Origin of the sequence: Streptomyces sp. NPDC051555, from assembly GCF_044454405.1 — a bacterium.
GTDB lineage: Bacteria > Actinomycetota > Actinomycetes > Streptomycetales > Streptomycetaceae > Streptomyces.
Map to the genome: position 1 here is coordinate 285,145 of NZ_JBITDP010000006.1, position 56,176 is coordinate 341,320.

Genomic DNA, 56,176 nt, shown 5'->3' on the forward strand with positions numbered 1-56,176 from the left:
CGACAGCGCGCGCGGCACCCTCAAGGTCCTGTGGCAACACCGGCGCCAGGCGGGGCTGGTCATGGCGCTCACCCTGGGCGGGACCGTCGCCTACTACACCTACACCACCTACCTCACCAAGTACCTCGTCGGCAGCGCCGGGATGCCGAAGACGACGGCCACGCTGGTCAGTTTCACCGCGCTGGCGCTCTTCGCCGTGCTGCAGCCCTTCGCCGGGATGCTGTCCGACCGGATCGGGCGGCGGCCCCTGCTGATCACCTTCGCCGTGGGCTGCACCGTCGGCACGTACCCGATCATGACGGCCCTCGGGTCCGCGTCCTCGTACTGGTCCGCGTTGGGCCTGTCCCTGCTCGCCCTGGTGATCGTCACCGGCTACACCTCGATCAATGCGGCCGTCAAGGCGGAGCTGTTCCCGACCCGGGTGCGGGCCCTGGGTGTGGCGCTGCCGTACGCGATCGCCAACGCGCTCTTCGGCGGCACGGCCGAGTACGTCGCCCTGTGGTTCAAGAGCGGCGGTCACGAAAGCCTGTTCTTCTGGTACGTCTCCGGGTGCGCGCTGATCTCCCTCGTGACGTACGTCCTGATGCCCGACACCCGCCATGCCGTGCTCAGCCGCGCCGAGGCCGAGGCCGATGGCGGGACCAACGGCGAGACAGGCGGCGGGGGCCGGCAGCCGGAACCGGGGCGGCCGACGACGTCCGCCGAGGCCGTGCCTGAAGGCGGCGCCGGTGACCAGGGGCGGGCCCTCGCGTAAGCTGCTGGTCCGGGATCGGGGTCAGGACTGTCTATGCACGCGCTACTCGTCGAGGACGATGACCGCATGGCCCAGGCCCTCGGCACCGCGCTCGCCCAGCGCGGCCACACCGTCCGTCGTGTCGGCCGGGCGCTGGACGCCCTGTTGCACCTGCGTGAGGCCGAGTTCGTCCTCCTCGACCTGGGCCTGCCCGACCTGGACGGGCTCGAACTGCTGCGGAGGCTGCGCACGGTCTGCGACGTGCCGCTGATCGTGGTGACCGCGCGGTGCGAGGAGCGCGACGTCCTGCAGGGGCTGCGGGCGGGCGCCGACGACTACGTCGTCAAACCGTTCCGGATGGCCGAGCTGATGGCCCGCATCGACACGGTACGCCGCCGCGCGGGGGCGCGCTCCGGCCGCCCCGACGAGGATGCCGTGCGCGCCGATGGCAGGGTCGTGCGCACCGGGGACGTGGAGGTGGACCCGGCGGGCCGGACCGTGACCGTCGCTGGCGTCGAAGTCCAGCTCACCCGGCGGGAGTTCGACGTACTCGCCTTCCTCGCCGCGCGCCCGGACGAGGTGCACTCCCGCGAGGAGATCCTCGACCGGATCTGGGGTGACGCCTTCCTCGGCACCTCCCGCTCGCTGGATGTGCACGTGGCCGGTGTCCGCGCCAAGACCGGGCGCTCCCAACTGGTGCGCACGGTCCGGGGGTTCGGCTACCAGCTCGGTTGCCCCACCGCCGCGGACCCGGCGCCGTGAGGCGCAGGCTGCTGGCCGTGCTGCTGGTGCTCATGGGCGCCGCGACGCTGCTGCTCTGCCTGCCGCTGGCGGACGCCTACGCACGCGGACGGACCGAGCACATGCTGCTGCAACGCCGCTCGGAGGCCGTACGGTTCGCCGACCTCGCCGAGCGGATGCGCACCGGGGCCGACCGCTCCGAACTCTCCGCCGAGATCGGCCGGTACGCGCAGCTGTACGGAGCCGCGGTGGCCGTGGTCGACACCTCGGGCCGGACGGTGGCCCTGGCCGGAACGCCCGGATCCCTGGGGGAGGGGGCGGCCCCGGAGTCCTCCGGCGCGGTGGCGGAAGCCCGGGGCCGGGCCCTCACCGGCCGTTCCACCGACCGGTTGCCGACCATTCGGCCCTGGGGTCCGGATTCCGTGGTGCTGGCCGAACCGGTGGGCCGTGACGAGCGGGTGAGCGGGGCCGTGCTGATGGCCCTGCCGACCGCGGCGGCCCGCCGGGACGTCACGGCACGGTGGTCGCTGATCGCCGCCGGGGCGCTCGCCGCCTTCGCGGCGGCCGCACTGGTCGCGGCCGGGATCGCACGCTGGCTGCTGCGCCCGGTCAGGGACCTGGACCGGGCGGTGGAGGGTCTGACCGCGGGCAGTCTCCAGGCGCGGGCCGTCTCCGACACGGGACCGCCCGAACTGCGCCACCTGCGACGCCATTTCAACATCATGGCGCAGGCCGTCGCCGACTCCCTCGTCCGTCAGCGCGACTTCGTCGCCGACGCCTCCCACCAACTGCGCAATCCGCTGGCCACGTTGGTGCTGCGGATGGAGAACGTCGAGCCGTACGTCGCTGTCGGGTCCGGCCTGGCCGAGCACGGCCGCGCCCTGGACGAGGCGGCACGGCTGGAGGAACTGCTCGACGGGCTGCTGGAGCTGGCGCGGGTGGAGTCCGGTACGGCGGAGCTGAGGGACCAGGACGCCGCGCGGGCGGTACAGGACCGGATGGCGGCCTGGAGCCCGGTGTTCGACGACGCCGGGCTGCGTCTGGGTCCGGGGCCGGGGCCAGGGCCGGGGCCGGTGGCGGGGAGGACGGCCGACGGTCCTGCCGGGAGCCTGCTGGTCCGGGCCCTGCCGGACGCGGTGGGCCGGGTCCTGGACGCGCTCCTCGACAACGCCGTGAAGTTCGTTCCGCCCGGCGGCAGTGTCGAGGTGAGCGTCTCGCGCGCCGCCGACGGGGATGTCGTGGTGCGGGTCGGCGACGACGGCCCCGGCGTGCCCGATGACCAACTGCCGCTGCTGCTGCGGCGCTTCGCGCGGTCCCCGGAGCACCAGAACGTCAGAGGCAGCGGGCTGGGGCTCGCCATCGCCGAGGAGATCGCGCGGATCAGTGGTGGGGGTCTCCGGGCCGCCGGGAACACGCCGCACGGACTGGTCCTCGAACTGCGGCTGCCCGCCGCGTGAGGGCTCAGCCGTACACCGAGCGGTAGTAGGCCACCGCGCCGGGGTGCAGCGGAACGCTGCCGGTCGATATCGCGAACCGGGGTTCGAGCCGGACCCCCGCCGTGACCTCGTGCAGCAGGTCCCGCCACCGGTCGAACACCACTCGCAGCAAGGGTTCGACGGCGCTCCGCGGGAGGTCGTCGCGGGCCAGGAGGTAGTTGCCGACGCCGATGGTCCCCACGGGCTCGTTGAGTCCGTACACGCCCGCCGGAAGGGTGACGGCCGAGTAGACGGGCCCGTAGCGCTCCCGTAGGGGGCCCACGTGGCTGTCCAACGGCAGGAATCGCAGCGGCAGTTCGCGGGCCAGGCCGGTGAGCGCCGGCGTGGGAACGCCACCGGACCAGAACAATGCGTCGACCCGTCCCGCGCGCAGCGCGTCCACCGACGCGGCGAGGCCCAGGGGGCGCTCGTCCGGCGGGGCGGCGTCGCTGCCCCGCCCGGTGGCCCGCAGTACCCTGCCCGCGATCACCTGTACCCCCGAACCGGCGGCGCCGGCCGCGACCGGACGGCCCGCGAGAGCGCCTGCCTCGCGCACGGGGCCGTCGGCCGGGACGAGGAGGTGCGTGTAGTTCACGTAGACCCGGGCCAGCGCGCTCACGCGCGTCGCGGGGCGGGCGAAGGACTCCCGCCCCAGGGCCGCGTCCTCGGCGGTGTCGGCCATCGCGAGGGCCAGCTCGACGGTCCCCTCGTCCAGCTGCCGCAGGTTGTCCACGCTGGCCGCGGTGCTGACGGGGACGATCTCCGGGCCGCGCCCGTCGGCGGCGAGGGCCTGCGCCAAAGCCTTCCCGAAGGCGTTGTACGGACCCCCCTCCGGCCCGGTGGCGAGCCGCAGCCGCCGCACCGGAGCGGGCTCGCCCGAACACCCCGCGAGCCCCGCCGCGGCCGCGCCGAGCCCGGCGCCCATGATCCACCGACGGCTCGGCGCTGCGCTGGTCATGGCGACAGCCTAGCCAGGGCGGGCGAAGCACCGGCCCTGGGCCCGGCGCCCAGCACGCTTGGTCACGTAGCGTAACCGCCTGCCAGATCCGCCGCCCGGCCCGCCACCCCGGCCCACCGCTCGACGCCGGCCGGGTCCGGAGCGACGATGGGTAAGGGCCCCCGCGTCGAAGGGATGATCATGTTCGAAGGCAGCGGCAAGCCGTTCAGCGGGTTCTCCGTCGATGACCTCGGCAAGGCGAGGGAGTTCTACGGACAGACGCTCGGCCTGCGCGTTTCCGAGGACGAGGGCATGCTCTTCCTGCACCTCACCGACGACACCGCAGTGCTTGTCTACCCGAAGGACAACCACGAGCCCGCGAGCTTCACGGTCCTCAATTTCCCGGTGCCCGACGTCGAGCACGTGGTCGACGAGCTCACGGCGGCCGGGGTCGTCATGGAGCGCTACCCGGAGTTCACGGCGGACGAGAAGGGCATCGTGCGCGAGGAGGGCGGCCCGGTCGTCGCCTGGTTCAAGGACCCGGCCGGCAACGTCCTCTCGGTGGTCGAACCGATGTGACCAACCGCCTCACGCGCCGGGGCCAGCGGTCTTTGAACCCTTCTACGGCATCTCGGAGCACCTCGCCGGCCGCGTCGCCGCCGGAGTGCCCCGAGTCCTCGTTCGAGCAAGAGCGCCTACGAGTTCTGGCCGGTGAAACGGGGTTGTCGCGCCGAAAGCCGTCCTCGTCGGACTGGTCTCCGGAGCGGATCGTGCCGGTCAGGAAGCCAGCGCCCGAGCGGGGAGACGGCACGAGGCCGATATGCAGCTCGCGCCGCACCGGCAGGACCCGCTCCTCCACGCCCCTGGTCCACAGGGAGCACTCCGACTGCACCGCGTTCGCCGTCTGGACGGCGTGGGCACGGCGGATGGTCTCCGGGCCCGCCTCGGACAGCTGATCCCCCGAGGCTGCGGGTTCAGGCCAGGGTGGTGATGCAGAAGGGGTGGCCCGCCGGGTCCAGCAGGACACGCCACCGCTCGGGTTCCGGCTGGACGGCGGGCGCTTCGGCCCCCAGGGCGAGCAGTCTGGCCTGGGCGGCATCCAGGTCATCGACGCCGAGTTCGAGATGGGCCTGCTTCTCCTGGGAGGGCTCCGGCCAGGTGGGGCGTCGGTAGCCGGCGAGCCGGTTGAACCCCAGCCCGGGAGAGCCCTCCTGACCGAGCATGACGAAGTCATCGCTCGAGTAGGTGACGGGAAGGCCGAGGGCCTCGCCGTAGAAGCGGGACAGCTCGGCCGGGTCCGGGCAGTCGAACGTGACAGCCGAGAAGCGGATCGCGGGTGCGGAGACGTTTCCAGTGCTCATGAGGAAGACGCTACGACGCGCTGGATCTGCCGGAGAACGGGATCCTCGCAGCAGGCCGCCGACCGCAGCGTGGACACGGGCGGCGGTCGTCGGGTCGTCCGCACCCGAGACGAGCCCGGACAGGCGTCGCGGCGCCGTTGGCCGATGTCGGGACGGAGCGGGGCCCTTGGTGCGTGGGTGGCGGCCGGGCGGGCTGGTTGGTTCGGATGAGTCTTCTTTTCGGATGAGTCTTCTTGATGATGTGGCCGAGCGTGACAGCTGACTGTGCCGGGTGTGGGACGAGCCGGTCGGCAGGGAACGATCAATGCCGCGCGGGCGCGGGCGGCGTACCGGGCCCGGGGCGGGCACGGTCGGGGCCCTCGACCGGATCGCTGGTGGTCGACGTGCCTGGTTTCGGACGGGTCGTCCCGGTACTCCCGGTACTCCCGTTATTCCCGGTGGTCCTGGGCTTCCCGATCGCCGGTCCGGTCACCTGCAGTTCCCCGCCGGTGAACACGCCCTCGAAACCGCTCCCGTGGAACCGGGGCGACGTCTGGTGGTAGCGCAGGTTCCCCGCGCTGATGTCCTCCAGGCGGTCGCAGTACTCGTCCGCCTCTGGCGTGAGGGCCCAGCGCGAGCGCAGGGCCACGTACTGCCGTTCCGTCTCCTCTATCGTCTCGACGAGCTTGTTCAGGGCTTCCTGAAGGCCCAGGACGTACACGTGTTGCAGCACCGAAACGGCCTGGACGTGTGCCTTCTTCCCCTTCCTGTCGTTCCACTCCTTCCGGAACGAGTACAGGTCGTTGACGAGGCAGCAGTGATGCGCCGTCAGCCGGTCGAGCTGCCCCCGCTCGGCCGACTCCCATTCCTCCGCGGAAAGGTTTCGCTCCAGCAGCGCGGGAAGGCTGGCGGTGAACAGCGGGACACCGAAGTTGACGTGCCGGTACTCCAGGTACTCGCCCCACCCCATGCGGGGTGACCGGATCGCATGGTCTTCCCGGTACTGCGCCTGCGCCATGTACGCGATGCGCCGCAGGAAGTACCGGGCCAGCGACTCCGGGAGCCGCTCGGCGATCGCCATGGCCGCCGTCAGGTTGTGCCGGGGCAGTCCGTCGCCCCAGTCGCCGGCGGAGAAGACGTCGTCGGCGTGGGACTGCTGGAAAAGCAGCGTGACCGTGCGTTCCCACAGCCGTTCCGCGCTACCGGCGCCGCTCGTCTCGTACAGGGCCTCCCGCTTGTTCTCCATGACCGTGTACAGCGCGTTGAAACGGCACCACCTGGTCAGCAGGTCGGCGTCCACGTCGGGGAAGCACAGCGCGGCCCACATCGTGTAGTTGTCGGCATGCACCGGCGCCGGCACCCGCGGGTCGTCGCTGAACAGCCCGAACGCCCAGGCGTTCGCGTCGGCGTCCATCTCGGGGGAGTGGTGGGGGTTGATGCGCCAGCGAAAGCCGCTCCGCACCGGGGGAATGGTGAACGTCCGGGTTCTCATGGCCTTCTTTCTCGACGCCGACCTACACAAGAAACTTCCCTACGGGGCGCACGGCACACCCGTGACCCGCTGAAGAAGCCCCGGGCCCGGGGGTGCCTCCCAGGTGCCTCCCGGCGTGCCTCGCGGTGGGCGGTCTTCGGGGGCGGGAGTGGTGAACTTGCCTTCGAGTCCACTCGAGGGTGTTGCCTGGGGGAGACACCTCGTCGTGCTGACCGTACGAACGACGAATTCCCTTGAGGAGCACACCATGACGCAGAAGATCTGGTTCATCACCGGTGCCTCGCGCGGCTTCGGCAGGGAGTGGGCCGTCGCCGCCCTCGAACGCGGTGATTCGGTGGCCGCGACCGCGCGCGACCTCTCCACGCTGGGCGACCTCCGCGAGAAGTTCGGAGAGCGACTCCTGCCCCTGCGTCTCGACGTGACGGACCGTGACGCCGGCTTCGCCGCCGTGCAGCAGGCGCACGAGCGGTTCGGGCGCCTCGACGTGGTGGTCAACAACGCCGGTTACGGCCACTTCGGCATGATCGAGGAACTCACCGAGGCCGAGGCGCGCGCGCAACTGGAGACCAACCTGCTCGGCGCCCTGTGGATCACGCAGGCGGCCCTGCCGTTGCTGCGCGAGCAGGGCAGCGGCCACATTCTCCAGGTCTCGTCCATCGGAGGCATCAGCGCCTTCCCGCTGGTCGGGATCTACCACGCGTCGAAGTGGGCGCTCGAGGGCATGAGCCAGGCGCTGGCCCAGGAAGTGGCGCCGTTCGGCATCAAGGTCACGCTCATCGAGCCCGGTGGGTTCGCCACGGACTGGGCGGGTTCCTCGTCGAGCGCGTCCGAGCCGTTGCCCGCCTACGCAGACTTCCACAAGGCGGTGCAGGAGCAGCGCCGCAAGCGCGTCGGCACGCCGGGCGATCCGACCGCGTCGGCCGCGGCCGTGATGAAGATCGTCGACGCCGACGAGCCGCCGCTGCGCTGCTTCTTCGGTGCGGCGCCGCTGGGCATCGCCAAGGCGGACTACGAGCAGCGTCTCGCGGTGTGGGAGAAGTGGCAGCCCGTGGCAGAGCTGGCGCAGGGCTAAGCCGGGGAGCCGGGGAGCCGGGCCGGGGGTCCGGTGCCACGGAGTAAATCGAGCGTCGCGGCGGGGTGTGGCCGCTCCCGGGATCACACCCGGGTGCGGTCCGCTCCCGGCAGAAGCACAGCCGCGCGGGATGGATCGCCGGCCCGTGCGTAAAAGGTCCGGAAACGCCGTTGAAGCCCCACCCGGGGTACCGGACAATTCCTACCGCTGCCCGCCCATGCGGGCTGATGGTCGCGAGTGACGTCGGATCGGTCCGCGTCGCCGTACGAGCCCAGGATCAGTGGGGCCATTGGTGTTACGCATTCATTTCACTGCGGAGGATCTCGCCCGGACCCGCGTGGCCACCACGATCGGGGCGGCGGCGGAGACCTACTACAGCCTCGAAATGCTGAGCAGACGCTCCCTCGCGGTGCCCTTCCTGCCCTGGCGTACGCAGGTGGCCGGTCGATTGCCGCAGGACGCCAAGCCACTGACCGTGCTCGTGCCGGACCACGGCCCCGGCCTCGACCTGCTGACCCTGGCCGGGGATTCGCCCGACATCGATCAGGCCGTCGACACCCTGCTGCGGGCTCCGCGCGCCCGCGTACGCCGGGAGCTGGAGGTGGTCGCCTTCGACCCCGCCCACTCCTCCTGGGCCCGGACCGTTGCCGAGGGCGACGGCGAAGCCCGCCGGCAACTGGCGACGGCCTTGGCGGCCTGCCACCGCGTGACCGTCGGGCCGTTCTGGCCGGCCGCCCGGTCGCACCTCGAAGCGGTGCGCGCGCAGTACGCCCGTACGTTCCTGGAGACCGGCGTGGAGGGTCTGCTGGCCACGTTGTGCCCGCCGCTGGTGCGCTGGAGCCCACCCGTGCTGGAGGTGCGCCACCCCCGCCGGGTCGATGTCCACCTGGGTGGCCGGGGGCTCGTCCTCGCGCCGACGGTCTTCTCCTGGCGCGAGCTCAGCCTGTTGTACGACCCCTACGACGAGGAGTCGGTGCCCCGGCTGACCGTGCCGGCGGTGACCGACCCGGCGTACGGCTCCGCCCTGTGGCACGGCGGCAACGGCACGGCCGACGACGAAGCCCTGGGCGCCGTGCTCGGCCGTACCCGGGCGGCCGTGCTGCACCTCCTCGCGTACGGCTGCGGCACCACGGAACTCGCCGGGCGGCTCGGCATCACCCCGGCTGCGGCGAGTCAGCACACCAAGGCCCTGCGCGGCGCGGGCCTCATCACCACGAGCCGTCGGGGCGGTTCCGTGCTGCACGTCACGACGGCCCTGGGACGTGAGCTGCTCGGAGCGACGGGCGAGCGAGCGAGAGTCGGCCGCTCCTTTTAAGCGGTGGCTTAAGACCGTGGCGGGCGGAACCCGGCCGTCGGCAGGATGCGTGACGGCGCCGGCCCGCTGGGGTCCAACGGCACCGCATCCGTACATCGCCACATCCGCAACCGAGGTGGGAGCACGCGCATGACAGATGCAACGAGTTCACGGAGTACGAAGTCCCGCCGGCGCCGGACGGGGGAGCGGGCCGCGCTTCTCGTGGGCGCCGCGCTGATCGCCTTCGCGACGGCTCAGGCACCCGCGTCGGCGAGTCCGGGCCAGTGCGCCGACAACCGCCTGTGTGCCTGGTCCAACGCGGACTACGGCGGCATTTTCACCGCCTACACGGCCTCCGCGCCGGTGCTCGGCGGCGACAACGACCGGTTCGACTCCGTGTGGAACCGCAACAGCGTCTCCTGGTACGTCTACGTCGACCCGTACTACCGGGGCGCCAAGTACTGTGTTCGGCCCGGCTATTCGGTGTCGAACCTGGGCGACTGGTTCGGTCTCCACGACCAGATCTCGGCCGTACAGAAGCTGGGCGGGACATCCTGCGGGACCGCGACTCCGATCGGCTCCTACAAGGGCTCGTAGCCGACGCCCCGAGCGCTGCCGTCCCCCGGTCACGGGGGAACCGGGGGACGGTGGTTTCGCCGCGGCACCGCCGAAGAGCAGCCTTTCGACCTATCCGCCCCGTCCGACCAGCCGACCGGCCCCGCTCCGCAGCGGGCCGCCGGCCGTGCACCCGAAGGTCCGCGATGAACTCGCGGCCGCCGCGGACCGGGTCGACGACGCGGTCATGGTCATGGAGGGCGTTGCCCACATGGTCAGCACGCTGTCGAGTGATCAGCGGCAGGAGCCGAACGAGCTGGTCGGGGAGATGGCCGCCGTCGAGCACAACCAGGCTCGCCGCGGTTTCTTGGAAGAGTTCCCGGAGGAGTTCGAAGCCGGCACGGCCGAACATCTGGTGCTTCAGCGCCACCCCAGAAGCCGCCAGGCCGACGATGCCGCACCACCGCAACGACGCCGTCCCGTTGGGAAGGACCAGTGACCGCCCCGGCTGGCCCTTACCGGTCTCCAGGGCCGAAAGCTGACGCCGACGTGGAGCCCGGAAAGTGCGGGTGCAGGGCGACCACGCACTCATATCGGCCGCAGCAGAATCGGTGAGCGCCCTGAATGTCAGTCCTGAGCGAGCCATCTCGCGACGCTCTCTGCCTCATCGGCCGAGAGTTTGTGCTCCCGCAGCATGAACTCGGTGAACTTCCTTATCGCAGAAGCCCGGTGCGGGCTCGGCACCGCCAGGACCGACATATAGTCCTGATAGGTCGATCCCTCGATGATGACGGTCCCCGTCGGTGACATGGTGATGAGCCCGTCGAGTGACGGCCCATTGATGGTGCTGCTGTTGGAGCCGGCAACGGTCCACTTCTCCTGCAGTCGCACACGGGCCCAATATGAATCACTGTCATACGGGTCGTCGTGCAGGTTGACCAGGAGCAGGAACTCGCCCTCAGCTCCGAACAGGTCGAACTGGCAAGCCAGTCGCCACCATGCCTCGTCGACCGCCTGGAGGGGATCTGGGCTGTCGAACTCAACGACCTCGTCGACCCGACCGTCCCACGGTCCGCAAGCCGTCGTTTGTGAGGCCGCGTCGGGCGGGCATGACGTCACTGTCTCGTCGATGCCGAGCAAAGTGATTCCAGACAGGGCGAGCGTTGTGGCCAGATCCTCAAAGGTCTTCAGGACTTCCTCCATCAAGAGCACCAGGAACGAACTGGACGAGCCTCCCACTGGGACACCCTCCGCGGTCGTGAGTATCGCCATCACTGTCGAACCCAGACGAACGGAACCTTCGGGCCCTCGGCCGGTGCATCCTCGCCTGACCGGCCACGCAGGGTTCAGCCGCACACACTCAGCCGTGCGCGCGGGACGTTGCGCTGCTCCCGGTGGCGCGCCCTGTGGTGGATTGGCGGGCGGTGCGCGCGGCTCGTGCGGGGAGTCGTTCCCCGCTCGCGTGCCTGACCCCGGTGGTCTCGGGACGGGACTGGGCGCCGTTGGGCGAGGTCGCGCGGATGGCCCGGGTCGGTCGGGTCGCGGCGGCTTGGCGCCGCTGCCACGCCGACCTCCCCGCCCCGGCCGGTGGCACGGAGCTGCGCCCGTTCTTCGATTGACCGCACCCGGGACGTCGCCGCTGGCGGTGCTGGGCCGGGTGCGGCTGGTGGAGCGGTACCGGTCGGGAGCGGGCGGCCTGCGGATCACGCTGGCCCGGCCGACGAGCATGCGGGGTGCTGTTGCTCGGGTTGGGGGAGTGGTGCACCACGTGGATCTGCCTGCGGGAGCCGGGGCGGGCGCGGAGTGTGGGTGCGCCCGGCACGCGTGCGGGGGCGTCACTCCGCGGTGGGGGTGCCTGGGACCACGGCCCGGCGGGCCGGGTGACGGAGGATCACATCGAGGGCGGGGCGAACTGCACGGACCGCGCCCGCGCTCTGGCCGCCGGGACGTCGGCCTGAGCCGTGCCCGTGCGATCCGGTCGGTGACCAGGCTCGCGAGCAGGACCAGGGCGGCTGTGACATGGCAGATCAGGAGCACGTTGGCGAGGGTCATGGCCTGTGCTCTTCTCGGGTGGGGGTCGTTCGCGGACCCTCGGACGTACGGGGCCGCGCACGGCCCGCGCCGCACTGTCGCCAGTGCGGCGCGGGCCGGGGCCTGCAGAGGGGCTGCGCGGTGTTCAGGACAGTTCGCGGACACCGAGCTGCTGTACGAACAGCAGGCTGTCGGCGTTGGCCCAGTACTCGGCGAGCATGCCGTCCTTGACCAGCAGGGTGTCGGTGCCGGTGAAGTGGACGCGGTTGCCCACAGCGTCCTCGGACGCGCCCGGGAAGCCTCCTGCGTAGGTGCCTTCGGCTGCCCAGCGGACCACCAGGTAGTCGTCGGTCGCGATCGGGCCGACCGTGATCTCGAAACTGAGGTCGCGCAGGACGCTGTGGATGCCCGCCACCCACCCGTTCAGGCCCTCACGGCCATGCACGGTGTCGTCGCCCGAGCCGGTGATGGGGGCGGCGTGCGCGACGAAGTCAGGGGCGATGATCTCGTCGGTCAGGGACAGGTCGTTGTTCCACAGGGCCTTCCACGGCTCGGCGAGCAGGGCGTTGGCGGAAGCGGACATGGCAGTTCTCCTTGGTGAGGGGGATTCTTGGAGGGACATGTGGCGCGCGGCCCATTGCCGTTCGCCACAGCTCTGGGGTGTGGTGCCGCCACTGGTGTGGCGTCAGCTGCGCCCATCGGCGCGGCGGGTGAGGACCGTGTCGATCCAGTCGTAGGCGTGCGGGGCCAGGCTCGAGGCCCCGGCCGCCCCGGTGATCGGTGGATGACGCGATGCCGCCGTCCACCGATCACAGATCGGACAGTGGTCAGGCCCCGGTGTCCAGGTCGGTGTCCGGGACCCAGGAGCCGTGGATCCCGGCGGTCACCCGTCGGGGCAGGTGGACCGCGGCGATCTGCTCGAGGCCGGAGGCATCGAGGACCAGGAGCTGCGAGGCGTCCTGCTTGAGGTCGGAGACCACGGTCAGGAGGTAGCCGTCGTCCTCGCGGGTGCCACCGGCCGCCGGCACGAACACGGCCTCGCTGGGCAGCCGGGCGTCGCCGGCCTGGTGGATGCGGCGGGCGCCGGTGGTGCGGTCGTACTTGACGATGCCGTAGCCGCCGAAGCCCTGCTCGTCGGGGAAGGAGACGGCGTACTGGTAGCGGTTCTCGGCGCCCAGGTAGGCCTCGTTGAGGGTCGGGAACTCCACCGCGAGGTCGTCGATGATCTGCTCGTTCACGGTGCCGGCGGCCATGTCGATGAGCCAACGGCGGGTGTAGGAGCGAGTGTTGGGCTCGGTGCCGCGCCCGGGGGCGCCGACCCACCAGTTCCAGGAGAGCCGGAAGCCCTCGCGGTCCACGGTGGGGCCCTCCAACACGATGCGGCCCCGGCCGTCCTCGTACGCGTTGGAGACGTGCAGCATGCTGCCCGGCTCGATGGAGAACCAACGGACGTGGTGGGCACCGTCGGCTCCCCGCGGCATGACACCGATGCGGGAGGGCTGCTGGTCACTCCAGCTGTAGGGGATCCCGGAGTGCTCGGTCGGGTCGAAGGTGACACTGCCCTCGACGAAGACCACGTGGTGGCGGGTGATGGCGAAGTCGTGCTTGAGGGAGGCACTCGCTCCCGGAACCTCGGCGCTGTGGCTGATCTCGCCCTTGGCATCCGAGACGTAGTACGTCAGGAAGGGCGCGAAGGGCGAGGACCCGAAGAAGTGCAGCTCCCCCGTGGTCGGATCCTCCTTGGGATGCGCGGTCATCATGCCGCGCAGCCTGCCGTCGAAGTCGAAGGCGCCGACCGTCTCCAGCTCAGGGGTGAGTTCGAAGGGGAAGTTCGCCTCGCACAGCGCGAGGAGGCGTCCGGCGTGCTCGATGATGTGGGTGCCGGCGGTGCTGGCGGTCAGGTCGGGGCCCTTCTCGGTCAGGTAGGGGGCGCCCTCCAGGGCGGGAGTGTGCACCCAGCGGTTGCGGTACCACTCGGCGCGCCCGTCCCGCAGGCGGATGCCGTGGACCATGCCGCTGCCCTTGAACCAGTGGGTCGGGGTGACGCCCGGCTTGGGGTTGTGGCCGTTGCGCAGTAGGCGGCCGGTCAGCTCGGGGGGCAGGGTGCCCTCGACGGTAAGTCCGGTGGCGGTGATCTCGTCGGCGACGGGGGTGTAGTGGCCGGTCAGGTACGGCTTCTGCTCAGCGGGCATGGTGGGCATTCCTCTTCTCTGCGCGGATCTGCGGTGTGTGGTGAGGCGTGCAGTCCTGTGTCGTTGTGTCAGGTGTCGTTGTGTCGGGCGAGTTGTCCGGCACGGGTGGTTGGGCGGGGTGAGCCGTTTCGCCCGCGAGGCGTTCAGGGTTTTGTCGGGGTCGTCGTGCGCGGCCTCGACCGGCGTGCCGCAGGACTCCCTGGCGTGGTCGGCGACCACTGTCGAGCTGCTCGACGTCGTTGCGTGCTGCCGTCGGAGTCAGTCGGCGTCCGGCACCCCGGGTGAGGATCAGCGCGACGATCGCTGTGGCGGCGAGGATCGTGGCGCAGACGCCGAAGGCTGCGCGGTAGCCGGCCGCGAGGGCTTCGAGTTGGGTCTGGCGGGTGGAGGCGTGGGCGGTGACGGAGCCGGCCACGGTGGCCAGAGCGGCAAGGCCGAGCACTCCACCGACCTGGCGGGTGGTATTGACCAGCCCGCCGGCGAGCCCGGCGTCCTGTGTGGGAACGCCTTCGACGGACAGGGCGGTCAGCTGGACGAAGGCGATGCCCAGGCCCAGGCCGATCAGACTGATGGGGCCGAGGACGTCGGTGAGGTAGCTGCCGTGGGCGCTGAGCCGGGACAGCCACAGCATTCCGCCGGCCTCGGTGAACAGGGCCGCCGTCACGGTCGTCCCGGCTCCGATCCGCCGGGAGATCTGCGGTGCCAGCGTGGCGCCGAGCATGTTGCTCACTGCGAAGGGTAGTTGGCCCAGCCCTGTGGCCAGGGCGTTCATTCCCAGAACCTGCTGCTGGTAGAGCGACAGGAAGACGAACAGGGCGATCCAGACGGAGCCCAGCAGCGCCATCAGCAGGTTGCCCGCGGCGACCCGGCCGATGCTGAACAGGCGAGGCGGTACCAACGCGTTCGGCCGGCGACGCTCGATCACGACGAAGGCCGCGACCAGCAGGGCGGAGCCGAGGAACGCGCCCAGTACACGGGGGCCGGTCCAGCCTGCGTCGCGTGCGGTGGTCAGTCCCCAGACCAGGCAGGTCAGAGCGAGGCTCACGGTGGCCGTGCCCAGCAGATCGAACCGCCCGGACTTCCGGCCGGCCGTTCGTGGAACGAGGCCCGCCACGGCGACCAGCACCAGCCCGGTCCCGAGGGCGACGGAGTAGAAGATCCAGCTCCAGCCCCACACCTGCGTGAGGACGCCCCCCAGCAGGACACCGCACGCTCCTCCGGCGCCGGAGACCGCACCCCACACCCCCAGCGCCCTGCCCCGTCCCGTGCCGGAGGGGAAATGCTCCATGGTCAGGGCGAGCGCGGCCGGGGCGATCGCGGCGGCGCCGGCACCCTGGACGGCTCGGGCGGTGATCAGCGCGCCGGATGAGGTGGCCAGTCCGGCCGCCAGCGAGGAGCCCGCGAAGAGGGCGAGACCGGCGATCAGTGACCGGCGGCGGCCGAACAGGTCGGCCGCCCGCCCTCCCGCCAGCAGAAGCGCCCCGAACCCCAGGCTGTAGGCGTTGACCACCCAGGTGGTAGCGCTGTCCGACAGGTCCATCCCGGTGCGGATCTGCGGCAGCGCCACGTTCACGATCGACGTGGCGACCATGATGATGAACTGGCCCGCGGCGAGCGCCGCGAGCATGGCACCCGGCCGTGCGGCGGGCGACGCCGGGCCCGGCTGTGTGCGTCTGAGGTTCATGCCGCACAGACTCCTGCGGACCGCTGTCCACTTTCCAGAAGGTCAGCCGCTGGAAGCTGTCCACTCCTGTCCACACCCGTCCGCCGGAAGTCGCTCGCCAGCGCGAGCAGTGGCACCGCGACGGCCCGGACGCGCCGTCCTCAACACCTGGCCAGATGGCGACACATGGCCACCTGGCGTACGTAGGCGGTCTGGCGCACCGCACGGGAGGTAGCGGCGGTGGGCTCGTTCCGGACGAGCGCGGGGGTTTACGCTGCGAGGGCCGGGTCTTGCCGCTAACGCAAGCGGGTCTCGTGGGGCGTGAGGTAGCCCCGGTGGATGTGCTTGCGCGGGCGGGACCACCGGCTCCGGGCAGAGCTCGGCGCGGCACGTGTACCCGTCGCTGGTCCGGTGCCGGATGCGGCACAGGTCGGAGGGTTCGGGAGGACGACCGGGCCGCCAGGAGGTGTCCACGGTGAAGGTCACCGTGTCCGACCAGCTGTTGGCGTAGTGCTGTCCGTCGAAGGTCGTCGTACGGAAGGTGTAGGCGCGGCCGGTGGCCGGTTTGCCGGACGGGACCCTCGCGGAGGCCGTCTCGCCGGTGCGCACGAACGGCGAGTTGAAGAGGGCGACCACCTTGGTCAGTCCGCCGAGGGAACGTCCGAGGGCATGATCGTGCGGCTCGCCGGCCGGGGCCCCTTTTGGCGGGCCCCGGCAGCGTGCTGATGGGCGCGGACGATCGTGGAATCGACCGCGACAACCCAATCCAGGTCGTCCTCGGAGTCGGCCTGGGCCAGCAGTGCGGAGAGAACCTGTTCCCAGGTGCCGTCGATCGCCCATATCCGCAGCCTGCTGTGGGCGCCCTTCCACGACCCGAACACGCGTTGTCCGAGGCGGTGGTGGACGAGTTGCGCCGACGGGGGTGGGAGGTCGCGGCGCACGACCTGTACGCCGAGGGGTTCGCCCCCTTGCTGTCCGCCGAGGAGACGGGCACCGTCGGACCGGCCGCCGCGGCCCTCGACCCGCAGGTGGCGCTGCACCGGGCGGAGGTGGCCGAGCTGGACGCCTTGGTCTTCGTCCACCCGAACTGGTGGGGCATGTCGCCGGCCGTCCTGACGGGGTGGGTGCAGCGGGTCCTCGCGCCGGGCGTCGCCTACAAGCTGGGCACTGCGGAGGGCGAGCCCGCCGGTCTGCTGCGGGCGGGCCGGGCCCTGGTCCTGAACACGTCCGATACCCCGGCCGAACGCGAGACGGGTGAGTTCGGCGATCCGTTGGAGCGGATCTGGTCGGCGTGCGTGCTGCCGTACGTGGGGGTGGACGACGTGCGACGCGTCGTCTTCCGCACGGTCGTGAACTCATCCGACGCGCAGCGGGCGACCTGGCTGGAGCAGGCCCGCCAGCAGGCGGCCGCGCTGTCGCGGCCCTGAAGGGTGTCGCCGAAGGTCCGGCTCTCGGCAGGCCGAGGTTCCCGTCAACGTCTGCCGCAGGGCCGTGACGTCACTCTGTCGGCGGTGTTGGCGCAGTCGATGTCCGTCCGTGACAGAACGAAGACATGGTGCGGAAGGGTCTGTAACTCGGTGCGGGATACAAAGAGTTCCGACCGTTCGTACCGCACAACCTGCTGGGGATCATCATGAAGCTGACCCGTACCGCCGGGCTCTCCGTTGTCGGCCTCGCCGCGGCTCTGTCGCTCACCGCCTGCAACAACGGTGAGGACTCCGCGCAGGCCCCGGCAGCCAAGGCCCCCTCGTCCACGGCCTCATCGCCTTCGACGTCGGGCGGCGGATCGTCCGCGGCCAGCGGGTCGGGGCCCGGGGGTGCGCAGACGGGCAGCGCCAAGCCCGGCGCAGGGACGGGTCCCTCGTCGTCTGCCGGTGCCGTGAACAGCGGGGCGGAGAGCGGTGGCAAGACCGCGTTCTGCAAGACGGCGGACCTGGCCATTGACGCCACGAACGCCGCGCCTGACCAGAGCTCCGGCAGGATCAACATCACGATGGTCAACCGGGGCTCGGCCACCTGCTCGGCGACGGGCTTCGCGGGCGTCGACATCAAGGACGCCGACCACACGTCGAACCCCATCGAGCGCGGGCAGGCCCAGCCGCGCGTCACCACGCTGAAGCCCGGCGAAGCCGCTGTCTTCGATCTCGCCTACACCATCGACGCCAGCGGCAAGAGCCTCGCCCACCCGACCGACATCCAGGTGACGCCGCCGAACGAGACCCACTCGGTGAGCCTGAAGTGGCCCGCAGGAGCGGCCGGGATCAAGGGCGCCTACACCGACGTCCAGGTCTACCCCACGCACACGACCAACTAGAGCTCCGCCGGAGTTCCGCTCGGGCGGCCGTCTGCGTGGTGGCGCCCCGGGGGCGCCTCCCTCGCGGTGGCACTCTTGGGAGGCAGGCGCGTCGCACCGTGCCGGGTTCGCTCCGGACTTCCCGAAGGGGCATACCGCAGCGCGGCGCCGTCCGGGACCATGTCCGGCATGGGAGGGAACTCGCCTCTCGGAGCCCCGACTTGCGCAGGCCGAAGCTCTCGGCGTGGACGGCCGGGCTGCTTGCCCGCAGGCGACCGAGGGAAGCGCACGGCCCGGTCGAGCTCGGCGAGATGCACGTCGTACGGCACATCGAACGTGGCACGCCGGCCAACTGAGGCCGCTCTCGCACGATCAACACCTGGTGATCGGAAACCTCGTGGGTACCGTGCCGGCCCGGGCGGCCCGGTGGGACGCGATGGCGCCCGGCCGTAAGAATTCCGTCATCCGGTCCGGCCTGGCATCCGCGCCCTGCACCGCGTTGGATTGCATCCAGACGGGACCCGTGAGGAAGAGGCATCGATGACAACAGGCAGAGGTCGGCGCGGCAGGATCTTGGCCGGGGTCGCTGCCGCGGCAGCCGTGGTACTCGCCGTAGGGCTGTACTGGTTCCAGCCGTGGAAGCTCTGGCAGGACGAGACCGTCCGCGAGGCCCTCCCGACGGCATCGGCGCCGTCGAGCGGGCCCGTCCCCGTCGCGTCCTCCGCGCCGGTCGGCCCGCGGACCCTGGCGCAAGGCACGTTGGTCAGCCACGAGCACACCACGACCGGCACGGTGAAGCTCGTTCGGCTCGCAGACGGCTCCCACACCCTGCGCCTGGAGAACCTGGACACCAGCAACGGCCCCGACCTGCGGGTCTGGCTCACCGATGCCCCCGTCAAGGACGGCGTGGCCGGCTGGAGGGTCTTCGACAAAGGCAAGCACGTCAGCGTGGGCAAGCTCAAGGGCAACAAGGGCGACCACAACTACGAGATCCCCGCCGACGTCAACCTCGCCGACTACAGCAGCGTCACCATCTGGTGCGACCGCTTCGACGTGTCCTTCGGCGCGGCCACCCTCAAGGCCATCTGACAAGGCCATCCGACCGGCAGACCCGCCACCGGCCCGGCCGCCGCCCCGCTTCCGCGGTTCGGCAGCCGGGCGCTCCCCTCGACGCGCGCTCTCCGCGCCGCAGGCCGCGAGCTCTCCGCGCCGCCGGCCGCTCACTGCTGCTCGGCGGGTCAGCAGGTGATGGTGCCCCGCCGCAGGGCGTGGCCACCGTCGTTGGCGTCGTCGGACCAGTAGACGGGCTTGGACCCGGCCACGCACTCGTCGGCGCCGGCGAGGGAGAAGCCCTCGTTGTTGTAGTTCGGCATGCCGCTGGGCCGGTTGTGGACGGCGGTGGTGGCGAAGGCGCCGCTGGAGTTGATCTTGAGGATGCGGTGCTGTCCGTCGCAGGTGTCGTCGCACACCGCCCACAGGCGCGAAGCCTGCGGCTCCCACTGCAGCTCCATCACACCGGCCATGCCGCTGCCGAACGACGCCACGCGGGTGTACGTGCCGGAGTCGGCCAGGACGTAGCCGTAGATCATGCCGGTCCCCTCGACGCCGACGAAGAACAGGCCGCCGCTGTGGGCGCCGTAGCGGGCCGGGTCGTAGGCCGCGCCGGTCGAGGAGTCCTTGAACCCGGCACCGGTCAGCGCGGCGTCCGGGATCCAAGTGATCCCTTCGAGGCCGAGGTTGGATCCGGTCGAGGGCAGGTCGGAGGTGAGGTTCCACTCCTTGACCGCGCTCAGTGAGGAGCCCGAGCCGCCGACGTCGTACTTGAGCACCGACAGCCGGCTGGTGCCGGAGGCGTCGCCGTTGCGCTCGCTGGCGACGAACGCCCCGCCGGCCGAGCCCGCGCCGGCCAGGGTGACGCCCTCGCTGTCGGGGCTGCCGGATCCGCCGGGGAAGCGCAAGGTCCTGCCGGAGGACCAGCCGCCCGCCGTGTCGGGCTTCCAGCCGCCGGACCCGTCGCGGACCAGGCGCCACAGCTTCCCGCTGTTCTGCGCGCCCCACAGCACGCCGCCCTCCTGGTAGAGGCCGCTGAGGTCCTCGCCGAACACGTTGGAGCCGTCCGCGGTCGACACGCTGCTGCCACCAGGCCACGCCACCGGCGTCGTCGGGCCACCGCCCCCGCCGGTACCGCAGTCGTTCGCACTGCCCAGGGTGACCGTGGCGACGTCCTTGAAGGCGCCGGTGCCGTCCGCGCAGCGCGACCAGGACGGGTCGGAGTGGTCGCTCCAGGCGAAGCTGTCGACCAGGGTCTTGCCGTCGGCGAGGTAGAGACGGGCCTCGTCCGCGGAGCCCAGACCGAATGTGCCGCTGACGTCGAACGCCCGGAACCCGCCCGGGGCCAGCTTGGTCCCCGACGCGATCTTGTAGGAGTGGCTCTTGTCGTCGTCCTTGAGGATCCAGCCGGAGACATCGACCGTGGCGGCGCCCTTGTTGTACAGCTCGATCGAATCGTTGACGTCACCGGTGGTGACGACCTCGTTGACGCGGATGTCGTCCGCCGCGGCCGCATGCGCCGCAGGTACGCCGGTCAGCACGCCCGCGGCGAGGAGCGGCGCGGCGACGAGCAGACGGGAAAGAGCACGACGCCGACGGCGAGGGGTCGATGCGGTCACTGATGTCCATCCTGGAGTTGTCATGGGCAAGGCGGTCGGCCCGACGGTCCCGCCCCGCACCGAACAGCACTTCGCCGCCCAGGAGGACGGCTCGCGAACGGTTGGCGAAATCCCTGCCGGCCCCCTCGAACGGCCTTGCCCGCCCGCCCGCCCGCCCGCGCCGCGTCGCCCCCGCCGCCGTCCTCGGCGGCGGGGAGCCGGTGCGCGAAGCGGTCCAGCAGCCGTCGGGTCACCCGGGGGGAGACCACGGCTCCCCCCGGGCCACGTCGCGGATCGCCCCAGCAGCTCTTGCGGCCGGCTGTTCTTCAGCAGGAAGCCGGATGCCCCGGCCCGCAGCGCGTCGAAGGCGTACGCGTCCAGGTCGAAGGTAGTGAGCACCAGCACCCGCGTCCCGGGCACCTCGCGCAGCAGCAGCCGGGTCGCCTCGATGCCGTCGGTGCCCGGCATCCGCACGTCCATCAGCACCACGTCCATCAGCAGCACGTCCATCAGCACCACGTCCGGCCGCGGCCGCCGCGCCTGCGGGACCCAGCCCACCCGAGCCACCCGGGGTCCGGGGCCAGCAGCAGACTCACCCGCCCGTCGGCCAGCGCGCCCGCCCGCTCCGGGTTCATCTGCCCGGCACGGAAGGCACGGCGCCGGTCGGAGAGCGACCGTCCGAGTGGGTACGGCCCCTCACCCCGCTCACCTGCTCGCCGCCATCGTCGAGCTCGGCGGGTAGCTGGAGCTCCCAGCTACCTGTAACGGGTGCTTGAGGGGCGCGGTCATCCCAGAAGGCTGCGCGGTCAGCGCCGGCCGCCGCCGATGCGCCGGTCGTCGGCCAGCGCGGTCAGCGGTCCGAACTCGCGGGCAAGCTGGTTCCACGTCAGAACCTCGCCACAGCGGGCCGGGAACTCCTTCGGGTTGAACTCGGGCATGGTCCAGGTGCCGGTGCCCCGGTCCCGCAGCCACAGGTCCCCGTCACCATCGACCACAGTCGGCGGGACCGGTACGGGCTCGGCCTGATCGGTGGGCTCCCAGGTGACCCGGCCCGGGTGGGAAACGCGGCGCAGCTCCGTGGTGGCCAGCCGCGCGGCCAAGTCACGGGTGGACTCTTCGGCGTCCTTGACCGACGCGAGTCGGTAGGCGTCGTCAAGTACGGGCAGGGCTGGATTCTTGCTGCGCTTTGAACTCATACGCTGACTACCTCCGGTGGGGGGCGTCACATCCGTTATGGCACCCCGTAGAGGAACACGGTATCCGAGGCGGGAGCCGGGCCGGGCTACGACCACTGTCCAGGTGGTGGCGCTGGCACACCGGGCGGTGGGGCGAGGTGGTGAGCTGGTCCTGGACGGGGCGCAACCCGTGGTGGTAGCGCTCGGATATGGCGGTCCGGGTCTGAGAAGGTGAGGCCGCCGGGGGCGAGCGGACGTCGGGCCGGGGCAGGTGCGCCCGTCACGCCCACCGCACCGCACTCCGACCTTGGACAGCTGCTCGACGCGCTCGGGTGCCAGCGTGGCGCCGCGCCGGCGCTGGTTGTCGATCCACATCCCGAGCTTCAGTGCCACGTCCTCCTGCGCCAGTCGTCGCAGGAGCGTATTGAGCGGCTACGGGCTCTGCTGATCGGGCGGAGTTCCAGTCGCCGTGCGGGGGCGGCGCCGGCATCGTCGGGGGCCTACGGGAATCTGCTGCTGGGGGTGGCGCTGCACGGGGCGGACCGGTTGCGGGAGGGCGAGGTGCCGACCCTGCTGGAGGATGTGCTCCTGAAGGCGCCCTTGAACAGCTCCATGAGGGCAACGGCTTCCCCGGGGTCTGCGGTTGGGTCCCAGAGCGGCCCTCCGTGATCGTTCGGATCATTCGCATTCTTGGGAGGTCGGAAGGCGTCGGTCATGAGGGTCTTCCCGATAGCGCTGTTGGACAGGCCCGCCAGCTCTCGGACGCGGACCTCGACGTCCTTCATGGCCATGAAGGCGGCGACTTCGAAGTCGCCGCGGAGGAATTGCGGGCGGGCCTTGGCTTCGAGCACGGGGACCATCTGGATGTCGAGGCGCTGGACGGCCTGGACTCGAAGGCCGTCAACCGCGCCCACGCGAAGATCCGCGCTCGCGGCGAACGGGCCGTCGCTACCCTCAGAACCTGGAGAATCCTGGTCAAGCTGCGCTGCTGCCCGCGCCGAGCCACCGCAATCGTGCAGGTCATCCTTGTCCTGCACCACTTCGAGTCACCGCGTTACGAAGGATGAAACGGCTCACTGGATGCCAGCTCCCCTGCGATCGAGGTGCCGGCGCGGTCGCCGGTGCCCGGCAGGTCCTTGGCGGGCCGGCCTGCGAGTGCGCTCACCGGGCATCGACCGGGTGAGGACGCCGAGTGTGAGCAGAGCGAGCGCAGGCAGCACGGCGACGATGATTCCCATCGGCAAGGCGTCGGTGGCGCCACCCGCGCCGGCCAGCGGAGCAAGTGCCCCGCCGATCATGAACTGGCTGAAGCCGAGTAGCGCGGCGGCCGACCCGGCATGATCGCCGTGGTCGGCCAGGGCCTGGGCCGCGGCGTTCGGCATGACGAGGCCCACGCTGGAGACCAGGACGAACAGGCCGATCAGGAGCGCGGGCAGGGGTGCCCGTGTCAGCACCGCGGCCAGCACCGTGGTGCCACCGGCTGTCGCGCCCAGCAGACCGGCGAGCAGCAGCACGCGGGCGCCGGCCCGGGCCACCAGTCGGCCGCTGATCTGGGCGGCCGCGATGAGTCCGGCGGCATTGACGGCGAACACGGCGCTGTACTGCTGCGGTGACAGGCCGTGGATTTCCTGCAGGACGAACGGCGAGCCGGAGATGTAGGCGAACATCGCCGCGAAGACCAGGCCGTTGGCCAGGACGTACCCGGTGAAGGCCCGGTCACTGAGCAGCTGCCCGACGACAGCCGGCAGCGGCCGGCGTGACGCGGAGGACCGGGTCTCCGGCAGTCCTGCGGCGGAGGCCGCCAGCATCACGGCGCCGAGTACGGCCAGGGCCACGAAGATTCCCGGCCAGGCCGTGACGCGCAGTAGCTGGCCGCCGAGGACCGGCGCGAACACCGGCGCCAGGCCGGTGATCAAGGTCAGCGCGGAGAAGAGACGTGCGGTGCGGGTTCCGGAGGTGCGGTCGCGGACCATGGCGTTGGCGATGACGATGCCGAACGCCCCGCCGATGCCCTGGACCAGGCGCAGGCCGACGAGGGTCCGGATGTCGGGCGCCACCGCGCAGAGCGCGCTGGCGGTCGTGTAGAGGGCGAGGCCCGCAAGCAACGGACGTCGCCGGCCGTAGGTGTCGCTCAGCGGCCCGGCGATCAGCTGCCCGATGGCCAGCCCGGCCAGGCAGGCGGTGATGGTGAGCTGGGTGGCCGCGGCGCTGGCGCGCAGGTCGCCGGCGAGGTCCGGCAGTCCGGGCAGGTAGCCGTCGATGGACAGTGGTCCCAGGGCCACGAGCGCTGCGAGCAGGACGATGAATCGGGTGTGCCGGCCGGCGGCGTCGTTGCTCATGGCTCAGTACGCCACGGTGATGCGGCGGCGGATCGCGGTGCCGCTCTCGATCGTGTCGGCCAAGGCGATCGCGTAGTCGGCGTAAGAGATGCGGCTGTTGCCGTCGTCGTCGGTGAGCAGGGTGTCCCCGGCGCTGCGGTAGGCCCCGGTCCGCTCGCCCGCTCCGATGACTGCGGCGGGCGACACGTACGTCCAGTCGAGGTCGTGCACGCCGCGGTAGAGGTCGAGCGCTTCGGACTGGGCCTCGGCGTTGGCCTTCCACAGCGAGGGGAAGTCCGGGTCGTCCATGACCCGGGCGCCGGTCGGCGTGCGGAGGCTACCGGCACCGCCGATGGTGACCAGGCGGGTGACGCCGGCTCGGCGGAGTCCGTCGATCAGCGCACGGGCGGCACCGACGATCGTGGCGCGGTCGCTTTCCTGGCCGATCCGGGGGCCGACGGCCGAGAGCACGGCGTCGTGGGAGGCGGCGAGGCCGGCGACCGCCGCGGGGTCGGTGACGTCACCGGTGGTCACGGTCAGGGCCTTGTGCCCCAGTCCGTCGATGTGGCCGGCTCGGGTGACCGCGGTGACGGTGTGGCCGCGACGCAGTAGTTCCTCGGTGGTGGGCCGGCCGATGTTGCCGCTGGCACCGAACAGGACGATCTTCATGTGTTGCTCCTTGTTTCTGATCATCAGAGGACGGGCTGGCCGTCGGCGATGATGGCCGCGGTGATGCCGCGCTCGTCGGCGGCGTGCTGGAAGCGCTGCTCGATGTCGGGTTGTTCGGTGTAGAACGGCGGGTTGTGGAACAGGCCGTAGTGCATGGCGCAGACGGTGCCGGCGCCGAGTGCGACGGCGGCCTCGACGCCCTGCTCGGGGGTCATGGTCGCCGGGACGTTGGCCGCGTAGCCCTCGAAGTGGGCGATGACGCCGTTGACCGGGACGAACGCGACGTCGAACGGGCCGTGGTCGCGGGCGATCTGCCACCAGCTGCCGTGCCACTGGGTGTCGCCGCAGTGGATGACCCGCCGGCCGGCGCCTTCGACGACCCAGGCGACCTGGTCACAGTCGTTGCCGCGCCAGTCCAGCGAGGTCACCGGGGTGACGGTCAGCTCTCCGATGCGGCGTGACTGACCCAGGTCCTGCGCGACGGGGGTGATGCCCGCCTCGCGCAGCGCCGCCGCGCTCGGGGTGTGGCAGCCGATCGTGCCGGTGGCCGCGATCCGGGCGATCAGGTCGTGGTCGTAGTGGTCGGGGTGCAGGTGGGTGATGAGGGCGTGGGTGCCGGGCGGGGTATCGACCGGGTCGACCGGCCGGTGCGGCGGCCCCATCACCGGCGCCAGCGGAGCGACGTTCTCGAGCGGGTCGATCAGCAGGCGGGTGTCGCCGAGACGGATCTCGACGCCGGCCCAGGCCAGCCGACGGACGGAAAGGGTGGGGGTCATGGGCAGCGACGCTAGACCGACCTTGTTGAGAAAGTCAACAAGGGAGTTTTGAATCTCAACACCGCGATGTAGGGTGGTGGCATGCGCACCTACGGGCAGTACTGCGGCATCGCGAAAGCACTGGACACCATCGGCGACCGTTGGACCCTGCTGATCGTCCGTGAACTGCTCGCCCTGGGTCCTTGCCGGCACACCGACCTGCGCAACGGGCTGCCCGGGATCGCCAGCAACCTGCTGGTCGACCGGCTCCGCGGACTCGAGGAAGCCGGCCTGATCCACCGCGAGGCCGCCCCGCCGCCGGTGGCCACCACCCTGTTCTCCCTCACCGAGCGTGGCCGCACGCTGGAGCCGGTGCTGCAGGAACTGAGCCGGTGGGGCGTGCCGCTGTTGCGTGAGCCGGGCGGCAACGACACCTTCCGCACCCACTGGCTGGACATGCCCGCGCGGGCACTGACCGACCACCACCCCGACCAGCCGGCAATCGCCCTGCAACTGCACGCCGACGGCAACGAAGACCTGGTCATCGAAGTCAAGGACGGCTCGGTGCACACACACGCGGGCCGGGTCGACCACCCCACCGCGTCACTGACCGGACCGCCGCACCTGCTGGCCGCCACCCTGCTCGGCGACCTCGATCTGAGCGCCGCAATACAGCAAGGCCTGCGACTCAGCGGCGAACACGAGGCAGTAATGCGCATCCTGCCCCGCTGAACGACCGGCCGCTCGCGAGACTGCGACCTCAAACTCCACCGAGTCTGCGCCGGCTGCAGCATCGGGCATCGGATGCAGGCGTGCTCATGCTGACAGGGTGATCCATAAGGGCGAGCGCAGTTGCCGAGTTCGACCTTGCGCTTATCGAAATGCTCCTCGAACTCCCCCCATTCTTCGGGGGTGACGTCGACGTACTCGCCTTCGGGACGGAGGGCCCGGCGGTGGTTGCGGAACTCCTGGTAGTGCTCCGCGATGTCCTCCGCGAAGACCGCGACGTAACCCTGAGTGGTGTGCGGATTCAGATGTCCGAGCAGGGCTGCGCCGAGGTGGCGCTGGAACAGAAAGGGAATGGGGTCCGACCAGAGTCGTTCCTGGGGGTCATAGCGGCTGATGAGCGGAACGGTCCGCTGCCTTCTCGTCTGGCGGCGGACGACCTGAGCGATGGCGTGGAAGAGCTCGGAAGATATAGGGATGACGCGTTCCCGTTCGTCTTTGGAGGGCGCGATCACCAGGAGGGCGATGACCTATCAGCCCGGCCGCTGATACTGGCGGTGGCGGCTTCGAGGACCGGGTGGGTCGGGCCGCGGCGGCGGCCTGGCGCCGCAGGAACCCCGACTTCCCCGCCGTGGTCGGCGGTACGGAGCTGCGCCCGCTCTTCGATCGGACGGCGGTGGTCGGATGGCTGCTCGCCCGCGACGAGATCGAGGTGCCCGATGCCATGCCGGCGGCGTCGCAGGTCCTGGTCGGCGCCGGACACCGCACGGTGCGGGTGCAGCTCGATGACCCGCACCTGGTCCTGGCCGACGTCGTCGACGCAGAGGATGAGCTGTCGGGCTGCTCGACGGACGCGGACGCCGACGCGCTCGCGGACCTGCTGGAGGGCGCGGGGGAGTTCGGGGCGTCGGTGGAGCGGTTGACCCCGCCGGGGACGTCGCTGCTGGCGGTGGTGGGCCGGGTGCGGCTGAGCCCATGGTGGTTCCAGCCGACGGGGCTGCGGCCAGGGCCTCGTAGGAGGGGACCGGATGCAGGATGCGCAGCACCCGAACCCACGACGACAGCTGAGCCAGCTCGCGTTCCGCGGCGCGCGCCCAGGAGTCGGGGTCGTCTGCGAGGAGCTCGCACACGGCCAACGGTGTTCCGTGGTCCAGCACCGTGATCCGGCAGCCGCGGTGGCGGTCGTAGCCACCGGGTGTGTGCCGGCTCTCGAAGCTGACCCACCCCCAACGGCCCTTGGCACACAGGTCGGGGGGTCGGTCCCGGGGTCGGACGGGAAGAGCGGGATGGACGGACTGCCGGTAGCGCTCATCGTCACCATGCATCGAGTGCAGCGTTCGCTACGTCTTATGTGTAGCGAACGATGTAATCACTTGCACCCGTCTGGGGCAGTCGTTCAGCTTGCCGTTTCACCTCGGTCGGCGCGTCGGCTTCGGCCGCGCTGCCGACGGCGGCCCTGACGCGTTGCGGTGCGGCCGCCGCCTGATGGTGCGTCATGCCCTGCGGCGCCCCTCCCTCAAGCGGCTCCCGGCAGATTCCCCAGTGTCGGCGGCCGTCGGTCAGCACACCTGGCGGAACCCTGATTTGACGTTGATGAGTCCAATATTGTGAATTCAACTTATATCGATCTGTTGCGCCCGAACGCCCGCAGTCGTACGTTCAAGGTATAGGTCGCAAATGGCTCAAGACGATTCTGTCGTCGGCCGAGACCGGGGTGCACACTCTGTCTCTCGACTGCTGGCGCGCCGGCCAGGGCTCATTTCGCTTCGTTCCGGTGGGCGTCCTGAGCTTGAGCGGCAATCGGCATCCTTGTGGCTGTCTGGGAAAATCATGAAAGCTCTGGGAAGGTCTCGCCGTGTGAAGCGGGGGACCATTTATCGCCGTGGTGTTGGACCTGTTGTTGCACTCGCGGTTAGCGTGATGCTGATGGGATCGGTAAGTACGTGTGAGAACAATTCGCCGCCAAGTAGCGACTCCACACCACCGAAAATTTACATTCTCAAGTTCGAGAAAAGCGGCGCCGGTCAGGGTAGCCAGACCACCATCAATTCGGGTGGGCAGTTCGAGGTCGATGCCAACTGGCTGGGTGAGAATAAGGCGGACATCCGCGTATACGCTGATGACGCCCCGGGATCAAAGTGGGCCACGGTATCTTCGGCGTTCACCGGGAAATGCAGCAGTAAGCCCGGTCCGGACGGCGTCGCCTACATCGGGCAAGGACTGTTGTCCGGAAAATTCCCGGACCAGCGACAGGATGCACCATCCGGTTCCGTGAGGGCGTCGTTCGTGTTCCACCTAGATAAGCTCATCGAAGACGAGACCGATTGCGGATGGCGCCAATTCTCTGGTATGCCCAACAAGCGCCAATTCTTCGCCTACGAAGGCACATGGAACATAACCGCGGTGGCAGAGAATTGCTGTGGCGGGCGAACTATCGCGACCTTCAAGATCGTCGTCCCGTTCACCTGAGGCCATCCATGGTGTGAGCAGGCTCATCGACACCAAGGCTTCCGTTCGGGGAGCGGTCACCGTGGCTGCTCTCCGAACGCGTCCCGCGGTGACCTCCCTGAATCGGGTTCCTACTTGCGACCACTCCCCGGCGTGCACGCGCAGCGCCTTCGGCCGGGAGGTGGTGCGAATGGATTCGAGCGTGCAGTCCGGGGCGCGGGAGGCGGCCGGCGGGCCGCTTCGGCGGCTAGCTCCGTTTCCAGCACGCTGATCGCCCGCTCGGCCAGCTTCTGCTGTCAGCCCAGCCACGCGGATACGGCTCGCCAGCTCTCCAGGGGCGCTGGCCTCCAGCCCTCAGTGGGCTTCAAGGCCCTTCCACCCATGCCCGAGTCCGCATTGCCCATGTAACCGCCGGATCATCTGGTGGGAAGGCGGCCGGTAGCGTCTTTCCATTTCTGGCGTGCCGCTTTGAGGCGGGCGAGGGCGGCCGCCTGCTCCGGGTCGCTCCGCTGCTGTCTTTTGACGTCCTCGAGTTCGCTGCGGACGGCGTCCTCCCGGGCGCTGTCGGCCTCCGCGACGGCCAGGGCAGTCTGCGCCGCCTCGACACGATCGTCGAGGCCTGCTTGGAAGGCCGAGTCGCGGCGTGCGGCGTTCGTGATGAGCGTGACGAAGGAGTGCACGGCGTTCTCCTCGTACTCGATCTGAGAAAGAGGGACGTGATGGACGTGGCTGTCGGCCTCGGTCACGATCAGATGGTGGCTCTTTGATCCGTGGTGGATCCGAACGACGAGCCCGACCAGCGGCAGTTCCTCACTCTCACCGATCAAGAGCGCATGCCGGTGCAGAACGAGCGCGCCGAGACGGCCCAGGACCGGACCGCGGCCTGGATCCCGGGCCTCCTGCAAGGTCTGCCGCGCGGAACTGACACGGCGACGCCGTGCGGTCTGCGCGGAGTCGAGGCGAACCCGGAGCACGGTCTGCTCGTACCATCCCCGCACGGCCCGGCTCGTGAGACGCCGGCGGGCCCGTGCCAATTCTCGGCGCTCGGTGGCGTAGGCGCGGCCGAACGCCGGACCCCACCCTCCCGGATAGCGACAGCGGTGCCAGACCACCAGCACTACCACGCCGATCAACGCCCGCACCCCCCACCGCAGGAACTCCATCGCCCTTCCCCCTTCCCCATCGAAACTGCCCGCTCCACTTGTAGCGCCCCACCGCCCTCGACGCCGACTGTTCGCCGCACATCCCTCTCAAGCTCGAACAAGTCCGCCCGGCGGCGCGCGAATCCACGGTGGCCCCGCACCGACCGCCCATTCGAGGCTGGGTCAGCGCCGCCAGAAGGGTGTACCGGGATTCCTGCGCCGAAGTCCCCAGCAGCCTCCGCAGGCGCGGACACCTCCGTCGACCACCGCGGCGGCGTCTGGCGCCATCCGATCCGACGCGTGCGCCTGCGCTGGGACGTGGCTGTCGAGGACGTGGCCCGGTTCGAGGGAACCGGACCGCAGCAGCAGAAATGACTCCCGGACTGGCCGACGCGCGGAGTCCTGCGGGGTGTCGGCCGCAACGGGGGCGCGGGCGGGAGACTGCCGGTCATGGATGTGGAGTCGGTGGCGGTGGAGTTGTACGAGCTCGTGCCGTCGGAGTTCACTGCGGCCCGCGACGCGTACGTGGCACAGGCCCGCAAGGCGGGCGACAAGCAGCTCGCCGCCGCGATCGCCGGGCTGCGCAAGCCGACGGTCGCCGTGTGGGCGGCCGGCTTGCTGGCCCGCCGTCGGCCGAAGGAGGCGCATGGCTTGGTCCAGCTCGGTGAGGCGCTCCGTGCCGCGCACCGGAGCCTGGATGGCGGGCAGCTGCGGAAGTTGTCGCATGATCAGCACGTGGTGATCGGCGAACTCGCGCGCACGGCTCGCGCTCTGGCCGCCGAGGCCGGGCAGGCGGTGAGCGAGCCGATGCTGCACGAGGTCGAACAGATCCTCCATGCGGTCCTCGCCGATGCGGACCTTGCTGCGCAATGGGAGGCGGGCCGGCTGGCGAAGGCCCCGGATCCGGTATCGGGGTTCACGGGCCTGGAACCGCTGTCCGGCGCTGCTCCGCCAGCCCCGACGCGGGAAGAACCGACGGCCGGGTCCGCAGCGGAGGACGTGCGGCCCTCGGAACCGGACGCGGGCGAACGGTCGGCGCGGGCGCGCCGCGAGCGGGCGGTGGCGGCCCAGGCGGAGTTGGCCGAGACCACGGCGGAGGCGGAACGCTTGGAGGCGGCGCAGGATTCCGCTCAGGAGGTGGCGGACCACGCGGCCGCCGCCGTGGCGGCGGCCGCGTGCGACGTCCAGGCGGCGAAGGAACGGCTGGAGACGGCACGGACGGTGAGCAGGGACGCGGCCGCCGGCCTGAGGGAGGCCGGTCGCACGGCGGCGAGGGTGCGGGCGAGGGCGGAGGCGGCGGCCCGGGAGGTCGAGAAGGCCCCCAGCTCCTGAGAGGTCAGGTCAGGGGGTTGCGGATTCCGGCTTCACGGCTGCGATGTTCGTGGCGTGTGGGGCTGGCCGTCGCTACGGTTCGAGTTCCTGGCCCGGACGTCCACCCAGACGGCCCCGAACGATGACGGCCGTCCCTCGAAAGAGCCTTCGTTCAGGTCACTTAATCGTTCAAAAAGAGAGAAATTCTGGCGATGATCGCCACGACGTGATCACCAAAAAGATGGCTGACCATAATCCAGAGGGATGACGGGCTGTTGCGCCTCTGTCCGATCGCGCGGCCGCGGCCGCGGCCCGGCGCCGGCGCGGTTCGCCGGGGATGTTCACCGGCCAGCCATGAAACGTTACTTACCGGCCAGTAGACATGAGCGCGGTCGCTGTCCAGTCTGGTCACGTACATGCCAATGAGTGACCGAGGAGCGTTCCCCCATGCGCAGCACCCGCAACACCGCCGCCGCAGTGGCCGCAGCGGCGGCCGTACTGGCCCTGCTTCCGGCCGCCACCGCCCAAGCGGCTCCCGCCGCCGCCCACGCGACTGCGGTCGCCCCGGTCGCCACCGCATCCGCGCCCGGCGGCAACGCGGTGTTCCTCGGCATCGACTACGCCACCTGGCAGCGCGACGTCGCCGCCGTCATCGACGCGGCACGGCCCGGGATCGAGCAGCGCATCGCCGCCGCGCCCGCCGGCGAGAAGCCCGCGATCGTCCTCGACATCGACAACTCCTCGCTGGAGACGGACTTCCACTGGTTCTGGACCTCCCCGACACCCGCCATCGCCAAGGTCCGCGACCTGACCCGGTACGCCAACGACCGCGGAGTCGCCATCTTCTTCGTCACCGCCCGCCCCGGGATCGTGTACTCCTTCACCGAGCGCAACCTCAAGGCGGTCGGCTACCCGGTCTCGGGCCTCTACGTCCGTGATCTGCCCGCCCTCTTCAGCGAGGTCAGCGCGTACAAGACGGCCAAGCGGGCCGAGATCGAGGCGCGCGGCTACACGATCATCGCCAACATCGGCAACAACCAGAGCGACCTGGTCGGCGGTCACGCCGAGCGCACCGTCAAGCTGCCGGACTACGACGGCAAGCTCTCCTAGTGACCTGAGCCGGCGATTCGTTGGCCGTAGCCGGCGACTTTGTCGAGGACCTCGCCGCCTGTCCCGTCCAGATGAACGGTCCGAGGTGCTCGTTCCAATCGGCGAGCCAGGATCGGATGTCGCGTTCGAGTGCCTGGACGGAAGGGTGGACGCCACGCGTGAGCTCCTTCCGGGTCAGCTCGGCGAACCACCGCTCGACCAGGTTGAGCCAGGACGCGCTGGTCGGAGTGAAGTGCAGGTGAAATCGCGGACAGGAGTACACGAGCCACGCCCTGAGGCCGTTGGGGCGCTCCGTACCGCGCACGGCGTGGGCTCTGGTCGTCGAGGCCGGCTCGCTGCTGGGCTTGCCGGTGCGAGTGTGCGGTGTCTGCGGTTCGACCTGCGCGCGGGGCGGCCGATCCACGTGATCGCGGCCTCGTTCTCCGGTGGGGCCGCGGCCCTGCATGCAGGGTATCGGCCGCGGGATGTCGATCGTCTGGTGCTGCTCAATCCGCGTCTGGACTACCGGGAGCGGTACGTGAGCAGTCGGCCCGCAGGAGCTCCGTTGGACGGACACCCGACGCGGTGAGGACTTCACTCCACCACGCTCAACGTCCGGCTCCTCCCGGACGGTCACCTCGCCGTGAAGGCCTACGGCAGGCCGGTCGCAGGTGGTCGGGGCGCGTACGTATCCTTCCCCGTCCCCGAAGAGCCCGAGCTGGCGGCCCTGGTCTCAGAAGCCGCCAGCCGTGCCGGGGCGTCGTGGGCCGCCCATCATGGGCTCGACTGAACCAGGGATGCCGTGATGAGTTCGGGCCGCCGTGGTTGCCATGGGCACCGCTGGCACCAGCTACGCCTGCGACGGCACTCCATCCACCGGCATCGGCGCCGGCGACTTCTACTGCCAGAGCGCCTGATACCCGTCGCACCGCACACGGCCCCGCCCGCACTCCGCGCGCCGGCGGGGCCTTCGTGGCTCCCGGCCCTGGACCCGAGCGAGGAGGGAGCCTCTTTATGCGGATAAACCGGGCCAAAGGCGTAGCGTCGTAGGAGCCACGAGAAGCGGCCACGGCGTGTGCGCGGCGCACAGGGGTCGTGTGATCGAACGAAGGGTGCCGCCGATGTCCGTCCCGTCCGTCCCGCCCGCCGAGCCCGCTCCCGGTCCCACCGTGACCCCCGGCTCCGCCCCCGCTCCCGCCCCCGCCTCGGCCACTGCGGCTGGACGCCCCGCTCCGCCGGTCCTCGTAGGGTTCGACGGGTCGCCCCGGAGCCTCGCCGCCGCCCGGTGGGCCGCCCGCGAGGCCCTGACCGCCGGGGCGCCGCTCAGGCTCCTCCACGTGGGGCAGGCCTGGCCGACCGTCCAGCCCATCTCCCCGGAGTTCCAGCCGGTGCTCGGCGCGAGCGAGCGCGCGGCGCGGGACGTGTTGTCCGCCATCGCTGAAGAACTCCGCGCCGCGCACGAGGGCCTGACCGTCGAGGCGGCCACCGCCGAGGGCGGACCCGGCAACGAGATCCCGCGGGAGGCCGCCCGGTCGCACGCCGGGCTGATCGTGCTCGGCGCGAGTGGCGTGGAGCGCCACGTGGTCGCGCGGCTCGGCTCCACCGCGCTGCACGTGGCGGGGCGCGCCGAGGTCCCGGTCGTCCTGGTACGGGAGCCCGCGCCGCACGGCCCCGGGGTCGTGGTCGGGGTGGACCTCGCGGGCGACTACACCGCCGTACTCGACTTCGCGTACGCCTGGGCCGCGCGGCACGGCCTTGCCCTGCGCGCGGTGCACGCGGCACCGGCCGGTGAGGCCGCCCCGGAGCCGCTGGAGGCGGCGGTGGCCGCGGCCGGCGCGCGGCACCCCCGGGTGGCGACGACCTGCGTGACCCGGTCCGGCGACCCGGCGAAGCTCCTGCTGGAGGAGGCCGGCGGTGCCGACCTCCTGGTCGTGGGCCGCCGCCGCCACCGCCCCCTGCACGGCATGGGGCCAACCGACCACGCGGTGGCCCACCACGCCCACAGCCCGGTGGCCCTGATCCCGCACGGCTGAGTCCGCCCCGCGCGCCCGGGGACCAGCCCATGGGCGGGGCGGTGGTTTCCATGACCAACTGGTCCGCCCCGCGCGTGGCAGCAAGCCCAGAGCGTCCACGGGGCCATGGGGAAACCTGCCGACGACCATCCGGAGGGCCGCGGGCGAGCAGTTCGAGCGGCTGCTCGGCGATCGGCGCGCCAGTGGCTTCCTGCGGGAGCTGTCGGCCCGAGCGTGCGACAAGATCGCGGACCTGGCTCAGACAGCGGCCCGCAAACTCCGCGGAGAGGACCCGAGGGCGGACGAGCGCGGTGGCGAGCCGCCGAGTGCCGAGGCACTGCTCCGCCTCGGCGATGCCATGACTGCCTACGGCGCTCCTCAGCGTGACCCGGGGACCCTGCCTCCCTCTGCGGACGGGCCAGGTTTCCCGGCCATGCGGAGGACGGGCGAAGCGCTGGCCCAGCCGATGCCGGGTTCCCTCATGCGGGAGGTCGACGCGGTGGCCCGCTTCGCACCGACGGAGCACGAGTTCACGGTCACCACGGCCGCCCGCCACGCCGACCTCCAGCCCGCCGGCGCACGAGCCGCCGACCTCACCTCGCTCGGCTACACGAGCCCCGGATCGGCGGGGTGAGCACCATGACCGAACGACGACGCGTGCTCCACGCCTATTTCCACCTCCCGCCCGGTGACAGCAGTTGCCCGTGCGCGTCGCAGCCGTTGGTGGTGGAACCGTGTGGCGCATGTCAACGTCCATCCAGACGTCTGCAAGATCAACTCTGATGGAGGATCCTCCATGACCGGCACAGCTGCCCGCTACCTCTACCTCACGCGACACGGTGAGGCCTCATCGGACGAGAGCAAGCTGACGGACAACGGCCGCCGCCAGGCCCTCCTGCTCGGGGAGCGGCTCCGCACGGCGCCGCTCACCGCCGTCCACCACGGTCCGCTCGCCCGCGCAGAGCAGACGGCCACCCTGATCGGTGAGCAGCTCGACGGTGTTCCCCTGTGGCGGTCCGCGCCGGCCGGCGACTACATCCCGTACATGCCGCAGCGCGAAGAGCTTCCGTCGCAATCCGCCGACGCCATGCTCGGGCACCTGGCCCAGTTCCCGGCCGACGAACGCGAACTGGGACCCGGGCTGGCCCAAGAGGCTCTCGCACACTTCACTGGACCCGTCGCCGGGAACGAGCCGTGCCACGAACTCGTCGTCACCCACAACTTCCTGATCGGCTGGCTCGTCCGCGCCGCCCTCGACGCCCCGAAGTGGCGCTGGATGGGCATCAACCACGCCAACGCCGCGCTGACCGTCATCCGCTACGCGCCCGGCAGGCCCCCGTCCGTCCTCCTTTTCAACGACACCGGCCACCTTTCTGCCGACCTCCGCTGGACCGGCTTCCCGCCCGAGCTCCACATCTGAGGACATCCGTCCCAAGCACCTCGGCAGTCTCCGACGAAGATCCAGCGAGCCGTGCCGCCTTCGTGATTTCATCGTTTTGCGGGAAGGAGAGCGCGTGACCCTTGGAGGGTGTTGTGGCGGATGACCGGATCGGACTGGCCGAGGTGCTGGCGGCGGCGGAGGCGGCCGCGCCGGTGGATTCCCTTGATGTCGTGGCGCGTAACCTGCGTGACCGGTTCAGTGCCCTGTACGTGTCGTTCCTGTTCGTCGATGTTGTCGGCCGGCGACTGCTGCGGGTTCACGACACGGCGGCCAGTGAGCACGAGGACCGCGCCGCGCAGGTGCCTCTTTCCGGCCGTAGCGTCTACGACGAGGTTCTGCGCGATCAGCGGCTGGTGCTGGCGCCGGAGGGCGGGCAGGGCCAGAGGGTCCTGGCCCCGGTCACCAACCGCGGGGACACGGTCGGTGTTCTGGAACTGTTCCTGGCCGAGGTCACCCCGGACGTGCTGGAGCAGGTGGAGGAGGCCGCCCACGCGCTGGCCTACATCATCGTCACCGACCGCCGCTTCACCGACCTCTACCACTGGGGCAACCGCACCACGACGGTGAGCCTTTCGGCGGAGATCCAGCGCCAACTCCTACCCACGGCTGCAGCCTGCGAGGCCCCGCAGTTCGCCCTCGCCGAAGCCTTGGTCCCGGCCTCCGACATCGCCGGCGACACCTACGACTACAGCCTCGACACCCACACCCTGCACCTGTCGATCACCGACGCCATGGGCCACGACGTCAGCGCCGCCCTCATGGCCACCCTCCTCGTCAACGCCTCCCGCGGCGCCCGCCGCGCCGGGGCAGACCTCACCGAACAGGCCCGTCAGGTCCACCAAGCCCTCATTTACCACGGCAACCGCAGCATCGCCACCGGCCAACTGCTGCGCATCGCCCTGGACGGCACCCACGCCCAGCTCGTCAACGCCGGCCACCCCTGGCCGCTCCGCCTGCGCGACGGCACGGTCACCGAACTGCCCCTTCGCGTGAACCTGCCCTTCGGAGTTCCGATGCAGGACGCCTACACGATCCAGGACCTCGATCTACGCCCCGGTGACCGGCTCCTGCTGCACACGGACGGCATGCAGGAACGCGAAGCGGAATCGGTCGACCTGCCCAACCTGCTGCGCAGGACGGCCGACCAGCACCCGCGAGAGGTCGTCCGTACGCTCGTCGGCGCGGTCGTCGACGCCTACGACGGCCACCCGCCCAAAGACGACGCCACCGTCCTATGCCTCGACTGGCACGGCCCCCAGACCGCAACCCCCGTGACCATCTGAAACCCAGACCGGCGGCCGCGCGTGATCGTCCCGCACTACAGCGGTCCACCCCGGAGCCGGATGCGGGAGAGCCTTGTGGCCGTATCCATCGCGCCGCCCCCGACCGCCCGGGGAAGCTGATGGGGCAGGCCGCCGCTGCGCCCCGACGCGGTCGGCGAGCTCGCCGAGCACCTCGCCCCGGTTGGTCCCGGCTATCCCGTGGACCGGCGCGACGTTCTCCGGAACCTGAGGGCGCGCGACGTTCTCGACACCACGTTCGTCCGGCCTGAGCTCGTCGCGGAGGCCAGCGCCGACGCCTTCATCTACCGCGGTGCGTCTGGGGGTGCTGCAGGGTGTCGGCCGGAGCGGGGGAGTGGGCGGGAGACTTTCGGGTGTGGATGTGGAGTCGGTGGCGGTGAAGTTGTACGAGCTTGTGCCGTTGGAGTTCACCGCGGCTCGCGACGTGTTCGTGGCCCAGGCCCGTAAGGCGGGCGACAAGCGGCTTGCCGCCGCGATCGCCGGGTTGCGCAAGCCGACCGTTGCGGTGTGGGCGGCTGGCCTGTTGGCCCGCCGCCGGCCCAACGAGGCGCACGCCCTGGTCCAGCTCGGTGAGGCGCTCCGCACCGCGCACCGCACGCTGGACGGCGGGCAGATGCGGAAGCTGTCGCACGATCAGCACGTGGTCATCGGCGAGCTCGCGCGCACCGCGCGGGCTCTGGCCGTCGAGGTCGGCAGAGGGTGAGTGAGCCGGTGCTGCACGAGGTCGAGCAGATTCTCCATGCGGTCCTCGCCGATGCGGGCCTTGCTGCGCAAGGGGAGGCAGGCCGGCTGGCGAAGACCCCGGATCCGGTGTCGGGGTTCACGGGCCTGGATCCGCTGTCCGGCGCCGCTGCGCCGGGGGCGACGCGGAAAGCCCCGACGTCTGGGTCCCCAGCCGAGCGGGCGCGGCCCTCGGAGTCGGACGCGGCGAGCGGGCGGCGCGGGCGCTCCGCGAGCGGGCGGTGGCGGCCCGGGCGGAGTTGGCGGCTGGAGACGGCACGGACGGGGAGCAGGGATGTGGCCGCCAGGCTGGGGGAGGCCGGTCGCACGGCGGCGAAGGTGCGGGCGAGGGCGGAGGCGGTGGTCCGGAAGGTCGAGAGGTTCCCCAGTGCCTGAGGGGTGCAGGGGATGAGGTTGACGTCTTCGGCACCGGTGGCGATCTCCTCGAAACCTGCGTCGGGCAGGACTGTCGGGACGCGGGCCAGCAGCACCTCGCCCTGATCATCTATGCGGTGACCCGGTGCGCTGCGCTGTGGTCCGGGTCGAGGAGCGGGGGCGGCGGGGCTGTGTGGCGGGTCAGGTGTGGATGCGGCTGTTGGGGCCGTCGTGGCCGTCGGCGGTGTCGTCGTTGAACCAGTAGTCGCCGGCGGCGAGGTAGCGGAAGGAGTGGGTGGTGTGGGTGGGTAGGGCGACGGTGGCGGTGCGGGTGCCGTTGCCCTGGGTTTCGAGGGGGTGAGCGGCGGGGTTCCAGTGGTTGAAGTCCCCGACTACGCTGATCTCCACCCCGGGGATCGTGGCCGTCCCGCGCGGCAGGGAAGTCCGCTCACCTACATGTGCGGCGCGCGGAGCCTGCCAGCCACCTCCTAGCGGTGTGCTGGACGGCGAAGGGAGCTTCTTCCAGCAAGAGTTCACGCTCCCCTTTGAGGAACTACGCGGCGTGCACGAGGCGACCCTACGATGCTGCTCGCCGGACGTCTGGCGAAGTGGTGCTGCCTCATCCCACTCCCGCCGTCGGGAGTGGGGTGAGGGATCAATTAGGCGACGCACAGGCCGGTTTAGCTAACGCGGTCCCGACCTATGCGGCCTACGGGAAGGTCAGTTTGAAGCTGTTGATGTAGCCGGTGTCTTGCGAGGCCTTGTCCTGGACGCGGAGTTTCCAGGTTCCGTTGGCGACCTCGCTGGAGGCGTTGACGGTGTAGGTGGCCTTGACGTTGTCGGCGGAGTCGCTGCTGGAGAACGGCTTGAGGTTGTACACGGAGCCGTCGGGGGCGACGAGGTCGACGACGAGGTCACCTCGGAAGGTGTGGCTGATGTCCACGCTGACGGAGAGGTTGGTGGGGGCGTTGCCGGTGATGCCGGTGACGTTGACGGTCGAGGTGACCGCGGCGCCGTTGTCGGGGATGGAGACGTCGGCGGTGTTCTCGAAGACCTTGCCGGTGGGCGGGGTGTCGCCGCCTGAGCGGGGGCCCACGTTGATGGCGGCCCAGGAGTTCTCGACGGCCGCGACCTCGGGGCTGGTGTCCCCGTAGAGGGCCTTGGCGACGGCGACCGTACCGGTCCGGGCGCCGGCGTAGTCGGTGGTCGTGCCGAACTTGGTGGTGAGGGCCTTGTACCAGATCAGCGTGGCCTTGTCCCTGCCGATACCGGTGACGGGCAGGCCGTCGGAGGTCGGTGAGTTGTAGTCGACGCCGTTGATGGTCTTGGCGCCGCTGCCTTCGGAGAGCAGGTAGAAGAAGTGGTTCGCCGGTCCCGAGGAGTAGTGGACGTCGAGGTTGCCGAGGCCCGAGTACCAGGCGTCCTTGGAGCTGCCGTCCTTGCTGGGCTTGTCCATGTAGCGCAGCGGCTTGCCGGTGCCGAAGAGGTCGATCTTCTCGCCGACGAGGTAGTCGCCCTTGTCCTGGGCGTTGTTGGCCCAGAATTCGACGGCTGCGGCCATGATGTCGGAGGTGGCTTCGTTGAGGCCGCCGGACTCGTCGCTGTACTGCAGGCCGGCGGTGTTGGCGGTGACCCCGTGCGTCATCTCGTGCGCGGCTATGTCGATGGATGTCAGCGGCTTGGTGTTGCCGGCGCCGTCGCCGTAGGTCATGCAGAAGCAGCCGTCATCCCAGAAGGCGTTCTGGTAGGCGCTGCCGTAGTGGACGCGGGTGTAGGCGCCGACGCCGTCGCCGCGGATGCCGGTGCGGCCCTGGACGTTCTTGTAGTAGTCCCAGGTGAGAGCGGCGCCGTAGTGGGCGTCGGCGCCGGCCGTCTCCTTGTTCTGCGGGGTGCCGTTGCCCCACACGTCGGTGGTGTTGCTGAACAGCGTCCCCTTGCCGGAGTTGCCGCCGTTGAGGTTGTACGTCTTGTGGCTGCCGCGGCCGGTGTCGGTCAGGGTGTACGAGGATGCCGAGCCCGCCGTGCCCAGGGTGACCTGGCCGCTGTACATCGTGTTGCCGGTGCCGTTCTCGACGCCCTGCCACTGGTAGAGCTTCGTGCCGGTGCGGGCGTCGGTGACGACGTGCAGCTCGTTGGGGGTGCCGTCGTGCTGGAGACCGCCCACGACGCTTTCGTACGCGAGGACCGGCGCGCCCTTGCCCATCCACACCACCTTGCGCGGGGCGCGGTCGGAGGCGGCCTTGTCGGAGCCCGCCGCCCGGGCGAGACCGAGGGCCTGCTGTTCGGCGGCGGCCGGGGTGACGGTCGCGTTCGTGTCCAGGTTCTTCAGCTCCGCGGCAGAGGCTTTGGTGATGTTCTGGCGGGCGCCGGCCTTGGAGGTCTCGACAATCAGGTCACCGCCGAGGACGGGCAGGCCGGCGTAGGTGCGCTCGTAGCGGGTGTGGGTGGTGCCGTCGCGGTCCTGGGCGACGTCGCGGACGACCAGGTCCTCCTGGGTGCCGAGTCCGAGGGACCGGCCCGTGGAGGTCTTGTCCGCGTCCGCTGCCTTGATCAGCTCGGCGCGGGCGGAAGGGGTGAGGTCGGCGGGGAGCTTGCCGGGGTTGGCCGAGCTGCCGTGCTGGGACTTGGGGGCGATGCTCCGAGGGGCGTCCGCGGCGGCGGCGCCCGACTGGACGCTCGCGGCGAGGATGGCGGCGGCTGCGATGAGGGCGCCGGTCGCGGTGGCGCGACGGCTGGGCGTGGAATGCACGCTGCTCCTTATGGGAGGGGGGCCGGCGGACTGGGGTGAATCCGCCGGGTGGAGCCTGTGGAGCGCGGACGACGTGTGAGCGGGCTCAGCGCGGGAGGGCGGCCCGAGACCGCCGACATGTCATGCACCTGTCATGGGCCCGTACCCGTCAGCGATCACCGATGACTGCTGACACCGACGTGCGGCCTCGGCAGGACTGGTCAGAGCATCGAGCGCGTCGCCGGATCGCGGCAATGCGTAGCGCTACCCAACTATTTGGCTGCGCAAGGCGATGGAATTGATTGACCACATGCAAGGAGCCAGCGCTCCGGGTGCGGGGTCACCTCGGTGTGGGACGCGTCTGCACGCCGCATCGCATCGGGGATGACTGGAGTGCGTCCTTGGACGGCCCCGCCCCGCACGGCTGCGACATCTGGCGCAGCTACCTGTCGCTGCTTCGGATACGCATGCGGCGACCGATTTCTATAGGTAGTGCTACGCATTGCCAGGCCGCCCATGCAGGGGTGATGCTCTCGGCAGCTCGACGGCCGCACGTCCGAAGACACCCTCGGTCGCTGCTCCGGGCACGACCGGATGTCGCAAGCCCCCATCCCAGGGCGGAGACGCCGTCGAAGCTCACGCATGGCCGCAGCTGATGCTGCGGCCATGCGTGTGTAAGCGCTGCTCTCAGGACGGGAGTTCCGCGCTCCCTTGGCTTCTCCAAGGCGGTGGCGCGGACCTGTGTGATGTGGGTTCGCTCCCCAGGTACCGCGTGAACGGGGCCTCGGCGAGCTCGTCGACGGTGCTCGCCGTGGTTCCGAGGGCGGGAACCGACCGGATCCGATTTCGAGCGAGACCGGATTCTCCCGAGCCGAAGCAGTACTGCTTCTCAGGTCGTGCACCGGGTTGTCGGCAGTGTTACGCGGCCAGCACGACCGGTAAGAAAGTGCAGTTCCGCAGGCCTGCGGGAAATGTTTAGGTAGCGCTACGGATTGCCTGGTTCCACATGCGCGAACGAAGCTCTAGGGAGTTCGTCGGCGGCTTGTCCGTACGGGCACCCCACGGTCGCCTGCTCGGGCGCGACCGGAAGTCCCGTTGGAGCCTCCCCCAGAGGAGTTGCCGTCGAGCGCGGGTGTGATCGCAGTAAGGGGCTGCGGTCACACCTGCCCCTCGGTGTAGGAATTGCCGGGCGCCGGCCGGACAGTCGGTGGGCCCGGAGTGGTGTCGGATCGCGGTGGTCGTCGGGCTGCCGCTTCCAACTGCCTTGCCTGCGAGGCGTTGCTCCGTGGTTGCCGGGCCGGCGCGGTCCGGACAGTCGTCTAGGAGGAATCTGTATGAGTTCCCACGCTGTGGGCCTGCGTGCTGTTGCCCAGGGTTCGCGAGTGTTGCCTTGCTGATCGGGACGGGTAGCGCCGTGGGCGCGGCTCCCACGCCCTCGGGCGAGGGGGTGATCGTCGGTGCGGGGCGTGCCGACGTGGTGAAGGACTCGTACATCGTCACCCTGGACGCGTCGGTCGGGCGGGGCGAGGTGGAACGTACGGCGGGGGATCTGGCAGCCGGCCACGGCGGCACGCTGGGCCACGTCTATACCGACGCGTTGCGCGGCTTCTCCGTCCGTCTACCGGAGGCCGCAGCCAAGCGGCTCGCGGCGAACCCGGCGGTCGCGCGGGTGGAGGTCGACGGGATCTCCCACATCGCCGAGACGCAGACCAATGCGACCTGGGGCCTGGACCGGGTCGATCAGCGAGACCTGCCGCTGGACAAGAAGTACACCTACCCGAGCACCGCGTCGAACGTGACCGCGTACGTGCTGGACTCGGGCGTCCGCATGACACATCGGGACTTCGGCGGCCGGGCCGTCAGCGGCTACGACTTCATCGACGACGACGACTCCGACGCCTCCGACTGCTACGGCCACGGCACCCACGTCGCCGGCACCCTCGGCAGCAGCACCTACGGCGTCGCCAAAGGCGTCAAGCTGGTGAGCGTGCGCGTTCTCGACTGCGGCGGATCGGGCCCCAATTCGGGTGTCATCGCCGCGGTCGACTGGGTGACGCGGAACGCGGCCAAACCAGCCGTCGCGAACCTCAGCATCGAAGACTCCAAGGACCAGTCGCTGAACGACGCGATCACCAACTCGATCGCCACGGGAATCACCTACGCGGTCGCGGCCGGCAACTACTCCACCGACGCCTGCACCGTCTCCCCGGCCTCCACGCCGAACGCGATCACCGCGGGTGCCACGGACAGCAACGATGCCCGTGCCTCCTTCTCGGACTACGGCTCATGCCTGGACCTGTTCGCTCCGGGCATGAACATCACCTCGACGTCCAACTCCGGCGACACGGCGACGACCGTCATGAGCGGCACGTCGATGGCCTCCCCGCACACGGCCGGAGCCGCCGCCCTGGTCCTCGCGGCGAACCCGTCCTGGTCGCCTGCACAGGTCCGCGACAAGCTCGTGGCCGACGCCACCGCCAACAAGGTCACCGACGCCAGGACCGGCTCCCCGAACAAGCTGCTCTACGTCAACGCGGGTACCACGGTGCCGCCGAGCGGCCCGAAGTTCGAGAACACGGCCGACTACCCGATCAAGGACAAGACCATCGTCAACTCGCCGATCATCGTCTCCGGGGTCACCGGCAACGCCCCGGCAGCCCTGGCCGTGAACGTGGACATCCGCCACACCTACCGCGGTGACCTGCGCGTCGAACTCGTCGCTCCCGACGGCAGCGCCTACCGCCTGAAGGACTACAACAGCAACGACGGCGCGGACAACGTCCAGGGCGCCTACACCGTCAACGCCTCCAGCGAGGCCGCCAACGGCACCTGGAACCTGCGCGTCACCGACAACGCGAACGAGGACACCGGCTACATCAACGCCTGGTCCCTCCAGTTCTGAACTTCATCGGCTCACTCCGCAGCGCTGCGGAGTGAGCCGATGATCGGCTCCTCCCGGACAGACCAGGGTGCGCTGCCCCAGTGCGGCGCGTCCGGGAGGGGCCCTTCAGCTCGGGAGAACTTCCCCGGGCTGGAGCGGTGCCCGCCTCGCGCCCGCGCGAGGCGGGCACCGGGGCCACGTGGTGGCGATCCCACTGGCGCCACACCCTGAATCCGTAAATTCTTATGCGTAACGGTTCCATCACCATAGAATCTTCGACTGGATTTTCTTCCCGACCTACGATTTCCTGCTGAATGCCAGTGGGACACCGCGCCACTATGAGGAGCAGCGCGATGAGCGCCAGGCTGACGAAGAAGCCGACACGAGACCGGAAGGACAAGGGACGTCACAGCAGGACGATGAGCCCTGGCCGCATCACGGCCGCCTGTACGGTCGCGGTGCTCGCGACGACCGCGGTCGTGTGGATGCAGAGCGATCAGCAGGCCGCGCAGGCCACCCAGCCGGGCACCGCTACGACGGCGTCCGTGGCCCTGGTCAACGGCAAGCTGTCCTACACGCCGGACGCCTCCAGGAACCGCATCCCCGATTTCTCGTCGGCCGGCTACAAGGGCGCCGGCGGGGCCCTTCCGGACGCCGCGGTCGTCGCACGCGTCGACGCGCGCGGCAGCGGTGACGACACCCCCCGTATCCAGGCCGCCCTCGACAAGGCCGCGGCGTTGAAGCCCACCGCGGCCGGCGTGCGCGGCGCGGTGCTCCTGGGCCCGGGCAGATTCCCTGTCGCCGGCTCGCTGAAGCTGGCGGACGGCGTCGTCCTGCGCGGCTCCGGCACCGACATCACCAAGGGAGGGACCCTGCTCGAAGCCCGCGGCGTCCCCAAATCCCTGATCACCATCGGCGGGGACGGCGCCTACACCCGGGTGGGGCAGCGGGCGACGATCACCGACGGCTACGTGCCCGTCGGCGCCACACAGGTCACCCTCGACAACGCCTCTTCCTTCAAGCCTGGCGAACAGATCGTGGTGCAGCGCCCGACCACTCAGGAGTGGATCAACGCGATCGGTATGGACAAGATCCCCGGCGGCGAGTCCTGGAAGCCGAACTCGGGCATCCTCGCGGTACGGACCGTGGTCGCCGTCTCCGGGAAGACCCTCACGCTGGACGCCCCGATCACGACCGCGATCGAGAAGAAGTACGGCGGCGGCACCGCCTGGCACTACACCCTGGCCGGTCAGGTCACCCACGCGGGCGTGGAGAACCTGGCCGCGGACGCCAAGGAATTCACCGAGGACCCCAACTACGGGCGGCTCGAGGACGGCAAGAACAAGGACGCGGGCGCCTTCGCCTCGCGCCTGGTGACGATCGGCGCCGCACGGGACGTGTGGGTCAAGGACGTCAAACTGACCAGCTTCGGCTCCGGGTTCTACGTCAACGACAACGCCAGCCGCGTCACCATCGAGCGGGCCGCCGACCTGAACATGGCCGTCCCCGACGGCCTGGCCCCGCCCCCCGCCTTCATGGTCGGCGGACAGCAGGTCCTGGTCCGCGACACCACCGTCACCGGCGACCGCGTCCACGCCTGGACCACCCAGGCCTTCGCCGCCGGCCCCAACGTCTTCACCCACTCCACCGCCACCTCCCCGTCGGGCCACGGCCAGGTCGACGCCGGCCCCCACATGCGCTGGGCCTCGGGCACCCTCTACGACCAGCTGACCATCAACAGCACCGACGGCGCCTTCATCGCCGCCAACGCCTTCGACGGCGGCACCGGCCACGGCTGGCAGGGCGCCAACAACATGTTCTGGAACACCAAGGCCACCACCTTCACGATCCTGACCCCGCCCACCGCCAACAACTGGGCGTACGGCATCAGCGGCAAGCAGGTTCCCGGCAAGCACGACGACGACCTCCCGACCAAGCCCGCACCCGGGACCATCGTCAGCCCGGGCAAGCCGGTGGAGCCCGCCAGTCTCTACGAGCAGCAACGCGCGGAACGCCGCTGACCCCGCAGCCGTACGGGCCCCACGGGGGCGGGCCCGTACGGCTGCTCCGGCCCACCACCGCCGGGCGCACCACCCTCCGCATCACCGTCCGCACCACCCGAGGAGAGCCACACTCCGTGCACGCACCACGGTCCACGCCCACCCCGCTGGTCGGACGGACAGAACAGCTCCAACGCCTGTCCCGAGCAGCGGCCCGGCCACCGTGCGTCATCGTCATCACCGGCGAGGCCGGCATCGGCAAGACCCGCATGGTGCACGAGGTCCTGCGGATCCCGGCCCTGACGGACCTGCCGCACCTGATCGGGCAGTGCGCCGAAATGGCGGAGACGCCGGCCCTGGCCCCGGTCATCGCGGCACTCGCCTGTCTCCCGGCCGGCGCGCTGCGCGAGGTCCCCGCTCTCGCCGGAGCCCTCACACCCGTACTGCCCGCCCTCGCCGGCGTCCTTCCAGCACCGCTGCCGCCTCTCGGGTACGCGCGGGCCGAATGCCACCGCATGCTCCGCGCCGCCTACGCCCTGCTCGGTTCGACCCGCCCGGCAGTCCTGGTGTTGGAAGACATCCACTGGGCCGATGCGAGCACCCGCGAGTTCCTGAGACTGTTGACCACCAGCCTCCCCGCGCACCTGACGGTCATCCTGACCGGCCGGGACGACTTCTCCGCCACCCAGACCCACCCCCTGGCGGGCTCGTGGCTGTCCGGGGCGCACGTCCACGAAGTCCGCCTGGCCCCCCTGACGCCTGGGGAAACGGGAGACCTGGCCGCCCGGCTCATGGGAGCGGACCACACATCGGAGCGCTTCGCCGAGCGTCTGCACCGCCGCACCGCGGGCATCCCCTTCGCGATCGAGGAAGTCATCAGGCTGATCACTGACGACGACGGGGACGATCTGACCGTCGACGGCACGGTCATCGAGCAAGCCGGCCTCCCCGCCCCGGTACGGCGCGTGTTCCTGGAACGTCTGGCACCCCTCTCGGAACAGGCGCGCGACGTCGTCGTGGCCGCCGCCGTCGCGGCCCGCCCCGTCACGGTCGACCTCCTCGCCGACATCACCGGCCTGAGCGAGAGCGACATCCGCCGGGCCGTCTCCATGGCCCTCGAACACGGCGCTCTGCACCCCTCCGAGGGCGCCACCCTCGACTTCCGTCACCCCCTGGCCCGCCAGTCGGCATACGAGGCGATCTCCGAGTTCGAACGCAGCCCGCTGCACCTGCGCGCGGCCAAAGCCGTCCTCGCCCACGTCTCACCGCCGCCCCTGACCCAGATCGCGCACCACTATCGGCAGGCCGGCCGCACCCGGGCGTACCTGCGCTACACCGAAGCCGCCGGCGACCGCGCCAACGCCCACGGTGACACCAGCACCGCCACCTGCCACTACCTGACGGCGCTGAACGACCACCCCTCCGCCCGTGCTCGGATCCGGCTCGGGACCAAGCTCGCCAAGGCCGCCCTCTCCGCCATGCCCGAGGACGCCATCATCCCCGCCCTGCGCCGCATCCTCACCGAGGACGATCCCTCCCGGGCAGCCGCGGGCGAACTGCGCCTCTACCTGGGCACCCTCATGCGCAACCAGGCAGGCCTCGGACTGGGCGGCCTGGCCGAAATCGCCCGGGCCGCCGAGGACCTCACCGAAACGGCGCCCGAGCTCGCGGCCCGCGCCATGTCCGCCATCGCCATCCCCTCCATCCAGGGATGGCCCCTGACACAGCACCTGGCATGGCTGGAACGCGCCGAAGCCCTCATCCCACGCATCGCCGACCCCGTCCAGCGCACCGCCATCGCCGCCAACCGGGCCACCGCTCTCATGTTCACCGGCGACCCCGAAGCCTGGAACGCGGCGGCAGCCCTGCCCGCCACCGCCTCTTCCCCCGCCGAGGAGATCCAGCTCGCCCGCGCCTGCGTCAACCTCGCCCACGCCACCACCGCGCTCGGCCACCCCGCCGCCGCCCACGACTACCTCGCCCGAGCCGACGCGACCCTGGAACGCAACGGCATTCCCTACCTGGAGGGACTTGCCGAGACCGCCCACCTCCTGCTCGCCTGGACCACCGGCCATTGGGAAGGCCTCACCGAGCGCGCCCAACGCGCCGCCCTGCTCTACTGCGACATCCGCGACCTCACCGCCGAAGTCCTTCTCGTCCGCGGCCTGCTCGCCCTCCACCAGCAGGGCGACAGCGCCGCCGCACGACTGGACCTGCTGGGCGCCGCCCGCACCGCACAGCTCGACACCGGCATCGTCCTACCGGCCGCCGCCGCCGCTCTCGCACGCATCCACCTCGCCGCCGACCGCCCCGACCACGCCAACGCCGCCACCACGGAGACCCTCGATCACATCCGCCGCACCGGAGGCTGGATCTGGGCCACCGAACTGGCCCCCATCGCCGTCGAGGCACTCACCCGCACCGGCTGGCACCCCCAAGCCCGACAGCTCGTGGAAGACTTCGCCGCCGGCATCGAGGGACGACACGCGCCGGCCGCCACCGCCTCCCTCCTCACCTGCCGCGCCCACCTCTCGGAAGCCGACCGGCGCCCGGACGCCGCAGCGACCCTCTTCCTACGTGCCGCCCAGGCATGGACCCGGGCCGGCAGGCCCCTCGAAACAGGTCACGCCCTCCAGGGCGCCGCCCGCTGCAGCCTGCCCGCTGACCACCAGCGGGGACAGGAGCTCAGCAACCAGGCACAGGAACTGTACGAGCGAATCGGGGCGAAATGGGACGCCAGCAACTATCACCGCCTCCTGCGCCGCCAGGGACTCACCCCGGCCAACAAACGCGGCCCCGTCGGATACGGCGACAGCCTGTCCCCCCGCGAACAGGCGGCCGCCCTCCTCGCCGCGCAGGGTCTCTCCAACCGGGCCATCGCCGACCAACTCAACATCTCGACCCGTACCGCCGAGCACCACATAGCCAAGGCCCTGCGCAAACTCGGGATCGACAGCAGAACACACCTCGCCGCGGCGCTGGCCACCCCCTCAAAGCCCGAGACGACCGAGTAGCCGGTCAGAAGACCCTACGGTCTCGATCAGGTTGGAATTCGTAGGGTGGGGCCCCAAGGACATCGCGTACGGCTCTCAGGGGCCGCCGAGTTGACGGCGCACGCTGCCGAGGTCGGCGACCTGCTCCCCTTGCGTTAGATCTCCGCATGCCCGGCCGGACCATGCGATCCCGGTTCTTCTTCGGAACGCCGAGCTTCACGATCACCGGTTCCCTCTCGTCCTCGACCGTGATCTCCTCGCCGTGGCTGCGGGGTACGTGCCGGTGGGCGCCTTCCCGCTCCACCCACTGCGCGGGGGCCGCGAGTGCCCGCTGGAGCTGCGCCTTGCTCGGACCCTTCGCCGTGCGCCCGGCCGCCTGGTCCGGAGGCGGCGCCTCAGCAGGCGGCAGTTCCAGTTCTTAGGGTTATATCGCGCGCCGGAATCAGGGTGAAGCCCAGTAGCCGGCCCATGCGCGCGCGGCCTTGATCGTCTCCTCCAGCTCGGTCATCCCGTGCTCTTGCATGTGCTCCCAGGCGCGCGCTTCGGCCTCGGTCAGGACCACCACCGCTTCCCGGCCGGCTTGCGTGAACGCTGGAACCGTCCGCGCCCATGCGGCTGCCTGCTCCGGGGTTTGCCAGCCGTCCAGGATCAGCCGGAACCCCCAGAGCGCGGCATCCGCCCAGGCGGGGCCGCGCAGCGCCCAGGACCAGTCGGTCAGCCAGGCTCGCCCGCTCGGTTCCATCATGAAGTTCGAGGCCGCCGGGTCGGAGTGTACGAGCCGGTCACCGCGCAGGAGGGGTTCGTCGGCCGGGTCGCAGTAGTCGCTCCAGCGGTCCCACGCTGTGGGCAAGCCGATGTCGGGCGCGGGGTACGCGCTCAGCTCGCACAGGACGGTGGCGATCGGTTCCAAGTGCTGGCTCTGGGAGGCGTACCACGCCCACGGGGTCGCGGTCGTTCCGTAGAACCCGAGGATGAGCCACCCCTCTGCCTCCGCCCGCCACAGCAACTTGGGGGCGCAGTCGGGCAGGAACGGGTTCACCGCTTCCTCCGCTTTCAGCTCGTCCACCCGCTCGTGATCCAGCGGCAATCCCTTGACGAACACCTTTTCCGCGCCTGACGGGAAGAAGAGAGTGGACAGCGCGGAGGCGGTTCCGACGTCGATGTCGGTCCTGGGGCAGTCCGCACCGACGCGATCGTCGATGGCCTGGCGGACTCCTTCGGGAAGCATCGCGTACGGGTGCTTCCCCACGCGGTCGGCCGGCACGGTTCAGGTCCGGGGCTGCGGCGGGTTGGGAGGAAAGGGTGGGTTCTTGTCCGGCCGGGTGGGTGGGGGCGGTGTCCGGACGCGGTTTGGGCGGGGCGGACGTGGGGTGGCTGTTGGGACGGCGGTCAAGGCGAGGGATCGTCATGGCGGGCACCGTAGCGACCACCCACCGACCGCCGCAGGGCGTCCACCGGATTGACGAGATCCGCTCAGTGCGTCTGCGCCGGGAGGAGGCCGTCGAGGATGTGCCCGTTCGGCGCTCGGTCGCAGTGATGTCGGTACTGGCCGACGTGCGGAGTGATGCAGGGTGTCGGCCGCAGCGGGGGTGCGGGCGGGAGAGCGCCGGGTACGGATGTGGAGTCGGTGGTGGTGGAGTTGTACGGGCGCGTGCCGTCGGAGTTCACTGCGGCCCGCGACGCGTACGCGCCCCAGGCCCGCAAGGCGGGGGAGAAGCCGGACCGACCACCGACTGCGCCAGGTGCAGGTTCTGGAGGTCATGGCGGGGCCCGGCCGGCCGGGCCCCCGGTGCCGCGTACGGCGGTGGCGGCGGCGCAACTGCTGGGGGTGTGCCGGATGGTCCTGGCCGGAACGCTGATGGCGCTCTTGAACCCGGTTCTGACCGGGAGTTCGTGAAAGGCCGACTCGGGGTCGGAACAGGGCTGCTCACGCTTCCCCACTCAGTGGAAGGTTGGACTGAGTGGGCGCCACAAGCGCCGAGTACGCCACCGTCGTCACCGCCCGGCCGCCGTCAGCCTCGCCTGAGCCGCCGGCCCCCACCCGACGGCCCCGCGCCTACCCCGGTTCGACCAGCCCGCACTCGTACGCGAAGATCACCGCCTGCACCCGGTCCCGCAGATTCAGCTTGGCCATGACCCGGCCGAGATGCTTCTTCACCGTGGGCTCCGCGAGGCCGAGGGCGGCGGCGAGCTCCGTGTTGGTCAGGCCGCGGGCGGTCCCCAGCAGGACCTCCCGCTCGCGTGCGGTGAGCACGCGCAGCCGCTCAGCGTCGCCCCCGCCGCCGTCCTCGGCGGCGGGGAGCCGGTGCGCGAAGCGGTCCAGCAGCCGTCGGGTCACCCGGGGGGAGACCACGGCGTCCCCCCGGGCCACGTCGCGGATCGCCCCCAGCAGCTCCTGCGGCCGGCTGTTCTTCAGCAGGAAGCCGGATGCCCCGGCCCGCAGCGCGTCGAAGGCGTACGCGTCCAGGTCGAAGGTAGTGAGCACCAGCACCCGCGTCCCGGGCACCTCGCGCAGCAGCAGCCGGGTCGCCTCGATGCCGTCGGTGCCCGGCATCCGCACATCCATCAGCACCACGTCCGGCTGCAGCCGCCGCGCCAGTTCCACCGCCGCCGCCCCGTCGGCCGCCTCCCCGACGGGCTCCATGTCCGGCTCGGCGCGCAGGATCATGCTGAACGCCAGCCGCAGCAGCTCCTCGTCGTCCACCAGCAGCACCCGGACGCTCACGGCGCACCCCCGGGATCCAGCCGCACGAAGACCCGCCAGCCACCGCCCGGCCTCGGGCCCGCCTCCAGCACCCCGCCGAAGGCCGCGGCGCGCTCCCGCATCCCCGAAAGACCCCGCCCGGACCCGGCGGATCCCGGCCGCCCGGCCCCTCCGGCCCGCCCGTCGTCGGTCACCTCGACCGTGACCGCCCCCGGCGCGCAGGACACCCGCACCTCGGCGCGCGCCCCCTGCGGCGCGTGGCGCAGCGCGTTGGTCAGCGACTCCTGGACGAGCCGGTGCACCGTCAGCTGTGCCGCGGCCGGCACCCTGGCGGCCTCGCCGTCCACGCGCAGCCGGGTCACCAGGCCCGCCGCCTCCGTTCGTTCGCACAGCGCCCCGAGCTGCCCGATCCCTGGTGGCGACCGCCGGTCGTCCCCGGGCCCCGCGTCGGGACCGACGTCGGGAGCGGCGTCGGGACCGGCGTCCTGGAGCAGGCCCAGCGCCCGCCGCATGTCGGTCAGCGCCTGCCGCCCGGTCTCCGCGATCCGGGCCGTCACCGCGGAGGCATCGGGTGGCCGCGCGTGCCCGAGCGCGTCCGCCAGCGCCACCACCACCGACAGGCCGTGCGTCACGCTGTCGTGCAACTCCCGCGCGATCCGGGCGCGTTCCTCCTCCACCGCCCGACGCTCCCGTTCGTCGCGGTCCCGTTCCAGGCGCACCAGCCGCTCCGCCCGCGCGGCCCGCCGGATCCGGGCGTTGGCCCCGAGCAGCGCGCTCGCGGCAACCGCCGCCGTCATCGCGGCGGCCGAGGCGAGGAACCGGCCCTCGGGCGCCCAGCGCGCCGCCGCCAGCACCGTCCCGGCCACCGCCACCAGACCCGCCGCCCACGCCGACCGGTACGGCGCCCGCGCGGTCACCGTTCCGAGGGCGACCAGCAACGCCGCGTCGGCCGGCAGCTGAACACCCAGCAGCCACTGCGCGAGCCCCGCGGCGGCGATCAGCCCGAACGCGACCCGGGGCGCCCGCCGCCGCCACACCAATGGCAGCACCAGAGCGGTCTGCAGCGCGAACCCCGTATCGTCCGCCACCCGCCCCGGCCCGAGCGTCACCAGGAACAGGGCCGCCGCGAGCGCGGCGTCCGCCACCAGGGGCGGCACCCGCCCCGGCAGCCAGGCGAGGGCACCCGGCGGGCCCGTCCGTACCGCGCCGGTCTCGGCCATCGTGTCCGTCCTCGCGTCCGCGTCGTCCGGCGTCCTCGCCGGAGCCCCACGGTAGGGCCCGGCGCCCGCTGAGGCGTCCGCCCACCGGCGGAGACCGCAGGAGACCCCGGAACACCGGGGTCTCCTCCTCGCGGAGGAGCGGACGCGCCCTGGGGCGACCCGCGTCCACCCGTGGGATCGTCCCCCGGCAGGGCGCCCCGCACCCCCGGGCGGCGCAACCCTGGTGGCGACCCCGTGTCCGCACCACCCGAGGAGCCCGCCCATGCCGCCCACCCGCCGCGCCCTGCTCGGCACGCTCGGCGCCGCCGCGCTCGCCACCGTGGCCGCCGCCCCCGCCCCGGAAAGCCGCCCCGCCGCCCCGGCCGGGGGAAACGGCCCCGCGCACGCCCTGGGCACCCCCGTCCCGCTGCGCCTGCCCGCGCCCACCGGGCCCTGGCCCGTGGGCACCGTCGCGCTGCACCTGGTCGACGACAGTCGCCCCGACCCCCTCCTCCCCGCCAAGCCCTACCGGGAGCTCATGGCCGGCTTCTGGTACCCGGCGGAACCCGGCACTGGGCACCCGACGGCCCCCTGGCTGTCCCCGGCCGCGGCGGCCGATTGGGACGCGCACTCCGCACCGGCCCTCGGTATCCCCACCGGCGCCGCCGACTGGCGGGGAATCAGGACCCACGCCCGCACCGGCGCGCCCGTCGCCCGCCGCGCCGGCCGGCTGCCCGTGGTGTTGTTCTCCTCCGGCGACGGCGGCTCGCGGGCCCTCGGCACCACCCTGGTCGAGGAGCTGGCCAGCCGCGGACACCTCGTCGTCGCCCTCGACTCCACGTACGAGGCCGAGCAGGTCGAGTTCCCCGGCGGCCGGGTCGAACGGGCCCTCCCGCTTCCCGACGACCTCACCCCGGAGGTCATCGCCGCCCTCCTCGCCGGGCACTCCCGAGCCCGCCTCGCCGACGCCCGCTTCGTCCTCGGCGCACTCGACCGTCTCGCCCGCGGCGACCGCCCCGACACCGGTACCGGCCCGCTCCCGGACGGGCTCGCCGAAGCCACCGACCCGGCCAGGATCGGCGTGCTCGGCCAGTCCCTCGGCGGCTCCGTCGCCGCCCAGCTCGCCCACGACGAGCCCCGCGTCCGTGCGGCGGCCGACCTCGACGGCGCCCTCCTCGAACCCGTTGCCGACAGCGGCCTCGCCGAGCCCTTCCTGCTGATGGCCTCCGGTACGAAGACCCTTCGTACCGAACCGAGTTGGGCCTCCTGCTGGGCGGCGTCCATCGGCCCCCGGCACGCCCTGCGGCTACGGAACACCGCACACGGCTCGTACACCGACCTCCAGATCCTCCTGCCCCAGCTCGTCCGCCGGCTCCCGCTCCCCGACGCGGCCGGACTCATCGGCACCGTCGACCCCCGGCGCTCCCTCGCCGCCCAACGCACCGCCGTCGCCGCCTTCTTCGCGCGGTACCTGACGGGGCGGCCCACCGACTTCCTCGACCGGCCCGGCGACGACTGGCCGGAGCTGGAGGTGCTGCGCTGAACCGGCCCCCCGCCCGGCACCCCTGGTGGCGCCGGGCAGGTCGGCCGTCCGGCCGGTAGCGTGGCGCGCGCCGGACGAGGTAGCCCTCCTACGCCGTACGCCGATCAGTCCCCCCGTCACGGTCCATCCTGCTGCGGGAGCCCGTCCGGGCGCGCCTTGGCAAGGCGTCCGGCTAACGGCGGTGTCCGGTCGAGGGGGAAGAGGGCCAGGGCGCCGGTGATCTCCAGCAGCCGCTGGAGCTGGGCGGCGGGGGCTGCCAGCCGGATGACGGCGCCGCTCTGCTGTCCAGCCCGGCGCGCCGCGAGGAGCGCGTTGAGCGCGGTGGAGTCGCAGAAGGTGAGGCGGCTGCAGTCGAGGACCACGGGCCTGGACGGTGAGGCGTGGGAGAGGGCTTCGCTGAGCGCGAGCCGCAGACAGGGGGCCGTCTCGATGTCCATCTCACCGGTGGGCCGGACCGCGACCGCGTGGTCCAGAACCTCCACACTGATGTCGGTGCCGCCTGCCTCCAGGGGGAGATGTTCGACCATGGTGGAGCGCTCCTTGGCTCTACGGGCCTTTCCCCGGCACCTGTTGGCCGGGTGCGGGCGGGAGGGTTCGGGTCAGGTACTGCGTTGGTCGCGGGTGTCCTGGCGGAGCCGGTCGGTGTGCCGGGCCAGGGCGTCGATGCGGTCGGCCAGCTCGGAGTCTTGGGACCGCAGGTGCGGGCGGGTGTCGGCCAGCGGGCGAACGAGGTGGGCGGCGTCGTTGTCGGCGAGGGCGAGGTTCAGGTCGCTGACGGCACCTGCCGCTCCGGCTGGGAGGCCGGTGAGGGCGGTGACCTGCCCGGCGAGCCGGCGCAGGTCGGCCGCGTTGTCACGGGCCCAGGCGGTTACGGACCGGTCGGCGGCGCGCGTGTCGCGCGTGGCCTGGACGCGCTGTTCGCCGGTGCTTCCGGCGGCGCCGGGGCGCAGGCGCAGGTAGCGGCGTTCGGCGGCTTGCCGGCTGGCGACGCCGAGCGGCCCGGCGAGGTCGGCCCAGCTCGCACCGTGCCCACGGGCGGTCTCGATCAGTCCGCTCTCCCAACCGGCGAGCTCCTCACGGATCTCGCGCAGCATCAGCAGCGCGGTCAGCGGGTCCGGCCCCGCCGCTGGCGTGGGTTCCACCGTGGATCCCGGTCTGCCTGGGGATGCCTGGTGCGCGGCCTTGAGGGCGCGGTCGACGGCCTCCAGCGCTGCGGCGGCCGCGGGGAAGGAGGGCTGCGGTGCCGGTGGAATGGACTCGGTCATGGCGCTCCCTGCTGATGTCGCCTTCTGGATGACGTCTCACTTGTCATCGTTTCGATGACATGTTACAACGGATGCACGTTGAAGCGCATTGGCAGTTTCTGCCGCAGCTAACTGGAGGTGTTTCGCGATGTTGATGCGCACTGACCCGTTCCGTGAGATGGACCGGATCGTCCAGCAGCTTTCGGGTACGTCAGGGACGTGGTCGAAGCCGTCCGTGATGCCGATGGACGCCTACCGCGAGGGCGATGCGTACGTGATCGCCTTCGATCTGCCCGGTGTGAGCGCCGAGGCGATCGACATCGACGTCGAGCGGAACATGCTGAGCGTGAAGGCGGAGCGCCGCCCGGTCGCGAAGGCCGACTCCGTGAAGGTCGAGCTCTCCGAGCGCCCCCTCGGGGTCTTCTCCCGCCAGATCGTCCTCGCGGACACCCTGGACACCGAGCGCATCGAGGCCGAGTACGACGCGGGTGTCCTGACCCTGCGCATTCCGATCGCCGAGCGCGCCAAGCCCCGCAAGGTCAGCATCGGCGGCGAGTCCGGCCGCAAGCAGATCTCCGGCTGAGCCCTTTCCGGTTCTGTCGGCAGCGGAGGGCGGGGGCATCCCATTCCCCCTCCGGCACCCCCCCCCCCCCCCCCCCCCCATACACACCACACCCCCACACCCACCCCCGCGGGGCCCGGGTGCCCATGCGCAGGGAGTCCTTCCTGGCCCATGTCCAAGAACGCGGCGAGTACGAAACCACGGAAGAAGCCGAACGGGCGGCCCGTGTCATTCTGGCCCTGCTGGGCGCGCATCTTGCCGGCGCGGTACGGGCCGGGCTCGCCGCGCGACTTCCCGAAACGTACGCCCTCGTCCTCCTCAACCCGCTCCAGGCCGCGGAACCCCTCTCACCCGAGCGATTCGTCCGCGCGACG

At 71.2% G+C, this 56,176-nt stretch carries 50 protein-coding genes and 4 pseudogenes (2 of these 54 running past the window's edge); 30 read left to right on the forward strand and 24 right to left on the reverse strand.

Annotated features, from left to right (window positions below; translation table 11 throughout):
• The 3 genes in view from ACIBEA_RS16125 to ACIBEA_RS16135 are tightly spaced (at most 33 nt apart) and all read left to right on the forward strand, a layout consistent with a single transcriptional unit that may run on beyond the window.
• Positions 1-754, forward strand: the 3' portion of a protein-coding gene (locus tag ACIBEA_RS16125; RefSeq protein ID WP_399261229.1) for an MFS transporter. Its footprint begins 701 nt before the window's first position; 754 of the gene's 1,455 nt are visible here — the last part of the coding sequence; its start codon lies beyond the left edge, outside the window; the stop codon is at positions 752-754.
• Positions 755-787: 33 nt separating this feature from the next.
• Positions 788-1,495 carry a response regulator transcription factor gene (locus ACIBEA_RS16130; protein WP_399261231.1) on the forward strand — a complete coding sequence of 236 codons (708 nt, stop codon included), beginning with the start codon at positions 788-790 and terminating at the stop codon, positions 1,493-1,495.
• On the forward strand, positions 1,492-2,931 hold the full coding sequence (locus ACIBEA_RS16135) for a sensor histidine kinase (RefSeq protein WP_399261233.1): 1,440 nt from the start codon (positions 1,492-1,494) through the stop codon (positions 2,929-2,931). The genes ACIBEA_RS16130 and ACIBEA_RS16135 overlap by 4 nt, the downstream gene beginning before the upstream one ends.
• A gap of 4 nt (positions 2,932-2,935) precedes the next feature.
• Here ACIBEA_RS16135 and ACIBEA_RS16140 read toward each other — a convergent pair whose 3' ends face one another.
• Positions 2,936-3,907, reverse strand: a complete 972-nt coding sequence (locus ACIBEA_RS16140; protein ID WP_399261235.1) for a TAXI family TRAP transporter solute-binding subunit — start codon at positions 3,905-3,907, stop codon at positions 2,936-2,938.
• A 180-nt stretch (positions 3,908-4,087) separates the two neighbouring features.
• On the opposite strand from ACIBEA_RS16140, the gene ACIBEA_RS16145 reads away from it, so the two are divergent.
• A complete protein-coding gene (locus ACIBEA_RS16145) occupies positions 4,088-4,465 on the forward strand; it encodes a VOC family protein (RefSeq protein ID WP_399261237.1) in 378 nt (125 codons plus the stop codon).
• 139 nt (positions 4,466-4,604) lie between these two features.
• On the opposite strand, the pseudogene ACIBEA_RS16150 reads toward ACIBEA_RS16145, so the two are convergent.
• The 3 genes and pseudogenes from ACIBEA_RS16150 to ACIBEA_RS16160 all read right to left on the reverse strand — a co-directional run.
• Positions 4,605-4,838 (reverse strand): annotated as a pseudogene (locus ACIBEA_RS16150) (aldo/keto reductase); the annotation flags it as partial.
• Positions 4,839-4,860: 22 nt separating this feature from the next.
• Positions 4,861-5,247: a VOC family protein gene (locus ACIBEA_RS16155; RefSeq protein ID WP_399261239.1), complete on the reverse strand. Its 387-nt coding sequence runs from the start codon at positions 5,245-5,247 to the stop codon at positions 4,861-4,863.
• Positions 5,248-5,548: 301 nt separating this feature from the next.
• A complete protein-coding gene (locus ACIBEA_RS16160; RefSeq protein WP_399261241.1) occupies positions 5,549-6,688 on the reverse strand; it encodes a terpene synthase family protein in 1,140 nt (379 codons plus the stop codon).
• A 277-nt stretch (positions 6,689-6,965) separates the two neighbouring features.
• On the opposite strand from ACIBEA_RS16160, the gene ACIBEA_RS16165 reads away from it, so the two are divergent.
• The 4 genes from ACIBEA_RS16165 to ACIBEA_RS16180 all read left to right on the forward strand — a co-directional run bounded on the left by ACIBEA_RS16165 (position 6,966) and on the right by ACIBEA_RS16180 (position 10,138).
• Positions 6,966-7,790, forward strand: coding sequence for an SDR family oxidoreductase (locus ACIBEA_RS16165; protein WP_399261243.1), 825 nt, complete (start codon positions 6,966-6,968; stop codon positions 7,788-7,790).
• 337 nt (positions 7,791-8,127) lie between these two features.
• Positions 8,128-9,105 (forward strand): ArsR/SmtB family transcription factor, encoded by a 978-nt coding sequence (locus tag ACIBEA_RS16170; protein WP_399261245.1) that lies wholly within the window; start codon positions 8,128-8,130, stop codon positions 9,103-9,105.
• Between the two features lie 129 nt (positions 9,106-9,234).
• A complete protein-coding gene (locus ACIBEA_RS16175; protein WP_399261248.1) occupies positions 9,235-9,681 on the forward strand; it encodes a peptidase inhibitor family I36 protein in 447 nt (148 codons plus the stop codon).
• A 145-nt stretch (positions 9,682-9,826) separates the two neighbouring features.
• Positions 9,827-10,138, forward strand: coding sequence for a hypothetical protein (locus ACIBEA_RS16180; protein WP_399261250.1), 312 nt, complete (start codon positions 9,827-9,829; stop codon positions 10,136-10,138).
• A 128-nt stretch (positions 10,139-10,266) separates the two neighbouring features.
• Here ACIBEA_RS16180 and ACIBEA_RS16185 read toward each other — a convergent pair whose 3' ends face one another.
• Positions 10,267-10,842, reverse strand: coding sequence for a hypothetical protein (locus ACIBEA_RS16185; protein WP_399261252.1), 576 nt, complete (start codon positions 10,840-10,842; stop codon positions 10,267-10,269).
• A gap of 221 nt (positions 10,843-11,063) precedes the next feature.
• On the opposite strand from ACIBEA_RS16185, the gene ACIBEA_RS16190 reads away from it, so the two are divergent.
• Positions 11,064-11,258, forward strand: coding sequence for a hypothetical protein (locus ACIBEA_RS16190; protein WP_399261254.1), 195 nt, complete (start codon positions 11,064-11,066; stop codon positions 11,256-11,258).
• Between the two features lie 557 nt (positions 11,259-11,815).
• Here ACIBEA_RS16190 and ACIBEA_RS16195 read toward each other — a convergent pair.
• The 4 genes from ACIBEA_RS16195 to ACIBEA_RS16210 all read right to left on the reverse strand — a co-directional run bounded on the left by ACIBEA_RS16195 (position 11,816) and on the right by ACIBEA_RS16210 (position 16,406).
• The gene (locus ACIBEA_RS16195; RefSeq protein ID WP_399261256.1) at positions 11,816-12,253 is read right to left on the reverse strand and encodes an ester cyclase; all 438 of its coding nucleotides are present in this window, start codon (positions 12,251-12,253) and stop codon (positions 11,816-11,818) included.
• Positions 12,254-12,497: 244 nt separating this feature from the next.
• Positions 12,498-13,862: a carotenoid oxygenase family protein gene (locus ACIBEA_RS16200; RefSeq protein WP_399261259.1), complete on the reverse strand. Its 1,365-nt coding sequence runs from the start codon at positions 13,860-13,862 to the stop codon at positions 12,498-12,500.
• Positions 13,852-15,546 (reverse strand): MFS transporter, encoded by a 1,695-nt coding sequence (locus tag ACIBEA_RS16205; protein WP_399261261.1) that lies wholly within the window; start codon positions 15,544-15,546, stop codon positions 13,852-13,854. The genes ACIBEA_RS16200 and ACIBEA_RS16205 overlap by 11 nt, the downstream gene beginning before the upstream one ends.
• Before the next feature lie 620 nt (positions 15,547-16,166).
• A complete protein-coding gene (locus ACIBEA_RS16210; RefSeq protein WP_399261263.1) occupies positions 16,167-16,406 on the reverse strand; it encodes a hypothetical protein in 240 nt (79 codons plus the stop codon).
• Positions 16,407-16,409: 3 nt separating this feature from the next.
• Between ACIBEA_RS16210 and ACIBEA_RS16215 the strand changes: the two genes are divergently transcribed.
• From ACIBEA_RS16215 to ACIBEA_RS16225, 3 genes are all read left to right on the forward strand, one after another.
• Complete coding sequence (locus ACIBEA_RS16215) at positions 16,410-16,952, forward strand: NAD(P)H-dependent oxidoreductase (protein ID WP_399261265.1); 543 nt, start codon at positions 16,410-16,412, stop codon at positions 16,950-16,952.
• Between the two features lie 206 nt (positions 16,953-17,158).
• On the forward strand, positions 17,159-17,839 hold the full coding sequence (locus tag ACIBEA_RS16220; RefSeq protein WP_399261267.1) for a DUF4232 domain-containing protein: 681 nt from the start codon (positions 17,159-17,161) through the stop codon (positions 17,837-17,839).
• 519 nt (positions 17,840-18,358) lie between these two features.
• On the forward strand, positions 18,359-18,907 hold the full coding sequence (locus ACIBEA_RS16225) for a DM13 domain-containing protein (protein ID WP_399261269.1): 549 nt from the start codon (positions 18,359-18,361) through the stop codon (positions 18,905-18,907).
• A gap of 149 nt (positions 18,908-19,056) precedes the next feature.
• Here ACIBEA_RS16225 and ACIBEA_RS16230 read toward each other — a convergent pair whose 3' ends face one another.
• The 4 genes and pseudogenes from ACIBEA_RS16230 to ACIBEA_RS16245 all read right to left on the reverse strand — a co-directional run bounded on the left by ACIBEA_RS16230 (position 19,057) and on the right by ACIBEA_RS16245 (position 22,501).
• Positions 19,057-20,487, reverse strand: coding sequence for a lamin tail domain-containing protein (locus ACIBEA_RS16230; RefSeq protein ID WP_399261452.1), 1,431 nt, complete (start codon positions 20,485-20,487; stop codon positions 19,057-19,059).
• 339 nt (positions 20,488-20,826) lie between these two features.
• Positions 20,827-20,976: pseudogene (locus ACIBEA_RS16235) on the reverse strand (response regulator); the annotation flags it as partial.
• Positions 20,977-21,272: 296 nt separating this feature from the next.
• Complete coding sequence (locus ACIBEA_RS16240; RefSeq protein ID WP_185296817.1) at positions 21,273-21,662, reverse strand: hypothetical protein; 390 nt, start codon at positions 21,660-21,662, stop codon at positions 21,273-21,275.
• 479 nt (positions 21,663-22,141) lie between these two features.
• Positions 22,142-22,501, reverse strand: coding sequence for a TIGR02391 family protein (locus ACIBEA_RS16245; protein WP_399261271.1), 360 nt, complete (start codon positions 22,499-22,501; stop codon positions 22,142-22,144).
• A 33-nt stretch (positions 22,502-22,534) separates the two neighbouring features.
• Here ACIBEA_RS16245 and ACIBEA_RS16250 point away from each other — a divergent pair.
• Positions 22,535-22,708: pseudogene (locus tag ACIBEA_RS16250) on the forward strand (transposase family protein); the annotation flags it as partial.
• 6 nt (positions 22,709-22,714) lie between these two features.
• On the opposite strand, the gene ACIBEA_RS16255 reads toward ACIBEA_RS16250, so the two are convergent.
• The 3 genes from ACIBEA_RS16255 to ACIBEA_RS16265 are packed head-to-tail and all read right to left on the reverse strand — an operon-like array spanning position 22,715 to position 25,404.
• Complete coding sequence (locus ACIBEA_RS16255) at positions 22,715-23,980, reverse strand: multidrug effflux MFS transporter (RefSeq protein WP_399261273.1); 1,266 nt, start codon at positions 23,978-23,980, stop codon at positions 22,715-22,717.
• Positions 23,981-23,983: 3 nt separating this feature from the next.
• Positions 23,984-24,628: an NAD(P)-dependent oxidoreductase gene (locus ACIBEA_RS16260; RefSeq protein ID WP_399261275.1), complete on the reverse strand. Its 645-nt coding sequence runs from the start codon at positions 24,626-24,628 to the stop codon at positions 23,984-23,986.
• Positions 24,629-24,651: 23 nt separating this feature from the next.
• Complete coding sequence (locus tag ACIBEA_RS16265) at positions 24,652-25,404, reverse strand: MBL fold metallo-hydrolase (protein ID WP_399261278.1); 753 nt, start codon at positions 25,402-25,404, stop codon at positions 24,652-24,654.
• Between the two features lie 81 nt (positions 25,405-25,485).
• Between ACIBEA_RS16265 and ACIBEA_RS16270 the strand changes: the two genes are divergently transcribed.
• The 3 genes from ACIBEA_RS16270 (at position 25,486) to ACIBEA_RS16280 (ending at position 28,578) form a co-directional block, all read left to right on the forward strand.
• Positions 25,486-26,115: a winged helix-turn-helix transcriptional regulator gene (locus ACIBEA_RS16270; RefSeq protein WP_399261279.1), complete on the forward strand. Its 630-nt coding sequence runs from the start codon at positions 25,486-25,488 to the stop codon at positions 26,113-26,115.
• A gap of 571 nt (positions 26,116-26,686) precedes the next feature.
• Positions 26,687-27,271 (forward strand): hypothetical protein, encoded by a 585-nt coding sequence (locus ACIBEA_RS16275; RefSeq protein ID WP_399261281.1) that lies wholly within the window; start codon positions 26,687-26,689, stop codon positions 27,269-27,271.
• A 695-nt stretch (positions 27,272-27,966) separates the two neighbouring features.
• Positions 27,967-28,578 (forward strand): hypothetical protein, encoded by a 612-nt coding sequence (locus ACIBEA_RS16280; RefSeq protein WP_399261283.1) that lies wholly within the window; start codon positions 27,967-27,969, stop codon positions 28,576-28,578.
• A 395-nt stretch (positions 28,579-28,973) separates the two neighbouring features.
• On the opposite strand, the gene ACIBEA_RS16285 is transcribed toward ACIBEA_RS16280, so the two are convergent.
• On the reverse strand, positions 28,974-29,720 hold the full coding sequence (locus tag ACIBEA_RS16285) for a hypothetical protein (protein WP_399261285.1): 747 nt from the start codon (positions 29,718-29,720) through the stop codon (positions 28,974-28,976).
• A 429-nt stretch (positions 29,721-30,149) separates the two neighbouring features.
• Here ACIBEA_RS16285 and ACIBEA_RS16290 point away from each other — a divergent pair, with 429 nt between their 5' ends.
• The 8 genes and pseudogenes from ACIBEA_RS16290 to ACIBEA_RS16325 all read left to right on the forward strand — a co-directional run bounded on the left by ACIBEA_RS16290 (position 30,150) and on the right by ACIBEA_RS16325 (position 37,556).
• The gene (locus ACIBEA_RS16290) at positions 30,150-31,031 is read left to right on the forward strand and encodes a hypothetical protein (RefSeq protein WP_399261287.1); all 882 of its coding nucleotides are present in this window, start codon (positions 30,150-30,152) and stop codon (positions 31,029-31,031) included.
• A 426-nt stretch (positions 31,032-31,457) separates the two neighbouring features.
• Positions 31,458-32,120 carry an HAD family acid phosphatase gene (locus tag ACIBEA_RS16295; RefSeq protein ID WP_399261289.1) on the forward strand — a complete coding sequence of 221 codons (663 nt, stop codon included), beginning with the start codon at positions 31,458-31,460 and terminating at the stop codon, positions 32,118-32,120.
• A 530-nt stretch (positions 32,121-32,650) separates the two neighbouring features.
• Positions 32,651-32,889 (forward strand): annotated as a pseudogene (locus ACIBEA_RS16300) (hypothetical protein); the annotation flags it as partial.
• Between the two features lie 331 nt (positions 32,890-33,220).
• Positions 33,221-34,132: a universal stress protein gene (locus ACIBEA_RS16305; RefSeq protein ID WP_399261291.1), complete on the forward strand. Its 912-nt coding sequence runs from the start codon at positions 33,221-33,223 to the stop codon at positions 34,130-34,132.
• A gap of 412 nt (positions 34,133-34,544) precedes the next feature.
• On the forward strand, positions 34,545-34,745 hold the full coding sequence (locus ACIBEA_RS16310; RefSeq protein WP_399261293.1) for a hypothetical protein: 201 nt from the start codon (positions 34,545-34,547) through the stop codon (positions 34,743-34,745).
• A gap of 162 nt (positions 34,746-34,907) precedes the next feature.
• Complete coding sequence (locus tag ACIBEA_RS16315) at positions 34,908-35,531, forward strand: histidine phosphatase family protein (protein WP_399261296.1); 624 nt, start codon at positions 34,908-34,910, stop codon at positions 35,529-35,531.
• Positions 35,532-35,644: 113 nt separating this feature from the next.
• The gene (locus ACIBEA_RS16320) at positions 35,645-36,835 is read left to right on the forward strand and encodes a PP2C family protein-serine/threonine phosphatase (protein WP_399261454.1); all 1,191 of its coding nucleotides are present in this window, start codon (positions 35,645-35,647) and stop codon (positions 36,833-36,835) included.
• Positions 36,836-37,208: 373 nt separating this feature from the next.
• Positions 37,209-37,556 (forward strand): hypothetical protein, encoded by a 348-nt coding sequence (locus ACIBEA_RS16325; protein WP_399261298.1) that lies wholly within the window; start codon positions 37,209-37,211, stop codon positions 37,554-37,556.
• A 593-nt stretch (positions 37,557-38,149) separates the two neighbouring features.
• Here ACIBEA_RS16325 and ACIBEA_RS16330 read toward each other — a convergent pair.
• Together ACIBEA_RS16330 and ACIBEA_RS16335 are read right to left on the reverse strand one after the other, a co-directional pair.
• Positions 38,150-38,356, reverse strand: coding sequence for an isoamylase early set domain-containing protein (locus ACIBEA_RS16330; protein WP_399261300.1), 207 nt, complete (start codon positions 38,354-38,356; stop codon positions 38,150-38,152).
• A gap of 301 nt (positions 38,357-38,657) precedes the next feature.
• Complete coding sequence (locus ACIBEA_RS16335) at positions 38,658-40,697, reverse strand: M4 family metallopeptidase (RefSeq protein WP_399261302.1); 2,040 nt, start codon at positions 40,695-40,697, stop codon at positions 38,658-38,660.
• A 1,393-nt stretch (positions 40,698-42,090) separates the two neighbouring features.
• On the opposite strand from ACIBEA_RS16335, the gene ACIBEA_RS16340 reads away from it, so the two are divergent.
• From ACIBEA_RS16340 to ACIBEA_RS16350, 3 genes are all read left to right on the forward strand, one after another.
• On the forward strand, positions 42,091-43,578 hold the full coding sequence (locus ACIBEA_RS16340; RefSeq protein ID WP_399261304.1) for a S8 family peptidase: 1,488 nt from the start codon (positions 42,091-42,093) through the stop codon (positions 43,576-43,578).
• 332 nt (positions 43,579-43,910) lie between these two features.
• On the forward strand, positions 43,911-45,578 hold the full coding sequence (locus tag ACIBEA_RS16345) for a hypothetical protein (protein ID WP_399261306.1): 1,668 nt from the start codon (positions 43,911-43,913) through the stop codon (positions 45,576-45,578).
• Positions 45,579-45,694: 116 nt separating this feature from the next.
• Positions 45,695-48,571, forward strand: coding sequence for an AAA family ATPase (locus ACIBEA_RS16350; protein WP_399261308.1), 2,877 nt, complete (start codon positions 45,695-45,697; stop codon positions 48,569-48,571).
• Between the two features lie 421 nt (positions 48,572-48,992).
• Here ACIBEA_RS16350 and ACIBEA_RS16355 read toward each other — a convergent pair whose 3' ends face one another.
• The 3 genes from ACIBEA_RS16355 to ACIBEA_RS16365 form a co-directional block, all read right to left on the reverse strand.
• On the reverse strand, positions 48,993-49,814 hold the full coding sequence (locus ACIBEA_RS16355; RefSeq protein ID WP_399261310.1) for an aminoglycoside phosphotransferase: 822 nt from the start codon (positions 49,812-49,814) through the stop codon (positions 48,993-48,995).
• Positions 49,815-50,606: 792 nt separating this feature from the next.
• On the reverse strand, positions 50,607-51,275 hold the full coding sequence (locus ACIBEA_RS16360; RefSeq protein ID WP_399261312.1) for a response regulator: 669 nt from the start codon (positions 51,273-51,275) through the stop codon (positions 50,607-50,609).
• Positions 51,272-52,474 (reverse strand): sensor histidine kinase, encoded by a 1,203-nt coding sequence (locus ACIBEA_RS16365; protein ID WP_399261313.1) that lies wholly within the window; start codon positions 52,472-52,474, stop codon positions 51,272-51,274. The genes ACIBEA_RS16360 and ACIBEA_RS16365 overlap by 4 nt, the downstream gene beginning before the upstream one ends.
• A 262-nt stretch (positions 52,475-52,736) precedes the next feature.
• Here ACIBEA_RS16365 and ACIBEA_RS16370 point away from each other — a divergent pair, with 262 nt between their 5' ends.
• Positions 52,737-53,996 carry an alpha/beta hydrolase family protein gene (locus tag ACIBEA_RS16370; RefSeq protein WP_399261315.1) on the forward strand — a complete coding sequence of 420 codons (1,260 nt, stop codon included), beginning with the start codon at positions 52,737-52,739 and terminating at the stop codon, positions 53,994-53,996.
• 116 nt (positions 53,997-54,112) lie between these two features.
• Here the strand turns inward: ACIBEA_RS16370 and ACIBEA_RS16375 are convergent, their stop codons facing one another.
• A complete protein-coding gene (locus ACIBEA_RS16375; protein WP_399261317.1) occupies positions 54,113-54,523 on the reverse strand; it encodes an STAS domain-containing protein in 411 nt (136 codons plus the stop codon).
• 72 nt (positions 54,524-54,595) lie between these two features.
• A complete protein-coding gene (locus ACIBEA_RS16380; protein WP_399261319.1) occupies positions 54,596-55,261 on the reverse strand; it encodes an HSP18 transcriptional regulator in 666 nt (221 codons plus the stop codon).
• A gap of 127 nt (positions 55,262-55,388) precedes the next feature.
• On the opposite strand from ACIBEA_RS16380, the gene ACIBEA_RS16385 reads away from it, so the two are divergent.
• Together ACIBEA_RS16385 and ACIBEA_RS16390 are read left to right on the forward strand one after the other, a co-directional pair.
• Positions 55,389-55,823 (forward strand): Hsp20/alpha crystallin family protein, encoded by a 435-nt coding sequence (locus ACIBEA_RS16385; RefSeq protein ID WP_399261321.1) that lies wholly within the window; start codon positions 55,389-55,391, stop codon positions 55,821-55,823.
• Between the two features lie 119 nt (positions 55,824-55,942).
• A protein-coding gene (locus ACIBEA_RS16390; RefSeq protein WP_399261323.1) for a DUF2267 domain-containing protein crosses the window boundary here: on the forward strand, positions 55,943-56,176 show its 5' portion. 162 nt of this gene lie beyond the right edge of the window; 234 of the gene's 396 nt are visible here — the first part of the coding sequence; the start codon lies at positions 55,943-55,945; the stop codon falls past the right edge of the window.

Coding starts and splice junctions, on each gene's coding strand:
- ACIBEA_RS16260 (WP_399261275.1), bottom strand. CDS start 24,628: ATGAAGATCGTCCTGTTCGGTGCCAGCGGCAACATCGGCCGGCCCACC.
- ACIBEA_RS16245 (WP_399261271.1), bottom strand. CDS start 22,501: ATGGTCCCCGTGCTCGAAGCCAAGGCCCGCCCGCAATTCCTCCGCGGC.
- ACIBEA_RS16310 (WP_399261293.1), top strand. CDS start 34,545: ATGCGGAGGACGGGCGAAGCGCTGGCCCAGCCGATGCCGGGTTCCCTC.
- ACIBEA_RS16345 (WP_399261306.1), top strand. CDS start 43,911: ATGAGCGCCAGGCTGACGAAGAAGCCGACACGAGACCGGAAGGACAAG.
- ACIBEA_RS16140 (WP_399261235.1), bottom strand. CDS start 3,907: ATGACCAGCGCAGCGCCGAGCCGTCGGTGGATCATGGGCGCCGGGCTC.
- ACIBEA_RS16200 (WP_399261259.1), bottom strand. CDS start 13,862: ATGCCCGCTGAGCAGAAGCCGTACCTGACCGGCCACTACACCCCCGTC.
- ACIBEA_RS16365 (WP_399261313.1), bottom strand. CDS start 52,474: ATGGCCGAGACCGGCGCGGTACGGACGGGCCCGCCGGGTGCCCTCGCC.
- ACIBEA_RS16315 (WP_399261296.1), top strand. CDS start 34,908: ATGACCGGCACAGCTGCCCGCTACCTCTACCTCACGCGACACGGTGAG.
- ACIBEA_RS16205 (WP_399261261.1), bottom strand. CDS start 15,546: ATGAACCTCAGACGCACACAGCCGGGCCCGGCGTCGCCCGCCGCACGG.
- ACIBEA_RS16240 (WP_185296817.1), bottom strand. CDS start 21,662: ATGAGTTCAAAGCGCAGCAAGAATCCAGCCCTGCCCGTACTTGACGAC.
- ACIBEA_RS16225 (WP_399261269.1), top strand. CDS start 18,359: ATGACAACAGGCAGAGGTCGGCGCGGCAGGATCTTGGCCGGGGTCGCT.
- ACIBEA_RS16370 (WP_399261315.1), top strand. CDS start 52,737: ATGCCGCCCACCCGCCGCGCCCTGCTCGGCACGCTCGGCGCCGCCGCG.
- ACIBEA_RS16290 (WP_399261287.1), top strand. CDS start 30,150: ATGGATGTGGAGTCGGTGGCGGTGGAGTTGTACGAGCTCGTGCCGTCG.
- ACIBEA_RS16165 (WP_399261243.1), top strand. CDS start 6,966: ATGACGCAGAAGATCTGGTTCATCACCGGTGCCTCGCGCGGCTTCGGC.
- ACIBEA_RS16380 (WP_399261319.1), bottom strand. CDS start 55,261: ATGACCGAGTCCATTCCACCGGCACCGCAGCCCTCCTTCCCCGCGGCC.
- ACIBEA_RS16185 (WP_399261252.1), bottom strand. CDS start 10,842: ATGGAGGAAGTCCTGAAGACCTTTGAGGATCTGGCCACAACGCTCGCC.
- ACIBEA_RS16155 (WP_399261239.1), bottom strand. CDS start 5,247: ATGAGCACTGGAAACGTCTCCGCACCCGCGATCCGCTTCTCGGCTGTC.
- ACIBEA_RS16285 (WP_399261285.1), bottom strand. CDS start 29,720: ATGGAGTTCCTGCGGTGGGGGGTGCGGGCGTTGATCGGCGTGGTAGTG.
- ACIBEA_RS16375 (WP_399261317.1), bottom strand. CDS start 54,523: ATGGTCGAACATCTCCCCCTGGAGGCAGGCGGCACCGACATCAGTGTG.
- ACIBEA_RS16270 (WP_399261279.1), top strand. CDS start 25,486: ATGCGCACCTACGGGCAGTACTGCGGCATCGCGAAAGCACTGGACACC.
- ACIBEA_RS16305 (WP_399261291.1), top strand. CDS start 33,221: ATGTCCGTCCCGTCCGTCCCGCCCGCCGAGCCCGCTCCCGGTCCCACC.
- ACIBEA_RS16130 (WP_399261231.1), top strand. CDS start 788: ATGCACGCGCTACTCGTCGAGGACGATGACCGCATGGCCCAGGCCCTC.
- ACIBEA_RS16255 (WP_399261273.1), bottom strand. CDS start 23,980: ATGAGCAACGACGCCGCCGGCCGGCACACCCGATTCATCGTCCTGCTC.
- ACIBEA_RS16145 (WP_399261237.1), top strand. CDS start 4,088: ATGTTCGAAGGCAGCGGCAAGCCGTTCAGCGGGTTCTCCGTCGATGAC.
- ACIBEA_RS16265 (WP_399261278.1), bottom strand. CDS start 25,404: ATGACCCCCACCCTTTCCGTCCGTCGGCTGGCCTGGGCCGGCGTCGAG.
- ACIBEA_RS16385 (WP_399261321.1), top strand. CDS start 55,389: ATGTTGATGCGCACTGACCCGTTCCGTGAGATGGACCGGATCGTCCAG.
- ACIBEA_RS16175 (WP_399261248.1), top strand. CDS start 9,235: ATGACAGATGCAACGAGTTCACGGAGTACGAAGTCCCGCCGGCGCCGG.
- ACIBEA_RS16195 (WP_399261256.1), bottom strand. CDS start 12,253: ATGTCCGCTTCCGCCAACGCCCTGCTCGCCGAGCCGTGGAAGGCCCTG.
- ACIBEA_RS16220 (WP_399261267.1), top strand. CDS start 17,159: ATGAAGCTGACCCGTACCGCCGGGCTCTCCGTTGTCGGCCTCGCCGCG.
- ACIBEA_RS16295 (WP_399261289.1), top strand. CDS start 31,458: ATGCGCAGCACCCGCAACACCGCCGCCGCAGTGGCCGCAGCGGCGGCC.